This is a genomic window from Priestia sp. USM5 (genome assembly GCF_058323215.1).
Map to the genome: position 1 here is coordinate 1 of NZ_JBSGKN010000001.1, position 57,671 is coordinate 57,671.

Annotated in this window: 56 protein-coding genes, 11 tRNA genes, 2 riboswitches and 1 other annotated feature (1 of these 70 running past the window's edge); of the genes, 48 read left to right on the forward strand and 19 right to left on the reverse strand. The window is 38.8% G+C overall.

Annotated elements, in window-relative coordinates; genetic code table 11:
• The first annotated feature begins 30 nt into the window (after positions 1-30).
• The 16 genes from ACWATA_RS00005 to ACWATA_RS00080 all read left to right on the forward strand — a co-directional run bounded on the left by ACWATA_RS00005 (position 31) and on the right by ACWATA_RS00080 (position 9,269).
• A tRNA-Met gene (locus tag ACWATA_RS00005) sits at positions 31-107 on the forward strand.
• Positions 108-134: 27 nt separating this feature from the next.
• Positions 135-227: transfer RNA gene (locus ACWATA_RS00010), tRNA-Ser, on the forward strand.
• A 25-nt stretch (positions 228-252) separates the two neighbouring features.
• A tRNA-Met gene (locus ACWATA_RS00015) sits at positions 253-329 on the forward strand.
• Between the two features lie 4 nt (positions 330-333).
• Positions 334-409, forward strand: a tRNA-Asp gene (locus ACWATA_RS00020).
• Between the two features lie 8 nt (positions 410-417).
• Positions 418-493 (forward strand) — tRNA-Phe (locus tag ACWATA_RS00025).
• A 10-nt stretch (positions 494-503) separates the two neighbouring features.
• Positions 504-579 (forward strand) — tRNA-His (locus ACWATA_RS00030).
• Positions 580-590: 11 nt separating this feature from the next.
• Positions 591-664, forward strand: a tRNA-Gly gene (locus ACWATA_RS00035).
• Between the two features lie 6 nt (positions 665-670).
• Positions 671-747: transfer RNA gene (locus ACWATA_RS00040), tRNA-Ile, on the forward strand.
• Positions 748-750: 3 nt separating this feature from the next.
• A tRNA-Asn gene (locus tag ACWATA_RS00045) sits at positions 751-825 on the forward strand.
• Positions 826-828: 3 nt separating this feature from the next.
• A tRNA-Ser gene (locus ACWATA_RS00050) sits at positions 829-919 on the forward strand.
• Positions 920-939: 20 nt separating this feature from the next.
• A tRNA-Glu gene (locus ACWATA_RS00055) sits at positions 940-1,011 on the forward strand.
• Between the two features lie 294 nt (positions 1,012-1,305).
• Positions 1,306-3,267 (forward strand): 1,4-alpha-glucan branching protein GlgB, encoded by a 1,962-nt coding sequence (gene glgB / locus ACWATA_RS00060; RefSeq protein WP_033579577.1) that lies wholly within the window; start codon positions 1,306-1,308, stop codon positions 3,265-3,267.
• A complete protein-coding gene (locus ACWATA_RS00065; protein ID WP_016765788.1) occupies positions 3,218-4,369 on the forward strand; it encodes a glucose-1-phosphate adenylyltransferase in 1,152 nt (383 codons plus the stop codon). Before glgB ends, ACWATA_RS00065 begins: the two co-directional genes overlap by 50 nt.
• Before the next feature lie 22 nt (positions 4,370-4,391).
• On the forward strand, positions 4,392-5,417 hold the full coding sequence (locus tag ACWATA_RS00070; protein ID WP_025750736.1) for a glucose-1-phosphate adenylyltransferase family protein: 1,026 nt from the start codon (positions 4,392-4,394) through the stop codon (positions 5,415-5,417).
• Complete coding sequence (gene glgA / locus ACWATA_RS00075; RefSeq protein ID WP_028411872.1) at positions 5,414-6,844, forward strand: glycogen synthase GlgA; 1,431 nt, start codon at positions 5,414-5,416, stop codon at positions 6,842-6,844. The genes ACWATA_RS00070 and glgA overlap by 4 nt, the downstream gene beginning before the upstream one ends.
• Positions 6,845-6,857: 13 nt before the next feature.
• Entirely contained in the window at positions 6,858-9,269 is a 2,412-nt protein-coding gene (locus ACWATA_RS00080; RefSeq protein ID WP_028411871.1) for a glycogen/starch/alpha-glucan phosphorylase, read from the forward strand.
• A 38-nt stretch (positions 9,270-9,307) separates the two neighbouring features.
• Here ACWATA_RS00080 and ACWATA_RS00085 read toward each other — a convergent pair whose 3' ends face one another.
• Positions 9,308-10,105, reverse strand: a complete 798-nt coding sequence (locus ACWATA_RS00085; protein WP_013059569.1) for a TIGR00266 family protein — start codon at positions 10,103-10,105, stop codon at positions 9,308-9,310.
• A gap of 94 nt (positions 10,106-10,199) precedes the next feature.
• Complete coding sequence (locus tag ACWATA_RS00090; protein WP_013059568.1) at positions 10,200-10,952, reverse strand: TraR/DksA C4-type zinc finger protein; 753 nt, start codon at positions 10,950-10,952, stop codon at positions 10,200-10,202.
• Positions 10,953-11,305: 353 nt separating this feature from the next.
• Between ACWATA_RS00090 and ACWATA_RS00095 the strand changes: the two genes are divergently transcribed.
• The 8 genes from ACWATA_RS00095 to ACWATA_RS00130 all read left to right on the forward strand — a co-directional run bounded on the left by ACWATA_RS00095 (position 11,306) and on the right by ACWATA_RS00130 (position 22,670).
• The gene (locus ACWATA_RS00095; RefSeq protein ID WP_048019666.1) at positions 11,306-12,727 is read left to right on the forward strand and encodes an isochorismate synthase; all 1,422 of its coding nucleotides are present in this window, start codon (positions 11,306-11,308) and stop codon (positions 12,725-12,727) included.
• Positions 12,714-14,468 (forward strand): 2-succinyl-5-enolpyruvyl-6-hydroxy-3-cyclohexene-1-carboxylic-acid synthase, encoded by a 1,755-nt coding sequence (gene menD / locus ACWATA_RS00100; protein ID WP_033579580.1) that lies wholly within the window; start codon positions 12,714-12,716, stop codon positions 14,466-14,468. Before ACWATA_RS00095 ends, menD begins: the two co-directional genes overlap by 14 nt.
• Before the next feature lie 3 nt (positions 14,469-14,471).
• Positions 14,472-15,281 carry a 2-succinyl-6-hydroxy-2,4-cyclohexadiene-1-carboxylate synthase gene (gene menH, locus ACWATA_RS00105; RefSeq protein WP_028411867.1) on the forward strand — a complete coding sequence of 270 codons (810 nt, stop codon included), beginning with the start codon at positions 14,472-14,474 and terminating at the stop codon, positions 15,279-15,281.
• A gap of 16 nt (positions 15,282-15,297) precedes the next feature.
• Positions 15,298-16,116, forward strand: a complete 819-nt coding sequence (gene menB / locus ACWATA_RS00110; protein WP_013085280.1) for a 1,4-dihydroxy-2-naphthoyl-CoA synthase — start codon at positions 15,298-15,300, stop codon at positions 16,114-16,116.
• Positions 16,117-16,198: 82 nt separating this feature from the next.
• Positions 16,199-17,662: an o-succinylbenzoate--CoA ligase gene (locus tag ACWATA_RS00115; RefSeq protein ID WP_028411866.1), complete on the forward strand. Its 1,464-nt coding sequence runs from the start codon at positions 16,199-16,201 to the stop codon at positions 17,660-17,662.
• Between the two features lie 3 nt (positions 17,663-17,665).
• Entirely contained in the window at positions 17,666-18,769 is a 1,104-nt protein-coding gene (menC, locus tag ACWATA_RS00120; RefSeq protein WP_028411865.1) for an o-succinylbenzoate synthase, read from the forward strand.
• Between the two features lie 278 nt (positions 18,770-19,047).
• Positions 19,048-19,233, forward strand: a riboswitch (cobalamin riboswitch).
• A 133-nt stretch (positions 19,234-19,366) separates the two neighbouring features.
• Positions 19,367-21,610, forward strand: coding sequence for a ribonucleoside-diphosphate reductase subunit alpha (locus tag ACWATA_RS00125; protein WP_028411864.1), 2,244 nt, complete (start codon positions 19,367-19,369; stop codon positions 21,608-21,610).
• Between the two features lie 16 nt (positions 21,611-21,626).
• Positions 21,627-22,670, forward strand: a complete 1,044-nt coding sequence (locus ACWATA_RS00130; protein ID WP_013059560.1) for a ribonucleotide-diphosphate reductase subunit beta — start codon at positions 21,627-21,629, stop codon at positions 22,668-22,670.
• Between the two features lie 29 nt (positions 22,671-22,699).
• Here the strand turns inward: ACWATA_RS00130 and ACWATA_RS00135 are convergent, their stop codons facing one another.
• Positions 22,700-22,903 (reverse strand): hypothetical protein, encoded by a 204-nt coding sequence (locus ACWATA_RS00135; protein ID WP_013059559.1) that lies wholly within the window; start codon positions 22,901-22,903, stop codon positions 22,700-22,702.
• A 66-nt stretch (positions 22,904-22,969) separates the two neighbouring features.
• Complete coding sequence (locus ACWATA_RS00140; RefSeq protein WP_013059558.1) at positions 22,970-23,128, reverse strand: DUF1540 domain-containing protein; 159 nt, start codon at positions 23,126-23,128, stop codon at positions 22,970-22,972.
• Positions 23,129-23,335: 207 nt separating this feature from the next.
• Here ACWATA_RS00140 and ACWATA_RS00145 point away from each other — a divergent pair, with 207 nt between their 5' ends.
• The 3 genes from ACWATA_RS00145 to ACWATA_RS00155 are packed head-to-tail and all read left to right on the forward strand — an operon-like array spanning position 23,336 to position 24,901.
• Positions 23,336-23,617: a DUF2325 domain-containing protein gene (locus ACWATA_RS00145; protein ID WP_028411863.1), complete on the forward strand. Its 282-nt coding sequence runs from the start codon at positions 23,336-23,338 to the stop codon at positions 23,615-23,617.
• Between the two features lie 54 nt (positions 23,618-23,671).
• Positions 23,672-24,427, forward strand: coding sequence for a hypothetical protein (locus tag ACWATA_RS00150; RefSeq protein WP_230624654.1), 756 nt, complete (start codon positions 23,672-23,674; stop codon positions 24,425-24,427).
• A gap of 15 nt (positions 24,428-24,442) precedes the next feature.
• Positions 24,443-24,901 (forward strand): flavodoxin, encoded by a 459-nt coding sequence (locus ACWATA_RS00155; protein ID WP_033579582.1) that lies wholly within the window; start codon positions 24,443-24,445, stop codon positions 24,899-24,901.
• A 29-nt stretch (positions 24,902-24,930) separates the two neighbouring features.
• On the opposite strand, the gene ACWATA_RS00160 is transcribed toward ACWATA_RS00155, so the two are convergent.
• Positions 24,931-25,968 (reverse strand): cytochrome d ubiquinol oxidase subunit II, encoded by a 1,038-nt coding sequence (locus ACWATA_RS00160; RefSeq protein WP_028411860.1) that lies wholly within the window; start codon positions 25,966-25,968, stop codon positions 24,931-24,933.
• 15 nt (positions 25,969-25,983) lie between these two features.
• Complete coding sequence (locus ACWATA_RS00165; RefSeq protein WP_028411859.1) at positions 25,984-27,318, reverse strand: cytochrome ubiquinol oxidase subunit I; 1,335 nt, start codon at positions 27,316-27,318, stop codon at positions 25,984-25,986.
• A gap of 152 nt (positions 27,319-27,470) precedes the next feature.
• Between ACWATA_RS00165 and ACWATA_RS00170 the strand changes: the two genes are divergently transcribed.
• On the forward strand, positions 27,471-27,716 hold the full coding sequence (locus tag ACWATA_RS00170; protein ID WP_013059552.1) for a type B 50S ribosomal protein L31: 246 nt from the start codon (positions 27,471-27,473) through the stop codon (positions 27,714-27,716).
• A gap of 29 nt (positions 27,717-27,745) precedes the next feature.
• Here ACWATA_RS00170 and ACWATA_RS00175 read toward each other — a convergent pair whose 3' ends face one another.
• Positions 27,746-28,705 (reverse strand): metal ABC transporter solute-binding protein, Zn/Mn family, encoded by a 960-nt coding sequence (locus tag ACWATA_RS00175; protein ID WP_028411857.1) that lies wholly within the window; start codon positions 28,703-28,705, stop codon positions 27,746-27,748.
• An 83-nt stretch (positions 28,706-28,788) separates the two neighbouring features.
• Complete coding sequence (locus tag ACWATA_RS00180; protein WP_473049525.1) at positions 28,789-29,976, reverse strand: GTP-binding protein; 1,188 nt, start codon at positions 29,974-29,976, stop codon at positions 28,789-28,791.
• A gap of 119 nt (positions 29,977-30,095) precedes the next feature.
• Between ACWATA_RS00180 and ACWATA_RS00185 the strand changes: the two genes are divergently transcribed.
• Positions 30,096-30,668, forward strand: coding sequence for a beta-class carbonic anhydrase (locus tag ACWATA_RS00185; protein WP_028411855.1), 573 nt, complete (start codon positions 30,096-30,098; stop codon positions 30,666-30,668).
• Between the two features lie 3 nt (positions 30,669-30,671).
• Here ACWATA_RS00185 and yidD read toward each other — a convergent pair whose 3' ends face one another.
• On the reverse strand, positions 30,672-30,899 hold the full coding sequence (yidD, locus tag ACWATA_RS00190; protein ID WP_080754454.1) for a membrane protein insertion efficiency factor YidD: 228 nt from the start codon (positions 30,897-30,899) through the stop codon (positions 30,672-30,674).
• 150 nt (positions 30,900-31,049) lie between these two features.
• Here yidD and ACWATA_RS00195 point away from each other — a divergent pair, with 150 nt between their 5' ends.
• From ACWATA_RS00195 to ytkD, 5 genes are all read left to right on the forward strand, one after another.
• On the forward strand, positions 31,050-31,523 hold the full coding sequence (locus ACWATA_RS00195) for an S-ribosylhomocysteine lyase (RefSeq protein ID WP_013059547.1): 474 nt from the start codon (positions 31,050-31,052) through the stop codon (positions 31,521-31,523).
• 163 nt (positions 31,524-31,686) lie between these two features.
• Positions 31,687-32,127 (forward strand): Dps family protein, encoded by a 441-nt coding sequence (locus ACWATA_RS00200; RefSeq protein ID WP_013059546.1) that lies wholly within the window; start codon positions 31,687-31,689, stop codon positions 32,125-32,127.
• An 81-nt stretch (positions 32,128-32,208) separates the two neighbouring features.
• Positions 32,209-32,634: a phage holin family protein gene (locus ACWATA_RS00205; protein WP_014457957.1), complete on the forward strand. Its 426-nt coding sequence runs from the start codon at positions 32,209-32,211 to the stop codon at positions 32,632-32,634.
• Positions 32,635-32,708: 74 nt separating this feature from the next.
• Positions 32,709-33,029, forward strand: coding sequence for a hypothetical protein (locus tag ACWATA_RS00210; RefSeq protein WP_033579584.1), 321 nt, complete (start codon positions 32,709-32,711; stop codon positions 33,027-33,029).
• A gap of 104 nt (positions 33,030-33,133) precedes the next feature.
• Positions 33,134-33,604 (forward strand): RNA deprotection pyrophosphohydrolase, encoded by a 471-nt coding sequence (ytkD, locus tag ACWATA_RS00215; RefSeq protein ID WP_034271379.1) that lies wholly within the window; start codon positions 33,134-33,136, stop codon positions 33,602-33,604.
• A gap of 46 nt (positions 33,605-33,650) precedes the next feature.
• On the opposite strand, the gene ACWATA_RS00220 is transcribed toward ytkD, so the two are convergent.
• Genes ACWATA_RS00220 through ACWATA_RS00230 form a run of 3 tightly spaced genes read right to left on the reverse strand, consistent with a single transcriptional unit; the run spans position 33,651 to position 36,214 of the window.
• A complete protein-coding gene (locus tag ACWATA_RS00220; RefSeq protein WP_033579585.1) occupies positions 33,651-34,457 on the reverse strand; it encodes an ABC transporter permease in 807 nt (268 codons plus the stop codon).
• Positions 34,444-35,214: an ABC transporter ATP-binding protein gene (locus ACWATA_RS00225; protein ID WP_025750714.1), complete on the reverse strand. Its 771-nt coding sequence runs from the start codon at positions 35,212-35,214 to the stop codon at positions 34,444-34,446. Before ACWATA_RS00225 ends, ACWATA_RS00220 begins: the two co-directional genes overlap by 14 nt.
• 1 nt (position 35,215) lies before the next feature.
• Complete coding sequence (locus tag ACWATA_RS00230; RefSeq protein WP_165635087.1) at positions 35,216-36,214, reverse strand: ABC transporter substrate-binding protein; 999 nt, start codon at positions 36,212-36,214, stop codon at positions 35,216-35,218.
• Between the two features lie 172 nt (positions 36,215-36,386).
• On the opposite strand from ACWATA_RS00230, the gene ACWATA_RS00235 reads away from it, so the two are divergent.
• Complete coding sequence (locus ACWATA_RS00235) at positions 36,387-37,169, forward strand: alpha/beta hydrolase family protein (RefSeq protein WP_028411850.1); 783 nt, start codon at positions 36,387-36,389, stop codon at positions 37,167-37,169.
• A gap of 54 nt (positions 37,170-37,223) precedes the next feature.
• On the forward strand, positions 37,224-37,466 hold the full coding sequence (locus tag ACWATA_RS00240; protein WP_028411849.1) for a DUF2584 domain-containing protein: 243 nt from the start codon (positions 37,224-37,226) through the stop codon (positions 37,464-37,466).
• Between the two features lie 34 nt (positions 37,467-37,500).
• On the opposite strand, the gene pckA is transcribed toward ACWATA_RS00240, so the two are convergent.
• Positions 37,501-39,090, reverse strand: a complete 1,590-nt coding sequence (pckA, locus tag ACWATA_RS00245) for a phosphoenolpyruvate carboxykinase (ATP) (RefSeq protein ID WP_028411848.1) — start codon at positions 39,088-39,090, stop codon at positions 37,501-37,503.
• Between the two features lie 374 nt (positions 39,091-39,464).
• A riboswitch (SAM riboswitch) is annotated at positions 39,465-39,582 on the forward strand.
• 132 nt (positions 39,583-39,714) lie between these two features.
• On the opposite strand from pckA, the gene metK reads away from it, so the two are divergent.
• The gene (gene metK, locus ACWATA_RS00250) at positions 39,715-40,917 is read left to right on the forward strand and encodes a methionine adenosyltransferase (protein ID WP_013059536.1); all 1,203 of its coding nucleotides are present in this window, start codon (positions 39,715-39,717) and stop codon (positions 40,915-40,917) included.
• 33 nt (positions 40,918-40,950) lie between these two features.
• On the opposite strand, the gene ACWATA_RS00255 is transcribed toward metK, so the two are convergent.
• From ACWATA_RS00255 to ACWATA_RS00265, 3 genes are all read right to left on the reverse strand, one after another.
• A complete protein-coding gene (locus ACWATA_RS00255; RefSeq protein ID WP_033579587.1) occupies positions 40,951-42,096 on the reverse strand; it encodes a glycosyltransferase family 4 protein in 1,146 nt (381 codons plus the stop codon).
• A gap of 18 nt (positions 42,097-42,114) precedes the next feature.
• The gene (locus ACWATA_RS00260; protein ID WP_028411846.1) at positions 42,115-42,639 is read right to left on the reverse strand and encodes a phosphatase PAP2 family protein; all 525 of its coding nucleotides are present in this window, start codon (positions 42,637-42,639) and stop codon (positions 42,115-42,117) included.
• A gap of 191 nt (positions 42,640-42,830) precedes the next feature.
• Complete coding sequence (locus ACWATA_RS00265) at positions 42,831-43,358, reverse strand: gamma carbonic anhydrase (RefSeq protein ID WP_028411845.1); 528 nt, start codon at positions 43,356-43,358, stop codon at positions 42,831-42,833.
• 107 nt (positions 43,359-43,465) lie between these two features.
• Between ACWATA_RS00265 and ACWATA_RS00270 the strand changes: the two genes are divergently transcribed.
• On the forward strand, positions 43,466-44,242 hold the full coding sequence (locus tag ACWATA_RS00270) for an alpha/beta fold hydrolase (protein ID WP_013059532.1): 777 nt from the start codon (positions 43,466-43,468) through the stop codon (positions 44,240-44,242).
• 31 nt (positions 44,243-44,273) lie between these two features.
• On the forward strand, positions 44,274-45,332 hold the full coding sequence (locus ACWATA_RS00275) for a tetraprenyl-beta-curcumene synthase family protein (protein ID WP_028411844.1): 1,059 nt from the start codon (positions 44,274-44,276) through the stop codon (positions 45,330-45,332).
• 12 nt (positions 45,333-45,344) lie between these two features.
• Here ACWATA_RS00275 and mnmM read toward each other — a convergent pair whose 3' ends face one another.
• Both mnmM and mnmL read right to left on the reverse strand, forming a co-directional pair.
• Positions 45,345-45,914, reverse strand: a complete 570-nt coding sequence (gene mnmM / locus ACWATA_RS00280; protein WP_033579588.1) for a tRNA 5-(aminomethyl)-2-thiouridylate-methyltransferase MnmM — start codon at positions 45,912-45,914, stop codon at positions 45,345-45,347.
• Positions 45,911-46,873: a tRNA modification radical SAM protein MnmL/YtqA gene (gene mnmL / locus ACWATA_RS00285; protein WP_033579589.1), complete on the reverse strand. Its 963-nt coding sequence runs from the start codon at positions 46,871-46,873 to the stop codon at positions 45,911-45,913. Before mnmL ends, mnmM begins: the two co-directional genes overlap by 4 nt.
• Positions 46,874-47,042: 169 nt before the next feature.
• Between mnmL and ACWATA_RS00290 the strand changes: the two genes are divergently transcribed.
• The 7 genes from ACWATA_RS00290 (at position 47,043) to ACWATA_RS00320 (ending at position 54,354) form a co-directional block, all read left to right on the forward strand.
• Entirely contained in the window at positions 47,043-47,306 is a 264-nt protein-coding gene (locus tag ACWATA_RS00290) for a YtzC family protein (RefSeq protein WP_013059528.1), read from the forward strand.
• A 12-nt stretch (positions 47,307-47,318) separates the two neighbouring features.
• Complete coding sequence (locus tag ACWATA_RS00295; RefSeq protein ID WP_013059527.1) at positions 47,319-47,474, forward strand: hypothetical protein; 156 nt, start codon at positions 47,319-47,321, stop codon at positions 47,472-47,474.
• A 158-nt stretch (positions 47,475-47,632) separates the two neighbouring features.
• A complete protein-coding gene (locus tag ACWATA_RS00300) occupies positions 47,633-48,820 on the forward strand; it encodes an MDR family MFS transporter (protein WP_028411841.1) in 1,188 nt (395 codons plus the stop codon).
• A 157-nt stretch (positions 48,821-48,977) separates the two neighbouring features.
• On the forward strand, positions 48,978-50,300 hold the full coding sequence (locus ACWATA_RS00305; protein WP_028411840.1) for a GntP family permease: 1,323 nt from the start codon (positions 48,978-48,980) through the stop codon (positions 50,298-50,300).
• A 411-nt stretch (positions 50,301-50,711) separates the two neighbouring features.
• Positions 50,712-50,930 (forward strand) — a binding site (T-box leader).
• Positions 50,931-50,994: 64 nt separating this feature from the next.
• Positions 50,995-53,409 carry a leucine--tRNA ligase gene (leuS, locus tag ACWATA_RS00310; protein WP_460113376.1) on the forward strand — a complete coding sequence of 805 codons (2,415 nt, stop codon included), beginning with the start codon at positions 50,995-50,997 and terminating at the stop codon, positions 53,407-53,409.
• Between the two features lie 239 nt (positions 53,410-53,648).
• Positions 53,649-53,960: a rhodanese-like domain-containing protein gene (locus ACWATA_RS00315; protein ID WP_028411838.1), complete on the forward strand. Its 312-nt coding sequence runs from the start codon at positions 53,649-53,651 to the stop codon at positions 53,958-53,960.
• Between the two features lie 214 nt (positions 53,961-54,174).
• Complete coding sequence (locus ACWATA_RS00320; RefSeq protein ID WP_013059521.1) at positions 54,175-54,354, forward strand: sporulation protein Cse60; 180 nt, start codon at positions 54,175-54,177, stop codon at positions 54,352-54,354.
• 4 nt (positions 54,355-54,358) lie between these two features.
• Here ACWATA_RS00320 and ACWATA_RS00325 read toward each other — a convergent pair whose 3' ends face one another.
• Positions 54,359-55,630 carry a BaiN/RdsA family NAD(P)/FAD-dependent oxidoreductase gene (locus ACWATA_RS00325; protein WP_033579591.1) on the reverse strand — a complete coding sequence of 424 codons (1,272 nt, stop codon included), beginning with the start codon at positions 55,628-55,630 and terminating at the stop codon, positions 54,359-54,361.
• 210 nt (positions 55,631-55,840) lie between these two features.
• On the opposite strand from ACWATA_RS00325, the gene ACWATA_RS00330 reads away from it, so the two are divergent.
• Together ACWATA_RS00330 and ACWATA_RS00335 are read left to right on the forward strand one after the other, a co-directional pair.
• Complete coding sequence (locus ACWATA_RS00330; protein ID WP_028411836.1) at positions 55,841-57,484, forward strand: putative polysaccharide biosynthesis protein; 1,644 nt, start codon at positions 55,841-55,843, stop codon at positions 57,482-57,484.
• A gap of 50 nt (positions 57,485-57,534) precedes the next feature.
• A protein-coding gene (locus tag ACWATA_RS00335) for a pseudouridine synthase (protein ID WP_028411835.1) crosses the window boundary here: on the forward strand, positions 57,535-57,671 show its beginning. The gene runs 580 nt beyond the window's last position; 137 of the gene's 717 nt are visible here — the first part of the coding sequence; its start codon is at positions 57,535-57,537; its stop codon lies beyond the right edge, outside the window.

Here is a 57,671-nt window from a genome sequence, read left to right on the forward strand (position 1 = left end):
ATGAAATTAAATAATTGTAACGAATAATATGGCGGTGTAGCTCAGCTGGCTAGAGCGTACGGTTCATACCCGTGAGGTCGTGGGTTCGACTCCCTCCGCCGCTACCATATAAGTTACATTTGTTATAAATATACGGAGGAATACCCAAGTCCGGCTGAAGGGATCGGTCTTGAAAACCGACAGGGGTGTTAAAGCCCGCGGGGGTTCGAATCCCTCTTCCTCCGCCATTTATTTATATCATATTCATATCATCGCGGGGTGGAGCAGTTCGGTAGCTCGTCGGGCTCATAACCCGAAGGTCGCAGGTTCAAATCCTGTCCCCGCAACCAAAGTGGTCCCGTGGTGTAGCGGTTAACATGCCTGCCTGTCACGCAGGAGATCGCGGGTTCGATTCCCGTCGGGACCGCCATTTTGTTTGGCTCGGTAGCTCAGTTGGTAGAGCAAAGGACTGAAAATCCTTGTGTCGGCGGTTCGATTCCGTCCCGAGCCACCATTTTAAGACGGCGATTGTGGCGAAGTGGTTAACGCACCGGATTGTGGTTCCGGCATTCGTGGGTTCGATTCCCATCAGTCGCCCCATCTTAAGTAACGCGGGTGTAGTTTAGTGGTAAAACCTCAGCCTTCCAAGCTGATGTCGTGAGTTCGATTCTCATCACCCGCTCCAAATAATGGGCCTATAGCTCAGCTGGTTAGAGCGCACGCCTGATAAGCGTGAGGTCGGTGGTTCGAGTCCACTTAGGCCCACCATATTCCACAGTAGCTCAGTGGTAGAGCTATCGGCTGTTAACCGATCGGTCGTAGGTTCGAGTCCTACCTGTGGAGCCATACGGAGAAGTACTCAAGTGGCTGAAGAGGCGCCCCTGCTAAGGGTGTAGGTCGTGTAAGCGGCGCGAGGGTTCAAATCCCTCCTTCTCCGCCAGTCGTTTTAAATTTAAATATGGCCCGTTGGTCAAGCGGTTAAGACACCGCCCTTTCACGGCGGTAACACGGGTTCGAATCCCGTACGGGTCATCTTAAAAAGGTTTGCATATATGCAAACCTTTTTTTATTTGCGCTTTTTTAAAGATTAAGTAAACAGGAATAATAGTTAGGAATAATTACCATGAATTTTCAGAATAAAAAGTAAGTTTTAAGCAGGATTTTCCCTATATCATATGGAATTATTCATAAAGTAATAAAGTATGAAGAGTATGGAATAAAGAGTAATTTTAAAGAACATTTATTCTATTATATTTGTAGAAAAGGTTTATGTTTTTACTATAAAAGGGAATGAGTGGTAAGAAGCGTATATTATGTGCGTATATTATGTTTGAAGTTAAAGGGGTGGCAAAAGTGAATCTAGCGGTTCAGCCTACTGAATTTGATGTTCATTTGTATCACGAAGGAAACTTATTTCGCAGTTACTCTATTTTCGGTGCGCATCAGGTAACGGTAGAAGGAATTGAAGGCGTACGATTTTGCGTGTGGGCACCTCATGCAAAGGGTGTAAGCGTTGTAGGTGATTTTAATAAATGGAACGGTTTTCAACATTCAATGGTTAAAGTTAATGAAGAAGGTATTTGGATGACATTTATCCCTGAATTAGAACAAGGGACTATTTATAAATATGAAATCATCACACAAAGCAATCAAAAAAAATTAAAAGCAGATCCATACGCTTTCTTCAGTGAAGTGCGTCCAAACACTGCGTCTATTGTTTACTCATTGGATGGGTACAAATGGAACGACCAATATTGGCGTAGAAAGAAAAAACAGCAAAATATATATGAAAGACCACTGTGTATTTACGAGCTGCATGCAGGGTCTTGGAGGACTCATGAAGATGGCAGCCTTTATACATACAGTGAATTAGCACAGGAGCTTATTCCTTATATTGCTGAACAAGGTTTTACACATATTGAGTTATTACCAGTCATTGAGCATCCGCTCGACCGATCCTGGGGATATCAAGGAACTGGATACTATTCTGCTACCAGTCGATACGGTACACCTAAAGAGTTGATGAACTTTATAGATGAGTGTCATCAAAATAATATAGGCGTTCTTTTAGACTGGGTACCCGGGCATTTTTGTAAGGATGAACATGGTCTGTATATGTTCGATGGAGAACCTACTTATGAATACAAAAAAGAACCCGACCGTGAAAACTATGTTTGGGGAACAGCTAATTTCGATTTAGGCAAGCCTGAAGTACAAAGTTTTCTCATTTCGAACGCTTTGTTTTGGTTGGAGTACTTCCACATAGATGGATTTCGAGTAGATGCTGTAGCTAATATGCTTTATTGGCAAAATTCTTCTGGAAAAGCAGTAAATGATGGAGCTGTCAGCTTCTTAAAAAAATTGAATGAAGCTGTTTTTAAATCTGATGAAACGATATTAATGATGGCAGAAGATTCAACGGATTGGCCCCTTGTTACAGCACCTACGTATGAGGGCGGTTTAGGCTTTAATTATAAGTGGAACATGGGATGGATGAATGACGTTTTAACGTACATGGAAGCTGGAGTGGAAAGACGTCCCTATCTTCACGATAAAATGACCTTTTCACTAATGTATGCGTTTAACGAAAACTTTATTTTGCCGCTTTCTCATGATGAAGTCGTACATGGGAAAAAATCATTGCTTAATAAGATGCCAGGTGATTACTGGCGCAAGTTTGCACAGCTTCGACTGCTATATGGATATTTCTTTGCACACCCTGGAAAAAAGCTTTTATTTATGGGCGGAGAGTTTGGACAATTTGATGAGTGGAAAGATTTAGAAGAGTTAGACTGGATGCTTTATGACTTTGACATGCATCGCAATCTTAACGGATATATGAAGGATCTCATCAAGATTTATAAAAGAAGCAAGCCTTTATATGAATTAGACCATAATCCAGATGGATTTGAATGGATTGATGTTAACAATCATCATCAACAAATTTTCTCCTTTATTCGCAAGTCGAAAGAAAATCAGGAGATTTTTATAGTTGTTAGCAATTTTTCTGAGCATCCATATCATTCTTACAAAGTTGGAGTTCCAGTTGAGACAGAGTACATTGAAGTTATTAACAGTGATGACGAAGTGTACGGCGGTTCAGGCATTGTAAATAAAAAGGCATTAAAATCAGTGGATGAATCGTTTCACGGTCAACCTTTTTGCATTGAAATGAATATTCCGCCGTTTGGCATTAGTATACTACGAGCAAAGAGAAAACGAGGGGAGAGAAAACAACATGTTAAAAAAGAAATGCGTAGCGATGTTATTGGCAGGAGGAAAAGGTAGTCGGCTAAGTTCGCTTACAAAAAATCTAGCAAAGCCAGCTGTACCATTTGGTGGTAAGTATCGAATTATTGATTTTGCTTTAAGTAATTGTACAAATTCAGGTATTGAAACAGTGGGTGTATTAACACAATATCAACCGCTAGTTCTCAATTCATACATTGGAATTGGAAGCGCTTGGGATTTGGACCGACGGAATGGTGGCGTCACAGTATTGCCTCCATACGCGGAGTCAGATGGAGTAAAGTGGTATAAAGGCACAGCTAGCGCTATTTATGAAAATTTAAACTATTTGACACAATATGATCCTGAGTACGTACTGATTCTATCAGGTGATCACATTTATAAAATGAACTATGAAAATATGCTTGATTATCATATAAACAAAGAAGCAGATGTAACGATTTCTGTTATTGAAGTACCTTGGGAAGAAGCGAGCCGTTTTGGTATTTTAAATACAAATAGTGACCTAGATGTAATGGAGTTCGATGAAAAGCCACAGCGTCCTAAAAATAATCTAGCTTCTATGGGGATTTATATTTTTAAATGGAGTATTTTAAAAGAATATTTAGAAATGGATGCACGCAATCCATACTCAAGCCATGATTTTGGTAAAGATGTTATTCCGCTTTTACTAGATGAAAAGAAAAAGCTAATTGCATATCCATTCCAAGGTTATTGGAAAGATGTAGGAACTGTAAAAAGCTTATGGGAAGCGAATATGGATTTGTTATGTGATAAAGACGAGCTTAATTTATTTGACTCTTCATGGAAAGTATACTCTGTTAACCCTAATCAGCCTCCTCAATATATTGCGCCAAACGCCTGCGTGGTGGAGTCATTAGTAAATGAAGGGTGCGTTGTCGAAGGAAACGTAGAGCAGTCCGTGTTATTTCCAGGTGTACAAATCGGTTCAGGTTCTGAAGTTAAGAAAACGGTTGTCATGCCTACTGCAAAGATAGGCTCTAACGTATATATTGAAAACGCAATTGTTCCATCGGACATTGAAGTTCCAGACGGTACTATCATTCGACCGACCAAAGGAAGCGAAGAAGTAATTCTTGTTACTCAAGAATTGATTGAATCAGTTGCTAAATGCATTTAACGAACAGAGAGGATGAACGACATTGAATAATCAAATGCTTGGTATTATTGATGCTTGTACAAACACAACAGCGCTGCAGCCTTTAACCTTTTATAGATCGATTGCTGCCATTCCTTTTGCAGGGCGCTATCGATTAATCGATTTTACGCTTTCTAATATGGTGAACTCTGGAATTTCGAGCGTTGCCATTTTTCCTCGTGATCGCTATCGCGCATTGATGGATCATATAGGTTCAGGAAAAGAATGGGATTTGGATCGGAAGCGAGATGGATTGTTTATCTTCCCTCCTATGACAAGTGATTTACACTTAGAGAGTCCATCACTATTCACGCAGTTCCGTTATCATATTGATTATTTCTTAAGAAGTAAGCAGGAATACGTATTAATTGCTAATAGTTATACGATATGTACAGTTGACTTTGAGCACGTGCTGCAGCGTCATATTGCTTCAAATGCAGATATTACTGAAATGAAGCAGGGTGATAAATCGCTTAATATGTATATTATTAATAAATCTATTCTAGTTAATATTTTGCAAAATGAATCGCATGATTTTTATACGATTAAAGAAATGGTTCGATATATGGCACAATCTCATCGTGTAGAAAAGTACGAGCACCATGGATATACGGCTGAGATTTCTAGCTTAGATGCCTACTATAAAACAAGTATGGAAATTTTATCTCCAGATGTTTGGAAGCAGTTATTTATCAACGAACGTCCTGTTTTCACTAAAGTAAAAGATGAACCGCCTACTCGTTACGCAAAAAAAGCGGTTGTGAAAAACTCAATGATCGCAAACGGGTGCGTGATTGAAGGACATGTGGAAAATAGTATTATCTTCCGAGGCGTTAAAATTGGAAAAGGTACGGTCGTTAAGAATAGCATTGTGATGCAAAAAGGCGTTATTTTAGAAAATAGTGTATTAGAAAATGTTGTTTTAGACAAAGATGTGAAAATAGGAAGTAATGAAACGTTGCTAGGTGAGTCAGGTCTACCTAGAGTCATTGCTAAAGGAACAACTCAAGGAGCGTTGATGAAGTCGTGAATGTATTATTTGCTGTATCAGAATGTGTACCTTTTATTAAAACAGGAGGATTAGCAGACGTAGCAGGTGCCCTGCCTAAAGAATTAAAAAAGTTAGGAACGAACGTATGTGTAGTCATGCCAAAGTACGGAACCATTCCTCAACATTATCAAGATGAAATGGTGCTTGAAAAAGTTATTCATGTGCAGGTTGGGTGGAGAAGACAGTACTGCGGGATTGAATCGTTAACGATGGATGGCGTTAAATATATTTTCATTGATAATGAATATTATTTTAAAAGAGATAGCTTATATGGGCACTACGATGACGCTGAACGATTTGCTTTCTTCAGCAGAGCTGTGCTTGAAGCTATCCCATTTTTAGAGAATGAGCCTGATATCATTCATTGTCACGACTGGCATACGGCTATGATTCCATTTTTACTTCGTGCTAATTATGATATGTATGATCATATCCAGACGGTCTTTACGATTCATAACTTGCAATTCCAAGGAATTTTCCCTAAAAGCAATTTATATGAGCTATTAAATTTAAATGATTATTATTTTACTACAAGCCAGCTCGAGTTTTATGGGAATATTAATTTTATGAAAGCGGCTCTTGTATCAGCTGATAAAATTACCACGGTAAGTCCTACATATCGAGATGAAATTCAAATGCCCTATTACGGAGAAAGTTTAGATGGATTATTGCGTCAGCGAAATCAAGATTTAATTGGGATTGTAAATGGAATCGATGAAGAAGCTTATAGCCCAGACGCAGATCAGCTTATATCTTATCCTTATTCTGTAGAAGAGATTGAAGGAAAATATAAAAATAAAAAAGAGCTCCAGCGCTATCTTGAATTAGAGGAAAATAACGATGTTCCAATTATTTCGATGGTTACAAGGTTAACCCAGCAGAAGGGATTGGATTTAGTCAAGCACGTTTTCCATGAGACGGTTAACTTAGGAGCCCAAATTGTTATTTTAGGAACTGGCGAACACGAGTTTGAGCAGTTTTTCCGTGAGATGGAAGATACGTACCCGCAACAAGTAAAAGCCATTATTGGTTTTAATGAGGAACTCGCTCATAAAGTTTATGCCGGTACGGATTTATTTTTAATGCCTTCCCGTTTTGAGCCTTGCGGACTCGGACAATTAATAGCCTTAAAGTATGGAACCATTCCAGTCGTGCGTGAAACGGGCGGCCTGAATGACACGGTCAAAGCTTATAATGAATATAGCGGAGAGGGAAATGGCTTCTCTTTTAAGAATTATAATGCTCATGACATGCTTCATACGTTAGAAAGAGCTGTTTCATTTTATCACCAGAAAGATGTATGGAAAAAATTAATGATGGATGCTATGAGTCAGGATTATAGCTGGGGGCAATCGGCATTTAAATATAATCAATTGTATTCAAATTTGACATCTACTCCATCGTGAAAGGGTGAGCAGATTGTTCTCTGATAAAAAAAGCTTTCAAGAGGCTTTTTTAAAAAAGCTGGAAATGACATATGGAAAGAGCTTTAAAGAATCTACTGTTCAAGATCACTATCATACATTAGGAAATATGGTGCGAGAGTATATTAGCAGCGATTGGATTTCAACCAATGAAATTCATAGGTCTTCACATACAAAGCAAGTGTATTATCTTTCTATCGAATTTTTATTAGGCAGACTGTTGGGTCAAAATCTGTTGAACTTAGGAATTCGGGAAGTTGTAAAAGAAGGATTAAGTGATCTGAATATTTCACTTGAAAATATTGAGGAAATCGAAGTAGACGCAGGATTAGGAAACGGGGGATTAGGCAGGCTTGCTGCTTGTTTTTTAGATTCTCTTGCTTCACTTAATCTTCCTGGTCACGGTTATGGGATTCGCTATAAACACGGTTTGTTTGATCAAAAGATTGTAAACGGCTTTCAAATTGAGCTCCCAGAACAATGGTTAAGGCATGGGAATTCATGGGAAGTACGCAAATTAGATCAAGCAATCGAAGTGAACTTTTGGGGCGAAGTTGAAATGGTACAGGAAGACGGAACATTCTCTTTTCGTCATGTAAAAGGAGAACCCGTCTCTGCTGTTCCTTATGACATCCCGGTTATCGGGTATAAAACAGATACAGTGAATACACTTCGCCTTTGGAATGCGGAGCCTTCATCATTTCCAGTACATAAAGATGTGATGGAGTATAAGCGTCAAACAGAGGCTGTATCAGAATTTTTATATCCGGATGATACACATGAAGATGGTAAAATATTAAGGTTGAAACAGCAATATTTTCTTGTGTCAGCTAGCTTACAAAGTATTATCAGAGCACATCGAAATACCTATCAAACACTTACAAACTTTCACGAAAAAGTAGCCATTCATATTAACGATACGCATCCTGTACTTGCGATTCCTGAGCTAATGAGAATTTTACTGGATGAAGAAAAAATGGAATGGGAAGATGCATGGCATATTACGTCCAATACCATTTCATACACAAACCATACGACTCTTTCTGAAGCCCTTGAGAAATGGCCGATTGATTTATTTCAACCCTTGCTTCCACGAGTGTATATGATTATTGAAGAAATTAATGAGCGCTTTTGTAAAGAATTATGGGAAGCATATCCAGGAGACTGGCAGCGGATTGAAAATATGGCTATTTTAGCGCACGGGCTAGTAAAGATGGCTCATTTAGCAATTGTGGGAAGTTATAAAGTAAACGGCGTGGCAAAGATTCATACTGATATTTTAAAAGAACGAGAAATGAAAGATTTTTATCAGTTTTATCCTGCTAAATTTAACAATAAAACGAATGGAATTACCCACCGGCGCTGGTTGTTAAAAGCTAACCCGCAGCTTTCCTCTCTTATTACCGAGGTGATAGGAGATAAATGGATTAAACAGCCGCATTCTCTTATAAAGCTCCAAGAGTATGTGGAAGATCCAAGCTTTTTACAAGGACTAAAAACAGTAAAACAACAGCGTAAAAAGCTGCTTGCCGATATTATTCAAGAGCAAACGGGAATTAAAATAGATTCACATTCTATTTTTGATGTACAGGTTAAAAGGCTTCATGCTTATAAAAGACAGCTTTTAAATGTACTGCACATTATGTATTTGTACAATCGATTAAAAGAAGACCCTAATTTTCAAATCGTGCCTCGTACATTTATTTTTGGTGCGAAAGCTTCTCCCGGCTATTATTATGCAAAAAAAGTCATCAAGCTAATTAATTCTGTAGCTGATGTTGTCAATCATGATCCACAAACATCACCGTTTTTAAAAGTCGTTTTTTTAGAAAACTATCGAGTGTCACTTGCTGAGTATATCTTTCCTGCAGCGGATGTCAGCGAACAGATTTCAACCGCCAGCAAAGAAGCTTCGGGAACGGGAAATATGAAATTCATGATGAACGGAGCGTTAACTCTTGGTACGATGGACGGAGCGAACGTCGAAATTAGCGAGGCAGTAGGAAAAGATAATGTCTTTATTTTTGGGTTAAAAGCCGAAGAAGTATTGAGCTATCAGCAAAATGGAGGATACCGTGCCTATGATTATTACCATCATGATAAGCGGATTCGACAAGTGCTCGAGCAGCTCACAAACGGCTTCTTACCTGACACATATGACTTATTCGAGCCTATATATGATTCATTATTAATGCAAAATGATGAATACTACGTACTCCGTGACTTTGACTCATACGTTACGGCACAGCAAAAAGTAAACGAAGCTTATGGAAATGAAAATAAATGGCTTCAAATGAGTGCGACGAACATTGCACATTCCGGCTTTTTTTCTAGTGACCGAACGATTGAGGAATATGCATCTGATATTTGGGGAATTCATTCCACTAAAAATTTATTAAATCAATAAATAAAAAAGGTGTAGTCAACGACTACACCTTTTTTATTTTATCTGTTGTCACCGTTTAAGAAATCACCTAAAGAACCAAGGATACTGCCTTCACCTTTACCTCCCGTTGGTGAAACTGCACTTGATAAAACGCGATCGGCTAGTCGACTAAAAGGAAGAGATTGAATCCAAACTGTTCCCGGTCCTGACAGAGTAGCAAAAAACATGCCTTCTCCTCCAAACAGAGCTGTTTTAATTTTCCCTACATATTCGATGTTGTAATTTACATCACGGGTCATGGCCACTAAACAGCCAGTATCCACACGAAGGCGTTCACCCGGCTGCAGCTGTCTCTTATGAATGGTGCCGCCTGCATGCAAAAATGCGAGGCCATTGCCTTCTAATTTTTGCATAATAAAACCTTCACCGCCAAAGAAGCCAGTTCCTAGTTTTTTTTGAAAGTCAATACCAACGGATACGCCTTTGGCAGCGCATAAAAAGGAGCTTTTTTGACAAATAATTTTATGATCGAGCTGCTCTAAATCGACAGGAATAATCTTACCTGGAAAAGGTGAAGCGAAAGATACTTTTCGCTTGTGATATCCGTTATTTGTATATACCGTCATAAATAAACTTTCACCAGTTAATACGCGTTTCCCAGCACCTTTTAGTTTATTAAAAAGTCCGCTGCTGTTGGAGGAAGAACCGTCACCAAAAATGGTTTCCATCTCAATATCATCTTCCATCATCATCATTCCTCCAGCTTCTGCTATCACACTTTCTGAAGGATCTAATTCAATTTCAACAAACTGCATGTCATCTCCATACAATTTATAATCAATTTCATGTGCATTCATTATGTTCACCTCATTATTAATTCTAATCTCCTATTCATTCGATGTCATCTCCCATAGCTCCTACTAAAAATAGAAAAAAGAGTAGTATGAAGAACTACTCCTTTTCAGTGTATGGATCTTTCTCATAGGCCGGTAAATCTCCAAATATGGTCATCGTACCTTCTTCATCCAGTGCATTTTCATATCGCTCATGCTCTTTTGAAGGATAAATAGGAAGAGGCTGTCCATATAAATCGGTAGCGGCAAAGTTTTCATAATCTTCAACGTACCCAATAGCTTCATCCGCCTCAATATAGGTTTCACTATAGTTAGACGTATCTTCTATAAAATCAGAAGGAGATTCAGACGTCCCGTAACGCGCAACGTCTTGCCAAGAATCTTCTGCGTCGTATCCTGTCGTCTCGGTATCGTCATAGTCGTATTGACCAAATGGGTGATGGAGAACATTTTCTTCTACAGGTCTGTGCTTTGGAATATCCTGTGATGGGCTATGTTCTCTACAGTATAAAGTAGTTGGTACAGCCTGAAGTCTTTCAAACGAGATATCTGCTCCACATACTTTGCATGTTCCATACGTGCTGTGAGCGATTGCCTGCAGTGCTTCTTCTATTTCATGTAGCTCTTGTTTTGCATGTTCATTTAGTGCAAGGTCTTTTTCACGCTCGTATGTTTCTGTGGCTGTGTCACCAGGGTGGTTATCGTAGCTTGAAAGTTCTCCTACAGCATCGTGAGCGTCGCTTCGAGTTAGACCAAAATGATCATTTTGATCAAAGTGCGATTGAATATCAGCCTGCTGCTGCTGTAAATTTTGTTTTAACTGACTGATTTCTTGTTTTGAAAGTGTCATGAAGCTCCCCCTTAAAAATTTAGTGTGCTTTTGTAGTATGTGTTAAAAATTCAAAAAAACACGATTCATATTAGGAGGATTTGGGGTATTCATGAAGCTAAGAGAGAAATGGAGTGGAAAATTAAAGAAAGGTAAAGGTTATAGAAAAGGGTATGATAAAAATAACGTTCTTGAGGGCTAAAGAGTACTAAATAGATCATAAAGATTTTTTTATTGGTTTACTGAAAAGGCGTAATTTAGACAAGCGAAATTAATTTTTGCTCATGAATCGCGATGCTAGATTTTTTTGAACTGAAAGTTTATAATAAGTTAGTTACAGACTTAAGAAAAAAAGATGAACGGGGGGACGTAGTGTGATTGCAACGACCGAACAGTTAGTACAAGAATACATTAAAGATGCGATTGAGTGTGCAAAAAATGAAAATCAGCCAAAATTGGTCAGTTTAGTGAAAAAAGTAAGACCTATTGACCCCCTTATTTTTTATGCGAACGGACATGACCAGTTTTATAAAGAACGCTTTTTTTGGAAAGATCCCAACAGTTATTATACATTTGTTGGATTAGGATATGCGCATACTATTTGCACCAATGCGGCAAAAGAACGTTATTTCCACATTGAAAATGAATGGAAGCGCTTTATAAAAGAAGACTTTTATAAAAATAACCAAATTTTCCCTGATGGGACAGGTCCTCTTTTATTTGGAGGATTTTCATTTGACCCAAATCAGTATCGAGAAAACTATTGGAGTGATTTCCCGAGTTCAAAATTTATGATTCCAACTGTGTTATATACCCAGGTAAATAAAGAAGGATATCTTACCGTTAATATGATGGTTAAAGGACAAGATTCTGTAAAAGAGCACATCAATTATTTCGAAGAGGTCCAAAAACTTGTTCTTTGTGAAGAGTACGACGGGGAATCTCATATTTCACCTTTGCTGTTGGAAAAAGAAGAAATTGGGGTAGAGAAATTTAAAGGAAATATTGAAAGAGCTACTACTTTAATTAAGCAACAGGTTATAGAGAAAGTGGTTCTTGCTCGCCAATTAAAAGTAAAATTTAATGAAGATATTTCTACTGAATACGTGCTTCAGCGTCTGTTAAAGGAACAGCCAACTAGCTACACATATATTTTAGAGGGAGAGCATCAGCATTTTATCGGCGCTTCCCCAGAAAGACTAGTACAAAAACAAGGAGATTACGTGTTTTCCACTTGTTTAGCGGGTTCGATTCCAAGAGGAAAGACAAGGCAGGAAGATCACGAACTAGGTGAGGAATTGCTTCAGGATCCTAAGAACTTAATTGAGCACGATGTTGTTGTTCATATGATTAAAGAAGCGATGAATTCTTATTGTTATGAAGTAGAAATTCCAAGTAAGCCAAGTTTATATAAAACAAAGCATATTCAACATTTGTATACACCTGTGAAAGGGCGTATAAAGGAAGATGTGACGCTATTTTCATTTATTCAAAAGCTCCATCCAACACCAGCGTTAGGAGGATATCCTCAACAGGAGGCCTTGCCTATTATTCGAAAGCTAGAATCCTTTGACCGAGGGTGGTACGCAGCTCCTTTAGGATGGATGGATATCAATGGAAACGGTGAATTTATAGTAGGAATCCGCTCGGCTGTTATTCAGCAAAAAGAAGCTGTTTTATTTGCGGGCTGTGGAATTGTAGCAGATTCTACGCCTGAAAGTGAATATGAAGAAACAAAAATTAAATTCAACCCGATGCTTTCAGCTTTAGGAGGGATTATGCGTGGAACACATTAAATCATTAACAACGTATATTGCGTCATTCGTGGATGAATTAGTAGAAGCAAATGTTGAAGAAGTAGTGGTCAGTCCAGGGTCACGTTCAACGCCTATTGCGATGCTTATGGCTGAGCACCCTGATATTCATGTGCATTTAAACATTGATGAACGTTCTGCCGGCTTTTTTGCTCTAGGAATAGCAAAAGCAAAGAAAAAACCAGTGGCGCTTGTATGTACATCTGGAACAGCTGCAGCGAATTATTATCCTGCAGTAATTGAAGCTCACTACTCACGCATTCCTTTAGTCGTTATCACAGCCGATCGGCCGCACGAGTTAAGGGATATAGGTGCCCCGCAGGCAATTAATCAGAATCATCTTTTCGGTCAGTATGCGAAGTGGTTTGTAGATACAGCTTTACCAGAAGAAAGTGCAGATATGAATCGTTATATTCGAACAGTAGCTTCAAGGGCTGTTCATACAGCTCAAGCTATACCGAGCGGTCCTGTACACATTAACGTACCTTTACGTGAACCGATTGTACCAGATTTGTCTATTGAAGATTTATGGAGTCAGGGGAAACGCGGTAAATCATATGTGGCTGCTATTCATGGAGAAGCATCTCTATCTGAAAAAGGATTCGAAGAAATTGCGAAGCGCCTAGAGGGAACAACAAAAGGACTTATTATATGCGGAGATCAAATGTCTTTAAAAGCAGTAGACAGCGTATGCCGTTTAGCTGACGCTTTAAGCTTTCCGGTGCTCGCAGATCCGTTATCACAATTAAGAAGCGGCAAGCATTCAAAAGAAAATGTAATAGAGACATATGATACATTTTTAAAAAGTGATAAGGTTGATGAGCGTTTTTACCCCGAAGTTGTCATTCGTTTTGGCGCGATGCCGGTATCGAAACCGCTATTGCAATTTTTAAAAGCACACGAGCCGAAAGAAATGTTTGTAGTTGACCAAGGTAAAGGCTGGAGAGATCCTACTTTGCGTTCAACAGTGATGATTGAAGCCAATGAAACATTATTTTGTGAAGAACTGATCAAGCGCCTTTCAGCGAATCAAGAGGAGTCTACTTCATGGCTGAGTCTATGGAAAAAGATTAATGCTCAAACTGCACAGGCTCTCAAAACATTAACTTCTGGCCAGGAATGGTTCGAAGGACAAGTAGTTCAAGAAATTGTGGATGTAGTACCTGAAGGCACGGCTTTGTTTGTTGGAAATTCAATGCCTGTTCGAGATATTGATTCTTTCTTCTTAAATACGGAGAAAGATATTCCACTTTTTGTAAATCGAGGAGCAAATGGAATTGATGGTGTGGTTTCGTCTGCTCTGGGCGTAAGCACGGCTTACGATCACACCGTTTTATTTATTGGTGACCTATCTTTTTATCACGATTTAAATGGTCTGCTGGCAGCTAAGATGCATAATTTAAATTTAACCGTTGTGCTAGTTAACAATGACGGCGGAGGAATTTTTTCATTTTTACCGCAGTCAAAACAAGAAAAGCACTTTGAATTTTTATTCGGTACGCCAACTGGATTGAATTTTGAGCATGCCACTCGTCTGTATGATGGCACATTTTCTTCAGCAAGCAGCTGGGAAGAATTTCGACATGCAATGAACCATGCTTTCACAAAAGGCGGGTTACATGTTGTAGAGATTCGCACAACTCGTACAGAAAATGTAGAGACTCATCGCAGTTTGTGGAAACTTGTTTCCGAGGAAATAAATTTGTCAAACGGTGAGGAATAAGCAATGATGTATCAATTAAATGGTGTATCTTACTATGTGCACACCGAGGGAAAAGGAGAGCCGCTGCTGCTTCTTCACGGCTTTACCGGTTCTTCTCAAACCTGGCGTACCTTTATGAAGAAATTCGTTAAAGACTATCAAGTGATTGCTGTTGATATTATTGGTCATGGCCAATCAGCAGCTCCGAAAGAAATCAAACCATATTCAATGGAAGCAGTTGTTGAAGCACTGCATGAGCTGCTTCAACAGCTATCTCTATCACAGGTGAATGTAATTGGATATTCGATGGGAGGAAGGCTTGCTCTCTCATTTGCTCAGCGATATCCACACCTTGTGAAAAAGTTGGTATTAGAAAGCGCATCGCCTGGTTTAAAAACGCGAGAAGAACAAAAGCTAAGAAAAGAAAAAGATGAGCAGCTGGCGAGCCGCATTGTGAAAAATGGAATTGAAGAATTTGTGAACTTTTGGGAGGAAATCCCTCTTTTTCGTTCTCAAAAGCAATTGCCTAGCTATGTTCAAGAAGCGGTGCGTCAAGAAAGACTTTCGCATACAGAAATCGGCCTTTCCAACAGTTTGAAAGGAATGGGAACAGGAGTCCAGCCGTCCCTTTGGGAGAAGCTGGACGATCTGTTGATGCCGGTTTTGCTTATTACAGGAGAAGTAGATCAAAAGTTTTGTTTAATTTCCAAAGAAATGCAAACATTAATACCAAATGCTACTTCTAAAATTATTTTAGGGACAGGCCATGCAATTCACGTGGAACAACCCGAGATTTTTGGTAGAATAGTAAGTGAGTTCTTAGCTACTACATAATTAGGAGGAAATAAAGATGACAGTTGAATGGACATCAGTACGCCAATATGAAGACATTTTATACGAAACATATAACGGAATCGCTAAAATTACGATTAACCGTCCGGAAGTGCACAATGCATTCCGTCCAAAAACAGTAATGGAATTGATCGATGCATTTGCTTATGCTCGTGACGATGCAAGCGTTGGAGTAATTGTATTAGCAGGTGCTGGGGATAAAGCATTTTGCTCAGGCGGAGACCAAAGAGTTCGCGGTCACGGCGGCTATGTAGGAGAAGATGAAATTCCACGTCTAAACGTTCTAGATTTACAGCGTTTAATTCGCGTAATTCCAAAGCCGGTTGTTGCAATGGTATCAGGCTATGCAATTGGTGGAGGCCACGTTCTTCACGTTGTATGTGACTTAACAATTGCAGCGGATAACGCAGTCTTTGGACAAACAGGTCCTAAAGTTGGAAGCTTCGATGCAGGATATGGCTCTGGTTACTTAGCTCGCATCGTAGGCCATAAGAAAGCACGTGAGATCTGGTTCTTATGCCGTCAGTACAACGCTCAAGAAGCACTAGACATGGGATTAGTAAACACGGTCGTTCCATTAGAGCAGCTTGAAGCTGAAACAATTCAATGGTGTGAAGAGATGTTAGAAAAAAGTCCAACCGCTCTTCGTTTCTTAAAAGCAGCATTTAATGCTGATACGGACGGCTTAGCTGGTATCCAGCAATTTGCGGGTGACGCAACGCTTCTTTATTACACAACGGACGAGGCAAAAGAAGGTCGCGATGCATTTAAGGAAAAACGCAATCCAGACTTCCAACAGTTCCCACGTTTCCCTTAAACAGCTGAAACAGCTTGGTGATTATCATCAGGCTGTTTTTTCAATTTGATTTAGTTAATTAGTATAAAAAGGAGAGAAATTTATGAGTGGCCAAACGATTCCTAATGGGCTTATGCAAAGAGCATATTTGACGCCAAACCGAGTGGCGGTAGAAACACTGCAAACGTCGCTTACTTTTCAAGAGCTTCATAAGCGTGTTCAAAAAGTAGCGCAGCAGCTTTCGTTTAACGGTGTAAAGCAAGGTGATACCATTGCTTTATGCATGAAAAACAGCGTGGAGTTTATTGAGATTTTACATGCGGTTTCTTATATTGGCGCTCGGGTGCTGCTCGTCAATACGCGTTTGACAAATGAAGAAATCAATTATCAGCTAACAGATGCAAACGTGTCGTTGCTTATTACGGATGAAGCATTTTTAACGAGAGAGTTCCAAAGTTCCATTACTCAGCTTCCTTTATCTTCTTTAAAAAGTTCTCCAGAAACAGAAACGTATTTTCAGAAAACGTGGAATCTCGAGGAGACGTTCACCATTATGTATACGTCTGGAACAACAGGTAATCCAAAAGGAGTGCTGCAGACATATGGAAATCACTGGTGGAGTTCCATTGGTTCAGCGCTTAATTTAGGATTAAATGAAAAAGACTGCTGGCTTATAGCGGTTCCTTTGTTTCATATTAGCGGATTATCCATTTTAATGCGGAGCGTCTTTTACGGAATGAAAATCATTTTAGAAGAACGATTTGAAGCAAGAGCGGTGAATGAAGCCATTGAAAACAAAGGAGTAACAATTATTTCGGTTGTCACTTCCATGCTATCGAATATGCTGGATGAATTAGCTGAACGTAAATACCCAAATACATTTCGCTGTATGCTTTTAGGAGGAGGACCCGCACCGCTTACTATTTTAGAGGCTTGTGTGAATAAAGAAATTCCTGTTTATCAAACGTATGGAATGACAGAAACATCTTCACAGTTCGTTACGCTTTCACCTGAAGATAGTTTGCGAAAACTGGGATCAGCAGGTAAACCATTATTTCCGTGTGCAATGAAAATTGTAGATGAGAATGGAAATGAAACACGTGAAGCAGGAGAAATCATTGTTAAAGGTCCAAATGTTACAAAAGGATATTTAAATAAACCTGAAGCTACTAAAAAAGCCCTTCAACAAGGCTGGTTCTATACAGGAGATATCGGGAAAGTGGATGAAGAAGGCTTTCTATATGTATTAGACAGACGTTCGGACCTTATTATTTCAGGTGGAGAAAATGTATATCCAGCTGAAATTGAAAATGTTTTGTTGAAGCATCCCGCTGTTAAAGAGGCCGGTGTAACGGGAGTAGCCGATGGAAAATGGGGACAAGTTCCTGCAGCATGCATTGTTATAAACGAAGACGTTTCAGATGAAGAGTTATCTTTACACATTCAACAATTTTTAGCAAAGTACAAACTTCCAAAGTATTTCGTTCGAGTAGAGGAGCTGCCGCGAACGGCCTCTAATAAAATCATACGCCGGAAGCTATCATCGTTCATACAGAAAGGAATTTAATCGATGATTATCAAAAAAGTACATCTTTATAAAATTGACATGAAGCTTCTTTCTCCTTTTTCAACAAGCTATGGTACGGTCCAGGATCGAGAATTGATTTTGCTTGAAGTAGAAGATGAAAAAGGATTTACAGGATGGGGAGAAGTCGTTGCTTTTTCATCTCCTTGGTATACGGAAGAAACGATTCAGACATGTTTTCATATGTTAGACGATTTTTTAATTCCTTCGCTTCTTCACCAGCAGCTTCAAAAACCAGAGGATGTTCAAAAGTTATTCAAACCTCTAAAGCGGAACAACATGGCTAAAGCAGCTTTGGACTGTGCTGTATGGGATTTGTATGCAAAGCGCCAAAATAAGCCCTTAGCTGAAGTAATTGGCGGAATAAGGCCTGCTGTAGAAGCTGGAGTGGTAGTTGGCTTAAATGATATTTCCATCATGAAAGAACAAATAAAGACTTATATGAAAGATGGTTATAAGCGCTTTAAAGTGAAAATTAAGCCAGGCGCTGACTATGAGCTACTGAAACAAATTCGAGATGAATTTCCAAGCATTCCTCTTATGGCTGATGCCAATTCAGCCTATACGTTAAGCGATAGTGATTCATTGAAAAAACTAGATGAATTGAATTTAATGATGATCGAACAGCCGTTAAGTTCGGATGATATCCTTGATCATCGATTATTACAAAAGCAAATGAAGACGCCGATTTGCTTAGATGAAAGTATTGTGAGCTATGAAGATGCACGTCATGCAATCGAACAAAAAAGCTGCAAGATTATCAATGTGAAAATCGGTCGAGTTGGCGGAATGTCTGTAGCAAAAAAAATTCATGATTTATGCGCCCTACATGGTGTAAGGCTTTGGGTTGGCGGAATGTTAGAAGCCGGGATTTCACGAGCTCATAACATCGCCCTTGCCACACTGCCTTCTTTCACGATACCAGGTGACATTTCTGCGTCGTCTCGCTATTGGGAAAAAGATATTATTAAGCCCGAAGTAGAGGTAGAAGCCGGAGTAATAAAGGTGAAGGAAAAACCGGGGATCGGATACGATATTGATAAAAAGTTTATCAAAACAATCACAGCATTTGAAAAAGAATACAAATAATTAAAAACCGTTTTTTATGAAAAACGGTTTTTTTATTGATGTTGGCAATGTTTAGTAGAAAAATAGGACAAATTTTTTAAAAAGAGCACATTGTTCCATCAAGCGTGTCAAAACATGTTATGATGGAGTAGTTTGATGAAAAAAGTCGAAGGATTTTATCGTAAAAAACAAAATTATTTTTGAAAATAGGTTGATAGTTTTCTAAGTTGTCCTATATAATGTGTTTATAACATAACACAATATGTTGTTTGTTAAACAATAATAAAATACTATATTTTGTGTTTTCCAGTGAAAAAGGTGTCTGATAAAAAGACTTAAAAGGGAATTTGGTGAAAATCCAAAGCTGTCCCCGCAACTGTGAATGCTGATGAAATAAGGAGATCCACTGTGAGTAAACATCATGGGAAGGCCTTAAAGTAAAAAGAAGCATAAGTCAGGAGACCTGCCTTTTTTATGTCGTTTTATCTTCTTCGGGAGGTGAGAGGGTAGAGCGAGGATTGAGAAAAGACTTAGTGTCTTCTTCTATCTTCGTTCTATTCGCTCACCGAGGTACGGTGAGCGATTTTTTATTTTGAAGTGAAGAGAGGAGCCATATTTATGGTGAATACATTAAAGCCTACAATTCTACATGAATTAACTGCATATATTGAACGTTTAAAAAAAGAATTTACGCAGCTTGATTTTTCTTTGTATGAGGAAAAGGTTATTCAAACTGTTACAGTAAAGGAAAATATGACGGACGAAAAGGTTGCAAACGTACTAATTTTGGCAGCCCTAGAGCGTATTTCAATGGAAGAACCAGATTGGACGTACGTGGCGGCAGACGTCTACTTAAACGAACTATATCGAAAAGCAGCGGACAACCGAGGTTATGATAAAAAAGAGAAGTACGGTTCGTTTTATCAGCTTATTCAAGAACTAACAAAAATCGGCATTTATAATAAACAGCTATTAAAAACATATACAGAAGAAGAAATTAATGAAATTGCTTCAGTCATTATTCCTGAACGCGATCGTTTATTTACATACATTGGATTGCTGACATTAGCAGATCGCTATTTAGCGACATCACATGATAAGCGTGTATACGAATTACCGCAAGAACGTTTTCTTATCATTGCTATGACGCTGATGTCTCAAGAAAAGAAAGAAAATCGAACAGCATTAGTAAAAGAAGCGTACTGGGCGCTTTCTAGTCTATATATGACGGTTGCCACACCAACACTCTCAAACGCAGGAAAGAGCTACGGACAGCTATCTAGCTGCTTTATTGATACGATTGATGACAGCTTACGCGGTATTTATGATAGCAATACAGATTTGGCCACGCTTAGTAAAAATGGAGGCGGAATTGGTGTCTACCTCGGTCATATTAGAAGCCGAGGAAGTGATATAAAAGGTTTTAAAGGCGTATCATCAGGAACAATTCCATGGATGAAACAGCTAAATAATACGGCTGTAAGTGTCGATCAGCTAGGTCAACGACAAGGAGCTATTGCCGTATATTTAGACGTTTGGCATAAAGACATTTTTTCATTCTTAGACGCGCGTTTGAACAATGGTGATGAACGCCAGCGCACGCATGATTTATTCACTGGCGTATGTTTGCCAGATTTGTTTATGGAAAAAGTAGAAGCACGTGAAGACTGGCACTTATTCGATCCTCACGAAGTTCGTACGCTGATGGGCTACTCGTTAGAAGATTTTTATGATGAAGAAGAAGGCAGCGGTTCGTTCCGCACTCGTTACGCTGAGTGTGTAAACAATGAACAGCTTTCAAGAGAAACAGTGCCTGCTATTGAGATCTTCAAGCGCATTATGCTTTCGCAGCTTGAAACCGGAACTCCTTATATGTTCTATCGTGATACGGTTAACCGAGCTAATCAAAACCGACACGCGGGCATGATTTACTGCAGTAACTTATGTACAGAAATCACGCAAAACCAAAGTACAACGGTCGTAACAGAGGAAATTACGGAAGACGGAAAAATTATTATTACAAAGAATCCGGGCGATTTTGTTGTATGTAATCTTTCTTCTATTAACTTAGCGAGAGCCGTAACTGAAGATGTACTTGAACGTTTAATTCCAATTCAAGTACGCATGCTTGATAATGTTATTGAGTTAAATGATTTGCCGGTACTTCAAGCAAAGCTAACGAATCAAAAGTACCGCGCAGTAGGGCTTGGCACATTTGGCTGGAACCATTTGCTTGCCTTAAAGAAAATAGCATGGGAGACAGATGAAGCGGTAGCATATTGCGATGAATTGTATGAACAAATTTCTTACTTAACCGTGCAGGCAAGCATGAACTTAGCTAAAGAAAAAGGCGCATATCCATTATTTAAAGGCTCAGATTTTGAGTCAGGCGCTTATTTTGAAACACGTGAATATACGAGCGAAGCGTGGAGTGAACTGCGTAGCGAAGTTCAAAGCAATGGGATAAGAAATGGATATTTAATGGCTGTAGCACCTAATTCATCAACATCTATTATCGCGGGTTCTACGGCAAGTATTGATCCGATTTTCCGTAAGTTTTATTCAGAGGAAAAGAAAAACTATAAAATCCCAGTGACGGCACCAGATTTATCGCCAGCAACAAACTGGTATTATAAGTCCGTTTATTTAATTGATCAGCACTGGAGCATTAAGCAAAACGCCAAGCGCCAGCGTCATATTGATCAATCTATTTCATTCAATTTATATGTACAAAATGATATCCGAGCAAAAGAGCTGCTGGATCTTCATATGACGGCATGGAAAGAAAAATTAAAAACGACCTATTACGTACGTTCAACATCAAGTGAAGTCATTGAAGAATGTGAAAGCTGTCATAGTTAAAAGGAGTGAATAATTGATGACAAGCATGTTAAAACGAGAATTAATGAACGAAACAGCTCCGAACCGTTCGACAGGAATCATCAACGGCAAGAGCTCCAATATTCTAAACTGGGATGACGTCCGATTTTCATGGGCGTTCCCTAAATACAAGCGTATGCTAGCTAATTTCTGGACGCCGTTTGAAATTAATATGGGGCAAGATATTAAACAGTTCCCTCAGTTAACCGCTGACGAACAAGAGAGCTTTCTAAAAATTATTGGCCTGCTGGCGCTACTGGACAGTATTCAATCAGATTATGCTAGCAAAGTAGCTGACTATGTAACCGATTCTTCGATTAACGCTCTAATGATTATTTTAGCGCAGCAAGAAGTGGTTCATAATCATTCGTATTCATATGTTTTATCAAGTCTTGTACCAAAAGGAAAACAAGATGAAGTATTTGAATACTGGCGTACAGACGAAAAGCTTCGCGCACGAAATGACTTTATTACAAACGGATATAAAGCATTTAGCGAAGAAGCAACGGTTGAAAACTTTTTGAAGTCTATGGTATATGATGTTATTTTAGAAGGACTTTTCTTCTATAGCGGATTTGCGTTCTTCTATAATCTTGCGAGAAATCAAAAGATGGTGGCGACATCTACGATGATTAATTATATCAATCGTGATGAACAGCTTCACGTTGGGTTATTTGAAAAGATTTTCAAGGAAGTACTAAATGAAAATCCAGCTTATCGTACGGAGGAGCTAGAAACGTTTGTAGTTGAAACGTTCCAAGAGGCAGCTCGTCTTGAAATTGAATGGGCGGAATCTGTTATTGGAGAAAAATTCGACGGCATTACGATGAAAGAACTGCAGCAGTACATTGAATATATGGCGAATAAACGCTGTAATCAGTTAGGCTTCGGTCGAGCTGCTTTCCCAGAAGCACCGATTGAAAATCCTCTTCGTTGGATTATTGCTTATCAAGAGGTAGATTTAGGGAAAACCGATTTCTTTGAACAGAAATCACGACAATATACAAAAGCATCAGATGCAAATGGATTTGATGATCTATAAACACAAAAGCTGACTAATTTCCTTATTGATTAGTCAGCTTTTTTTAAGTGAATAAGTCCAAGTTCTAACGCACGTGTGGTAATTAAGTCATCAATTTCTTCTGGAATGTTTTCAAGTGTTCCCCATTTGTATGTCCATAAATGAGTAAATGATTGTACATAGATTGGAAAGGTTTGTTCATTTGCTTTTATGGCTTCTTCTTTAAAAAAATGAATCAGTTGTTCAGTCTTCATACTAGTCTCCTTTTTTATAATCTTGAAGAGAGAAAAAAGACAACCCAGAGGCTGTCCTTTTGCGGGTTACGCTTCAGTTGGCTTGAACGTTTTACAGTCTGTTTCATAGCTGCTTGCTGCATGTTTTCCGCTATGACTTACTACGTAAATTTCTTCTGCACTGCAGTGATTTCCATTTTTCCAAAAGTGACAGTTGTTTACTTCACAAAGAATGTTTTGTTCCAACGTTAACCCTCCTTTGTATGTGATAGCTATAGTATGGTCAAAATTCAACTAACTTATAAGAAAGGTGGTAGACTTTCATTTTAATTGAGAATTTTTATCAATTAAACATTGACAAAGAGAATCATTCTCAATTAAACTGTATATATAGTAAAGAATACAGGTTGTTGTCAAATCATTAAATGAATAATTAATTGGGAGGGAACAAACATGTCATCAGTCATGGTTGTAGGAGGAGACAGGTTAAAGCATATTACAGATCGTCTAGCGGGAGAAGGGTTTAATGAAGTAATTCATTTAGATGGCCGTAAAAGTAATATGGTGAAGCGAGAAATTCCCGAACATATTGGGTTTGTATTAGTTATTACGGATTTTATTAATCACAATATGGCAAAAGTCATTAAAGAGAAAGCAAAAAAACAGCAAAAACCAATTTATTTCGTCAAACATTCATGGAGTGCTATTCGTAAAGTGATTGAGCAAATTTCATGATTTAATTTTTGATCATTATTGAGAATGAATTTCAATTAGGGTGGTGAGACATAGATGGAACCGATGAAAGTGCATATAAAGACACTCTCCAATAACCACATCGAACAATTTATTCGATGTCCGTACAAATTTTATCAGCAGCAGCTTCTTTTGAAAAAGACATCTATAGATTGGAAACAGCATGTTCAAGTAACCGTCCATCAAATCATTAAAACATACTATAGCAAGCCAGTTGAGTATCGCTCAAACCTCTATGTTTTACAGCTTATTGAAAAATATTGGCGTCTAAAGCCAAATATGTTTTCATCACCCATTCACTATTACGATGTGTTAGCTAAAGTAAGTGATTATTTACTGAGGTTTTTAGGCGAGAAAACACATGTGGAGCTACCACTTTTTGTGTTTGAGAAATACAGCGTTTATGTAGAAGAAATTCAAAGCAACCTTTCTCTGACCATTGATTTTGCTGCATGGACAGAGAAGTCTTATACGGTAACAAAATTCATTCTAGATGACCATGAAGAAGTGAAGAACGCAATGAAAGACTTTATTATCGTTTTTTCGAAACAAGCTTTTAAAAAGGTTCCTGAACAAATTCGTTTTTATTCATTATTAACCGGAGAAACAACAACTTATTATATTGCAACAGGCGATTATGAAAAAGCCATACTTCAACTACATATTGTCAAAAGTGTGTTAATGGAACCAAAACATTTTCAAAAGAACTATGCATCCAGTGAGTGTGAAAACTGTCCTCTTAAGCAAGAATGTGATGAAGAAGGGGATGTGCGGCCCACACTACTGGTGTAAAGGAGCGTCATTTACATGAAGGAAATCTTACTAGCTTATGCGAGTATGTCAGGCAACACAGAAGCAATAGCCGATTTGATCGAAGAAGAATTAGTCAAGCATGGATTGCATGTGAAACGAACAGAAGTATATGACATTGATGCTTCGGACCTTGTATTGGCAGAATCTATTATCTTTGGAGCTTATACGTGGGGAGATGGAGAGCTGCCAGATGATTTTTTAGATCTTTATGATGAAATGGATGATATAGATCTCAGTCAAAAGCAGATGGCTGTATTTGGTTCAGGTGATTCATCATATGATGTTTTTTGCGGAGCAGTTGATTTAATTGAAGAAAAAATAAAGGGACGCAACGGAAATATAGCTGTTCCTGGTTTGAAAATCGAGCTTTCTCCCTTTGGAGAAGATGTAGAAAAATGTAAGGTATTTGCTAAAGACTTTGCTGAAGTAGTGGCAAAATCTGCTGCTTCATAAGAAAACCCGGTCAAGTGCTGACCGGGTTTTTAATATGGCTTCTTTTTGCTGTATTCTTTATTATCTTTCATAAATAGACGCCAGAAATAAAAGAATCCAGGAAATAAAATCGCAAAGCCAACAATATACACAATAAATAACGAATGGAACGCATCGGGATGTGTAAATCCATTCTCAATCGTTACGTTTGGATACACGACATACGGTAAATGACTTCGTCCGTATACGTAACTTGCTAAGAAATATTGAAGGACGATTGATACCACGGCTAAACGAGGCATTCCTTTTCCTTTTTGAGAAGGCAGCAGCAGAGCAATACCAGCTACTACAAATAGACCTACAGACCCGTAAAGAAGAGGCTTAAACTGCATCATTTTATCATATAACCAGCTGGCTTCTGATTGCATTGTAATCATAATAAAGATAGCCATTAGCAGTGAAAGAGGTCCTGTAATGAGCGCATCGCGCCGATAGACCGCATAAGCTTCCATTTCGTCAGATGACTTCGAGTAATCTGCTAATAAAAGAGACGAAAGAAACAGGGAAGAGGTAATGGCAAAACCAATAAATGAATAGACGTGCGGACTTGAAAACACTCTTGCTAAATTTAATCGCTGCGTTCCGTCAATTACATCAATAAATCCACCTTGACTTACGGGCAGTACGGCGATTAAAAAAGCAGGAATTAATACGCCAGATATACCAGATACATAAACCAACGCTCTCCGATATTTGAAGCTGCCAGCATAGTGTGAAAACACTAAAAATCCGCTTCGAATAGATAAGAGAAGTAAAATGATACTCCCCGGTACTAGTAGCACTGTTCCAAGCGTAAATGTAGCTCGCGGAAAAAAGCTAAACAGCGCAACAACAATCGCAACGATAAATACATTGGTTACTTCCCAAGTAGGCGATAGATATCTGTTTGCTACATCTGTAGCATTTGTTTTCGTACGGTTAATATAGACCATCGACCAAAAACCAGCTCCAAAGTCCATCGTTCCCATTACAGCATAGATAAAAATGAAGCCCCATATTACAGTAATTGCTAGTAATGAATCACCCATATTCTCACATCCTTTTTAATCTGCTTGCGCAGCAAGTTCTTTAGAAAGCGGATTTCGTCTAAAATAAAACACCAGTACAAGGGCGACTGCGGCCACGAGTACGATATAAACAAGCAAAAACAAGAAAAATAAAATATGCAAATTAGCAGAAGTAGTAACGGCTTCTGATGTACGCATGATGCGGTAAATGACCCAGGGTTGTCTGCCTGTACATGCGAAAATCCATCCGAATTCAATGCCCATGATCGCGAGAGGGCCCGTTGCGACAAATGCCCACATGAAAACTTTAGGGAAGCTTTTCTTCTTTAAAAACTTGTACCAAACAACGCCCACTAGCGCCACTAAAATTAAAATCGATCCGATAATGACCATACCGTTAAACAAGGTATGCACAAAAAGCGGCGGCCAATAATCTCTAGGGAAGTCATTGAGTCCAGTAATCACTGTATTAAAGCTATTACCCGACAAGAAGCTGAGCATCCATGGAAACTCAATGCCATACTTGACTCGCTGTTCTTTTTCATCTGTAAATCCGCCTAAAGCTAATGGCGCATGATCTTGCGTTTCAAATAGACCTTCAGCTGCTGCAAGTTTTTCGGGTTGATATTCGTATACTTTTTGCATCGATTCATGTCCATTCAAAGCTGTTACAAAAGAAAAAATCCCGCCGATTACTAATCCCATCATCAATGCTTTATGATGAAATTTATATTCTCTTGGATTATGTTTTCGCGCACGAAGCATTTTAAAGGCAGCGACTGAAGCAATGACAAAGCCTCCGGTTGTATAAGCAGAAACGGCTACGTGACCGGACGTTACAAAGAAACTCGGATTAAAGAAAGCTGCCCAAGGATCTACGCTTACAATTTCGCCATTTAAAATTCGAAAGCCAGCAGGTGTTCCTTCAAATGCGTGCACGTTTGTAATTAAAACGGCAGAGGCAAGAGCGCCTATTGCTACTAAAATGAGACTGATAATCCTCATTTTTCGAGAAATACGGTCCGCTGCGTATACGTAAATAGAGAGAAAAAGAGCCTCAATAAAGAAAGCATAAATTTCAATTTGAAAAGGAAGAGCCATCACTTTTCCTACGATTTCCATAAAACCCGGCCAAAGCAACGCTAATTGCACACCAGCAATCGTTCCCGTAGGAATAGCGACTCCAAGCAGGACAGCAGCTCCTTTTGTCCAGCGCTGTGCCATAAGTTCATAATCTTTATCTTTTGTTTTGTAGTAAAGAATTTCAGCCAATAAAATCATGAGAGGAATGCCGACGCCAAGAGTGGCAAAAATGATATGTACTCCCATGTTCAGACCAAACATTGAACGTGCAGTAACTAAATGATCCATTCATTTTTCAACCTTTCCAGTAAAGTATTGATAAACCTTATTGTCCACTTTTTACCACGCTTTATGCATCAGAATTGGTAAAACATATAACTTGAAAATAGTAATCATTACGATTATAATAAGTATATATTGTTTTAAAGGAGAGATATTTAATGAAAACAAATATTCATCCAGACTATCGTAAAGTTGTGTTTATGGATACAAATAGCGGAACATCATTTTTATCAGGATCTACAAAACAATCAAATGAGACCGTCCAATGGGAAGATGGCAACACATATCCGCTTTTAAAAGTTGAAATTAGTTCGGATACACATCCATTTTATACAGGAAAACAAAAATTTGCTGATAAAGGCGGCCGTGTGGAACGCTTTAAGCAAAAATATAAATTACAATAAAAAAACTAGCCGAGAGGCTAGTTTTTTTATTAATATAATGCTTTTTTCAACGTATCAATGTTGTGTTGCATAATGGAGAAATAATCTTCTTTATTTTTAACATCGTTTTTCGTTAATGACTCTAAGTTATGAAGTGTTAAAGCTTGAGCTCCCACTTCATTTTTTACAAGTGTAGACACTTTAGGCTTTAAATTTTGGTCAAAGATAAAGTATTTGATATGGTCTTTTTTTGCTTGTTTTACGATGTTTTCTAATTGTTTTTGAGACGGCTCATTTGTAGGAGATAAACCCGCTACGCTAATTTGCTTTAATCCGTATCGTTTTTCCCAGTAGCCGTAGGCTGCATGTGATACTAAAATTTCTTTATGAGGTGCGTCGCCAATCGTTGTTTTTAACTCTTGGTTCACATCTTCAAGCTGAGTCTTTAAGGATTGGAAGTTCTTTTCAAATTCTGCTTTTTTATCTGGTTTTAATTCAACAAGTTCATTTTTAATATTTTCTGCTAATTGAATAGCTAAAATAGGATCAAGCCAAACGTGAGGGTCTGTATCTCCGTGGTGATGCTCTTCTTCATGTGCATGTTCGTCCTCATGGGCATGCTCATCTTCAGAACTCTTTGCTAGTTCAATTCCTTTTGCAGCTTCTACTAAAGCGACATCTTCATTCTTTAGCGTAGACTGTGCTTTATCTGCAAAGCCTTCAAGCCCAATTCCTGAGTAAACGAATGCGTCCGCGTTTGCGATTTTGACCATTGTTTTTGTGGTAGGTTCAAATGAGTGAGCATCTACACCTGTTGGTAAAATGCTTTTAGCTTCTACATATTTTCCACCGATTTTTTCAGTGAAATCCTGTAAAGGGTAAATTGTTGTGTAAACTTCTAATTTTTTATTTTTATTATCAGATGCGTTATTTGCACTGCTTGAACTGCACCCTGCAAGGGCTGTTCCAATTCCTAATGCCAGCACCATTAAAAGTGGTTTGAATTTCATTATGTTGCTCCTTCCGTTCGTATCGTAACCATTTATGACCTATGTTATTATATCGTAATTATTACGATTTGAAAACTAAAAATTTACGCACTTACTGTAAACTTAGGAAGGGGGTCTTTGAAAGTAGCCCAATCTTGATTCATTTCCTCATTTGTCAGCAAACAGTGGTCTAAAGTTTCAATTATTTCAGCTTTGTTCATATCAATACCAATGAATACAAGCTCGTTAATACGGTCTCCAAATTGTTCATCCCATTTTGCTCGTAATTCAGGTTCTTCCTTTAAGGTTTGTTCCCTTTCCTCTGCTGTGTACGTTGCGACCCATTCACCCGCTCCTTGAATCATAATGGACGTACCTGCTTGAGAAAGAAGTCCTGCCATATGGTTACGTGAAGCAAGCCAGAAAAATCCTTTTGCACGTACAATATCAACCGGCCAGTCCTCTAACCATTTCATAAAGCGTTTAGGATGAAGGGGACGATTCCTTCTATATACAAAAGAAGAAATACCAAACTCTTCTGTTTCAGGCGTATGGTGTTCTTCATTTAATTCTTTAATCCATCCGGCTCCTTGACTAGCTTTTTCAAAGTCGAATAAGTCGGTATGAAGTATGGCTTCAAGTTTTACCTCACTATTAATTGTTTGGATAACAGTGGCCTCTGAGTTTAATTTGTGAAGAACAGCCTGCAGCTCATCTGCATCATCTTTTGTTAACAAATCAACTTTGTTTAATAAAATGACGTTTGCAAATTCAATTTGATCGATTAATAAATCAACCACTTCTCTTTTATCGTTTTCATCCGTTCCTTCTTTGCGGTCTAATAAGCTTTCGCCTGATGAAAAATCTTCCCAAAAGCGATTAGCATCTACTACAGTGACCATCGTATCTAATGAACATTTCTGAGTTAAATCAATGCCAAGCTCTTCATCAATATAAGTAAATGTTTGAGCAACAGGGATAGGTTCGCTGATTCCGGAAGATTCAATGACAATATAATCAATATCATCATTGTCAGCGAGGCGTTCTACCTCTTTCATTAAATCATCTCGAAGCGTACAGCAAATACAGCCATTTTGCATTTCAACAAGTTTTTCTTCTGTTCGAGAAAATCCGCCTTGTTTAACTAAGTCTGCATCAATATTTACTTCGCTCATGTCATTGACAATGACCGCGACCTTTAAACCTTCTTTATTTTTTAAAATATGGTTCAAAAGAGTTGTTTTACCTGACCCAAGGTATCCGCTTAAAACGGTAACGGGAATTTTTTTCACTGTTATAACCTACTTTCTTGTCTTTAAATAATAATGATTACGATTTAACACTTTTCATCTTATAGGAAAAAGTATTATAATACAAGAAAGAATTTTTTTTATGAAGGAGAAGACAGCAAATGAGCTTATTACAAGATGTTTTAGAATTCAACAAAAAATTTGTAGAAGAAAAGAAGTATGAACTTTACGAAACAAGCAAATTCCCTAATAAAAAAATGGTTATTTTATCGTGTATGGACACAAGATTGGTAGAATTGCTTCCGCACGCTTTAAATCTGCGTAACGGAGACGTGAAAATTGTTAAAAATGCAGGAGCACTTGTTTCACATCCATTTGGAAGTATTATGCGAAGCATTTTAGTAGCTGTGTACGAGCTACAAGCTGATGAGGTATGTGTAATTGGTCACCATGACTGCGGAGCAGGTAAACTTCAGGCGGAACCTTTTTTAGAGAAAGTAAGAGCAAAAGGCATCTCAGATGAAGTGATTAATACCATTGAATATTCTATGGACTTGAAAAAATGGTTAACGGGTTTTGATTCAGTAGAAGAGACTGTTCAGCATAGTGTAGAGACAATTCGTAATCATCCTCTATTTTCAAAAGATACTCCTGTACATGGACTAGTTATTGATCCAAATACAGGAAAGCTAGATGTTGTTGTAAATGGGTATGAAGCAATCGAAAACAACTAAGGCTTAGTGTGATTTTTTCTCAGGTACTTCATCGATGCCACCCGGATGGAACGGGTGGCATTTTAAAATGCGTTTTATAGTCAAATAAGATCCCTTTACGGCACCAAAGCGTTTAATGGATTCAACTCCGTACTGGGAGCAAGTAGGGTAAAACCGGCACCTTGCCGGAAGAAAAGGCGAAATTCCTTTTTGATATCCTTTTATAAGTAAAAGCAAAAGCTTTGCAATCATTTATTATCACGTTCTTTCTTTCGTGTTTGCTCATACTATAAGGGATAGAAGGAATAAAAAGCAACTAAAAGAAATAAAGGTTATTAAATGGATGAAATATATCGGAATTGCATGTTATGATAGGTGAAAGAAGAAAAAAGGAGTGGTATTATGCCATCAGTAGAAAGTTTTGAGCTAGATCATAATGCGGTTAAAGCACCTTACGTAAGACACTGCGGTGTTCACAAAGTGGGAAGCGACGGCGTTGTAAATAAATTCGATATTCGTTTTTGCCAACCAAACAAACAAGCAATGAAGCCGGACGTTATTCATACGTTAGAGCATTTATTAGCTTTTAATATTCGTACTCATGTAGAAAAATACGATCACTTTGATATTATCGATATTTCGCCTATGGGATGTCAAACGGGATACTACTTAGTAGTGAGCGGCGAGCCAACTGTACGTGAAATCATTGACTTGTTAGACGATACGTTAAAAGATGCAATTAATATTACTGAAATTCCAGCAGCAAATGAAAAACAGTGCGGTCAAGCAAAACTTCACGATTTAGAAGGAGCAAAACGCTTGATGAAGTTCTGGTTAGAACAGGACAAAGAAGATTTAGAAAAAGTATTTGGCTAAAAATAAGCAGTCCGCTGGGCTGCTTATTTTATTTGGAAAAAGATGAAGACGTTTCTCCGAGTCTAAAGAAAGGGAAATGTCTCTTTTTATGAAAAAAATGTTTTAATCAACTAAAAAAGGGTACTACTATACTATATAAAGAGTTCATAAAGGAGCGAACAACATGGCAGCAAATGTAAATGAAATTGTTAATAAACAAGTGGCAAACTTTAGTGTAATGTACATAAAACTTCATAATTTTCATTGGTACGTGAAAGGTGAACAATTCTTCACTCTTCATGAAAAGTTTGAAGAGCTGTATACGGAAACAGCTACAATTATTGATGACCTTGCAGAACGCCTTTTAGCACTAGAAGGAAAACCTGTGGCAACAATGAAAGAATCGTTAGAGCTTTCTTCTATTAAAGAAGCGGATGGAAGCGAAACGGCTAAAGACATGGTTGCTTCTTTAGTAAGCGATTTTGATACGCTAACTGCTGAATTAAAAGAAGGAATGGATGCAGCCGGTGAAGCGGGCGATGAAACAACAGGAGACATGCTGTTAGCTATTCATCAAAGCTTAGAAAAACATACGTGGATGTTAAAGTCATTCCTAGGCAAGTAAGTAAAACCTGCGAGCAATCGCAGGTTTTTTTATGATAAGATGGACGAACACTTTTTTTTCACCGGCATATACTGTAGGGATATGACTGCTGAAAGGGTGAAAAAAGTGGATATGCAGAAGCTTTCTGTCTTGATAATTTCAAGTTTAGGTTCACTGGCTTTTTTTTTATTTGGAGAGTGGGACTATTTACTAATGGCTTTAGTAGCATTAGTGGCAATGGATTACTTGACAGGCACGATTGCAGCTTTTATAAATAAACGTTTATCTAGCAAAGTAGGTTTTAAAGGAATTGCCAAAAAAATTTTTATTTTTGCCATGATTGCTGTAGCAAACTTTATCGATTCTGTATTTTGGGAAAACGGTCATATTATTCGAGATGGAGCTATTTTGTTCTATATTTTAAACGAAATGATTTCAATTACAGAAAACGCAAGAATTGTAGGGGTTCCAATTCCAGAGCCGTTAAAAAAAGCAATAGCGATTTTAAAAGACCGCTTTAAATCGTAGAGTGTATAAAAAAAGAATAAGATACACATAAGAAAGATAAGTTGGCACTAGAAAGAAGGAGCTGAATATCTTTCATGACAAAAAAATATTATGTATCTCTGAGTTCAGGGGAAATCAATCAGTCAAATACTGCTTCAGATTGGAATTATGCGATTGAAGCAACAGATGAAGAAGTGGAGCAGCTGAGAACCTATTTAGATCAGCGCGCTTCAAGCGATTGGTCAAGCTTTTGGCGATCCCATATTCCGTATCTGGAATATCATCATGATTCTCAAAATGATATGTACGATAAAACAACAGTTGACATATATGCCATGCTTTATCAGCTGGGAGACGATGAAACAAAATCACATATCAAACAGATGAATATTTTATCTTCAGATAGAACGGAATAAGGGGTAAAATGCAAAGAAAAAAAGTACGAGCATACTTTTCTTATCAGGTATGGCCGTAATGTATGATAAAATAAGGGAAAAATCAAATGGAGTTTGAGTCGACCATGTACACATTTAAGGATGCATATCATAATCAAGTATTTTTATCATTTGAAAAAAATCCATTCTCGAAAACTCCACGTCATGTTTGGGTCGTATGCAGGTATGAAAATCAATGGTTGCTAACGAATCACTCAAAACGAGGTTTAGAATTTCCCGGAGGAAAACTAGAAGGCAATGAAATACCAGAAGAAGCAGCGGTTCGAGAAGTGTTTGAAGAAACAGGCGGAGAAGTCTCTTCTTTAACTTATATTGGTCAATATAAAGTAGTAAGTAAAGGAAAGACCATTATTAAAAATATTTATTTTGCTACGATTGGAAATGTAATTAAAAAAGAAGACTACATGGAAACAGATGGTCCCGTAATGATTGACGAACTACCTTCGGGCATTCAACAAGATGATGCGTACAGCTTCATTATGAAAGATAATGTTTTGCAGTATGTAATGAAATATGTAAAGCGAACATTTTTGTAAAAGCATCATATCAACGAAAATACCCCCGTTTGTACGGGGGTATTTTTTATGAGCGTCGGATCAATTTCTTTTCTAGATAAGCCACGCCTTGGTACATAATCGTAGCGAAAATGGCAATTAATAATAAACTGAGAAGAACAAGAGTAAAGTTGAAGACTTGGAAACCATAAATAATCATATATCCAAGCCCTTTTGAAGAAACTAAAAATTCTCCTACGATGACGCCTACCCAAGATAAACCGACGTTTACTTTAAATGTGGAAATAATGGCAGGCATGGAAGCTGGAAGAATTGCTTCTTTAAAACAGCGGGTTTTCGTTGCCCCGAAGCTTTTTAGTAATTTAATATAGTTTGGATCCACTTCTTTAAAGGCTGTGTAAACGACGATGGATGTAATGATAACGGATATAATCGCTCCCATCGTTAAAATTGAGAAAAATCCTGGCCCAATTGCTACAATTAAAATAGGGCCCAGCGCTACTTTAGGCATGGCGTTTAAAATAACGAGGTAAGGGTCTAATATATGTGCAAGCCTAGTTGAATACCAAAGGGCCGTTGCAAGTAAAATACCTAGCACTGTGCCTAAAATGAAGCCAAGAACTGTTTCGAATAACGTAAAACCAATATGTTCTGCCAGCGAGCCGTCGGCAAGTTTAATTAAAAATAAATGCCATACTTTAGTAGGGGAACTGAAGATTAAAGGGTCAATCCACTTTAAACGAGAAGCCAGTTCCCAGAAGCTAAAAAAGGCTAAGAAAATGACCAGCTGTACGCTCAGTACTAATCGCTTTTCGCCCCGAACCTTGCGAAGGTAGCTTTCGTGAAGAGTATCTAGGGAGCTAGTGGGTTTCAAGTTGATCAAGCTCCTTCCATATGTCCATAAATAAATCGTTATAGACAGGATGCTGTCGTGCTTCAAACGGAGAGAGGGTTCGTAAAATAGAAGGAACCGTGAATGTTTTTGCGATTTTTCCTGGCTTGGCTGAGAATAAAAAGATTCGGCTGCTCATAGCAATGGCTTCGCCGATATCGTGCGTGACCAAAACGGCCGTTTTTTGATAAGTCATCAGTGTTTTGGAGACAAGTTCTTCAAGCTTGAGTTTTGTTTGAAAATCAAGTGCTGAAAAAGGTTCATCCAAGAGTAAAATAGCGGGGTCAATGGCAAGTGTTCGGACTAAAGCGACGCGTTGTCTCATGCCTCCGGATAACTGGTGTGGATATAGGTCATCTACGCCTTGTAGACCAATTTCTTTTAGGAGCAGCAGTGCTTTACTCTCCGTTTTGTCTGTTAGCTGTCCGCGAATTTCAAGCCCAAGTAAGATATTTTCTTTAATGGTTTTCCACGGAAACAAATAATCTTGTTGAAGCATATAACCGATGTTTGGAACTGATGTTCCGATATTTTCACCGTCTATTGTGACAGAGCCTGACGTTGGTTCAATCAAGCCTGCAATAATCGATAGAAGCGTCGTTTTTCCACATCCGCTTGGGCCGAGAAAGGAAACGAATTCTCCTTCTTCAATAGACAAATTAATATGTTCAAGTGCAGTGGTAGCAGACTTTGTCGTAAGGTACATATGTTGAACATCTTGAATGTGAAGTTTTGTCATATTACTCCCTCATTGCATCTTTTGCGAATTTTGTGTTGACTAGCTTGCTGTGATCAATGTGTCTTGGAAGTTCTCCAGATTCGTCCATGATTTTTTGTAAATGATCCCACTCTTTCTCATCTAATAAAGGGTTAGTTGCAAAGGATTTTTGCGATTTATAGCGGTCAATAACAGTTTTTAGCGTGTCTTTAGGTGTATCTTCAAAATACGGTGCAACCACTTCAGCAATTTCATCTGTGCTATGTGTATTCACCCATTTTTGTGCTTTGTAAATAGCTCGAGTAAATTTAGCTGCTGCTTCAGGATTATCTTTTAAATAGCTTTCTTTGGCCATAAATGTTGTATAAGGAACTGTTCCTGATTCTTTTCCGAAGGAAGCAACGATATGTCCTTTTCCTTGTTTCTCTAAAATACTAGCCGTTGGCTCAAATAATTGAACGTAATCTCCAGTACCAGAAGCAAAAGCATTCGCAACGTTAGCAAAATCAATGTTCTGAACGAGTTTTACATCTTTTTTAGGATCAATATTATGCTGTTTTAACACATATTCCCCTACCATTTGCGGCATGCCGCCTTTGCGTTGACCAAGAAACGTTTTGCCTTTAAGCTGATCCCATGAAAATTGATCGACCTTTTTACGTGCTACTAGAAATGTTCCGTCGGTTTGGGTTAGCTGTGCAAAGTTGATGACGGGATCACTAGACCCTTGTGCATATACGTAGATTGACGTTTCCGAGCCGACTAAGGCGACGTCGATGCCATCAGATAAAAGTGACGTCATTGTCTTATCTCCGCCCCAAGTTGTTTTTAAATCTACCTTTAGTCCTTCTTCTTCAAAAAAGCCTTTTGAAATAGCGACGTACTGGGGAGCATAAAAGATAGAGCGAGTTACTTCGCCGACACGAACCGTTTGTACAGATGTTGTTTTGCTGCAGCTAATTAGTGGAATGAGTAAAATCATAATAGCAAGCAAAGAAAAAAGCCATTTAATTGGTTTCATAAAGCAAGCCTCCTTAAAGTAATAAAATATTTTATGATAATGTATGTAAAGAAGTGGAAGAAGGTGAGTGCCTATATAACTATGTGGAAAATCAAAGAAGTAGTAGTCAACGACTGAAAGTAAACCTTAGCGGAAGAAAGTAGGCTAGTTATATAAAGAATGGAGGAAAAAAATGAAAGATGGAACAATTCTTCATAAACAGCGTTTCCCATCATCAAATCCTCGCGTGACGCTGTGGGTGATTACATATGCATGTCAAGGGCTTAAGATTAAAGGAATGCTTGCAGAGCCAAAAGAAAAAGGAATGTATGACGGCTTTTTATACTTAAGAGGAGGTATTAAGAACGTAGGAACGGTTCGCCCTGCTCGACTCATTCAATTTGCTTCACAAGGTTTTATTGTGATGGCTCCGTTCTATAGGGGAAATCAAGGAGGCGAAGGAAACGAAGATTTTGCAGGAGATGATCGTTACGATGCTTTTGCTGCTTACGATTTACTGAAACAGCTCCCTAACGTCCACCATGACCGCATTCATATTTTTGGGTTTTCACGAGGGGGAGTGATGGCTTTACTCACAGCCATTGAAAAAAAAGACAGCCGTTCTCTTGTGCTATGGGGAGGCGTCACGGATATGGTGCTGACATATGAAGAAAGAGAAGATTTAAGAAGAATGATGAAGCGGGTGATTGGAGGAACTCCTTCTAAATATCCTGAAAGATACGAATGGAGGACACCTTTGCATCGTGCTCATCTCGTCGAGCCGCCGGTCTTGCTTATTCATGGTTTAGAAGATAAAAACGTCTCAATTGATCATTCCTATCAGCTCGAATCTAAACTAAAGAAGTCCAATAAAAAAGTTACCAGCTGGTATTTTGAAAACTTTCCACATGCTTTTCCACCAAAAGAAAACCGAGAAACGGTAAAGAAGTTAACGAAGTGGATGAAAGCGCAATAAAAGATATGCTACGATAGAAAAAACAAGTAGAATAACAGTGAGGAGTGAGAGAAAATGGGGATGCCGCTAGAATTAAATACAATGATTGTGACAAAAGGCAACGAAAAGCGTGTAACAGATAACATTTTTCAAGTTGAGAAAAAAGGATATCGTTTGTATCCGTTGGATATTCCATTAAACATTCACAAAACGAAAAATGGAGAATGTATTGGAACTGCTGTTGTGCGTAAGGTAGAAATGGAGCAGGAAAAAACCATTGTCACATATGAACTGACAAAATTACATTCGACTAACTAAAAAACCGATCGTCTATAAGACGATCGGTTTTTTATTAGACTCTAGGTCCGCCTAATGTTGAAATGTCCGATGCTACATCATTAAAACGCTTGAAGTTCGCTTTGAATTTAGCGGCAAGTTCAGTTGCTTTTTGGTTATAAGCTGTTGCATCGTTCCATGCTTTAGAAGGCTGAAGCACTTCATCAGGAACTCCCGGAACATGAGTTGGAATCGATAAACCAAAAATAGCATCTGTTACTGTTTCGGTATTAGCTAGTTCTCCTTCAAGAGCTGCTTGAACCATAGCTCGAGTGTAACTTAACTTCATTCGTTCACCCACGCCGTATTCACCGCCGGTCCATCCAGTGTTTACAAGGTAGACATTTACGTTATGTTCATCGATTTTCTTTCCTAGCATTTCTGCATAAGTTGTTGGAGCAAGAGGTAAGAAAGGCTCACCAAAGCATGTAGAGAAAGTAGCCTGTGGCGATGTTACGCCGCGCTCTGTTCCAGCTAACTTACTAGTGTATCCGCTCAGAAAATGGTACATCGCTTGTTCTTTTGTAAGCTTGCTGATTGGAGGTAAGACGCCGAAGGCATCAGCAGTTAAAAAGACAATAGCTGTAGGGTGCCCAGCAACGCTTGGCAATACCGTATTATCAATAGAGTCAATTGAATAAGCGGCACGAGTATTCTCTGTTAAACTATTATCATTGTAATCTGCTACTTTCGTATTTTGATTCAACACTACATTTTCCAGTACTGCGCCGAAGCGAATTGCATTAAAAATTTGCGGTTCTTTTTCTTCGGAAAGCTGAATGCACTTCGCGTAGCAGCCTCCTTCAATATTAAATACACCAGAGCTTGACCAACCGTGCTCGTCATCTCCGATTAAACGACGGTTTGCATCAGCAGAAAGCGTTGTTTTACCCGTTCCAGATAAACCAAAGAATAATGCAACGTCACCTTCTTCTCCTACGTTAGCAGAACAGTGCATGGATAGAATATTGTTTTGAGGAAGCAAGAAGTTCATCACTGAAAAAATAGATTTTTTCATTTCACCAGCGTATTCAGTTCCTCCAATTAGCACAATGCGTCGCTCTAATGAAAGAATAATGAAGGTTTCAGAATTCGTCCCGTCTGTTTCAGGATCAGCTTTGAACGTTGGAGCTGCTACAATTGTAAACGGCTTCACATCATCATTTGTTTTTTGTTCAGCTGAAGGGCGAATGAATAACTGCTGAGCGAATAGGTTGTGCCATGCAAATTCATTAACTACTTGAATTGGTAACTGATACTTTTTATCAGCTCCAGCATATCCATTAAAAACAAAAAGTTCATCCTGTTTCTTTAAGTGGGTTAAGACTTTTTTGTATAGCGCATCGAATCGCTGAGCAGAAATTGGCTGATTGACGGGTCCCCATTCAACCGTTTTTGAAGATACAGCATCGCTTACAATAAATTTATCCAAAGGAGAGCGGCCTGTATATTTTCCGGTTTCGACTGACACAGCACCTGTAGAAGTCAGCGTTCCTTCGCGTCGAGCTAGAATTTTTTCAACAAGTTGTGGAACAGATAATTGGTGTTTTGTTGTTTTTAATTGAAGCAAACCATTTAATTCGATAGACATATCAACAGTACTCATGTGCACTACCTTCCTTTTTTAGCTATTATTTATTCATTAATGTTTGAAATTTATAATTAGTATAACACATTTATTTAATTATTCTATACTATTTAACTAAAAATGTTTGTGCATTATAAAAAAATGTACGTTATACCTATTTTAGACACATGTATATGTGCTAGAAGCGAAAAAAGTGAAGCTATTTCAAGTGAAAGCCTTTTTTTGGTCTGTCTTGTTAACCAAACTTCGTGATCATTCTTAATAAGGTATACTATTTTTAAATTTGAGTATGTTACATTAAAACAGATTCAAACATAAAGAGATGATTTCCATTTGAATGTTGTTGACAGTGAAGCGCTTTTTCATGTATTATATGTCCTTGAACGGATACTCTCTTATCCCGAGCTGGTGGAGGGACAGGCCCTGTGAAACCCAGCAACCATCGTCATTTTTTTGTGTAGACGATAAGGTGCTAACCTGATGCAAGGGCACAACCTTGATCGATAAGAGTGAAAGGCTTATGTAGAATTTGATACCTTTCCTCGATACAAGGAAAGGTTTTTTTATATTTTTTAACGTGTAATGAAAATAAGGGAATGAGTACCGTATCACAATGTATCGTATTTATAAGGAGGAAAACTGATGTCAACACAACGTCGTCTGTTCACGTCAGAATCTGTTACAGAGGGACATCCCGATAAAATTTGTGACCAAATTTCTGACTCAATTCTTGATGCTATCCTAGCAAAGGATCCAAATGCTCGTGTTGCTTGTGAAACAAGCGTAACAACTGGTTTAGTTTTAGTAAGCGGTGAAATTACAACTTCTACTTACGTGGATATTCCTAAAACAGTTCGTGAAACAATTAAAGGAATTGGCTATACTCGTGCAAAATACGGATTTGATGCTGAAACTTGTGCAGTATTAACATCTATCGACGAGCAGTCAGCTGATATCGCTGCTGGTGTAGACCAAGCGTTAGAAGCACGTGAAGGTCAAATGTCCGATGAAGAAATCGAAGCAATCGGAGCTGGAGACCAAGGGTTAATGTTTGGTTATGCATGTAACGAAACAAAAGAATTAATGCCTCTTCCAATTTCATTAGCTCATAAACTTGCTCGCCGTCTAACAGAAGTACGTAAAGAAGAAATTCTTCCTTACCTTCGCCCGGATGGTAAAACACAAGTAACAGTTGAATATGATGAAAACAACAAACCTGTTCGCATCGATACAATTGTTATTTCAACTCAGCATCACCCAGAAGTAACGTTAGAGCAAATTCAACGTAACTTAAAAGAATATGTAATTAATCCAGTTGTTCCAAATGAGTTAATTGATGAAAATACAAAGTATTTCATTAACCCAACAGGACGTTTCGTAATCGGCGGCCCTCAAGGAGATGCTGGTTTAACTGGTCGTAAAATTATCGTTGATACTTACGGCGGATATGCTCGTCACGGCGGCGGTGCATTCTCTGGTAAGGACGCAACAAAAGTAGACCGTTCAGCAGCTTATGCAGCTCGTTATGTTGCGAAAAACATTGTAGCAGCTGATCTTGCTGATAAATGTGAAGTACAACTAGCATATGCAATTGGTGTTGCACAGCCAGTATCTATTTCAATTGATACATTCGGTACAGGAAAAGTTTCTGAAGAAGTACTAGTAGATGTAGTACGCAAAAACTTTGACCTACGTCCAGCAGGCATCATTAAAATGCTTGATTTACGTCGCCCAATTTATAAGCAAACAGCAGCTTACGGTCACTTTGGTCGTACAGATGTGGAGCTTCCTTGGGAGTTCACAGACAAAGCTGAAGCATTAAAAACTCAAGCTTTAGCTAAATAATAAAAAAAATCTCCGTGAAAACGGAGATTTTTTTTATGCCCATTGAATACCTTCAGCAGATTTTTCTACGACATCTTCATATTCTGAAAGCAAATGCTGAAAAATGGCGTCCCATGATTGAGTAAGAGCATAGTGTCTCGCTGCATGGCCAAAGTGAAGCCGCTGGTGCAAATCATCAAGTAAACCTGTAATAGCCGAACTGAATTCTTCTAAGGAGTGAGGTTTGCAAAGGTAGCCGTTTCGCCCGTGCTGAACCATCTGTTTAACTCCTCCTGCATTTGCTGCCACCACGGGAGTTCCAGAAGCAAGAGACTCCAGTACGACATTTCCGAACGTTTCTGTTTCTGAAGGGAAAACAAACAAATCAGATGAAGAATAGATATGAGCAAGTTGCTTACCTTCAAGAAAGCCTGTAAATGTCATATGCTCAGATGCTTGCTGTTGCATTTGTTCTTTTAAAGGACCATCTCCCACAATAAGCCAGTGAACTTGGTGGCGGATATGATCAGGTAAAGATCGGGCAATTTTTAGTAAAAAATCAGCGTTCTTTTCTTTAGCTAACCTTCCTACATACGTTAAGATGTAGGGTTTTTTTATATTATATTTAATACGAATATCAAAGCGGTCATAGTGGGGATGGAACAATTTGTGATTTACCCCTCGCGACCAAATAGCTACGTTGTGAAACCCTTGTTTTTCTAGCTGCTGTTTGGTCACTTCGGAGGGAGCGAATAATTTTTGTACAGGTTTATAAAACCATTTCATATATTTTTGCAGTGGTACACGCATTTTTTCAAGTTCATAGTGAGATAAATAATCATCAAAATTGGTATGATAAGAGCCGACAAGAGGAATACCTAATCTTTTTCCGTAATAGGAGCCGCAAAGCCCCATTGTAAAAGGAGTGGCCAAATGAATAAGAGAAGGGTTGAATTCCTGCAGCTGCTTTTTAATTTTTAGAACGTTTGGCAATGAAAAACGGCTGTTTGGATAAAGGAAAAACGGCATGCTAGGCGAGCGGTGAACATACGTTGAAAACGACCGATTATGAGCAAATTCAGGAGCAAATACCTGGATGGGAATTTGCTTTGATTTGACATACTGAGTAAATTGATAAAGTGTTTTAGCAGCTCCGTTAACTTCCGGAGCAAATGTATCTGTAAATAAAGCAATTCTCATGAGTACTCCTCCTATCAATTAGACTAAAAATATGTTCAGTGAAACAGCACCTGAAAAGATGCCGAGTATCAGGCCTACCATGACATCCGTCGGATAGTGCAGACCTAGATAAATTCTTGAAATGCCTACCGTTACTGCAAGCGGCAAAAGAACGGCAGCGAAGGCTGGGTAAGTAATCATCAGAGGGGTAACTAACGAAAAAATAGCCGTTGTATGCCCCGATGGAAATGAATGATCTTTTAATGGATTTTCTAATACTTTTGTATGCTTTAGTTGAATATAAGGCCGTTGTCTCGGATATAGCTTCTTAGCAATGGCAACAGGAATATGGCTAACGGCTAGAGAAAAGGCACAGGCGTAAGCGACGGATGAAGGATGCAGAAATAGCAGCAAGCACGCTATCACAATGGTAAACGTGGCTCCGCCGGCATGAGTTAGTAAACGTAAAAATCTATTTAAGTGCTTTCGATCAAAATGTTGATTTACACTTTTGAATAATCGGCATTCGGCATCGTATACATACTGAATTAACTTGGCTTTCATAGAGTCGCTCCCTTTTTAATAAATACGTCTTTATTATTCAGTTTAATCTTTAATTGTGGAGGCAGTACTAAAACGATGTAAATTAATATGGAAATTTCTTTACAATTGTGGAGAGAATAGAACATGATTAGAGAGTTTGTGGAGATACTAAAAAAATTCCCTCAGTATGACTTTCTGAGGGAACGTTTCCTTTATAATGAAGAATCAGATTTCTTAATAGACTTATAATACTGCCCTTTTTCTACATATTCTGTACGAATGCGCTGCATATCTTTTAAATCCTCCTCAGTCAGAGTGCGGATTACTTTAGCAGGTCGACCGAGTGCGAGAGTATTAGGTGGTATTTTTTTACCGGGAGGCACTAAACTTCCTGCACCGATAAAAGCACCTTCACCAATTTCCGCACCGTCTAAAATAATAGAGCCCATGCCAATGAGCGCGCGTTTGCGGATGATGGAGCTGTGTAAAATAACTTGATGTCCTACTGTCACATCATCCTCAATAAGCAAAGGAGCATTTGGGCTTTGATGGAGTGTTGATTGATCTTGTATATTTACTCGTTTCCCGATAATAGTAGGCGAAACATCTCCTCTAATAACGGTGTTAAACCAAATGCTGCTTTCTTCACCAATGGTGACATCTCCAGTAATCGTGACATAGTCTGCGAGGAAGCAGCTGGGTGCAATATTAGGCATTTTTTCTTTATACGGATAAATCATCAAATCATCTCCCTTTATTAGTTGAAAAAAAGTAGTAAATCTTCTAATGTAAGTGTACAAAGGTTTTTAAAGCAGGTAAACAAAAAAAGGAAGAAGGAGTAACTCAAATGCATAAATGGGAAGCAGTAAATCCAAAAGGCGTTATTGTCATGGTCCATGGAGCAGCGGAGCATCACGGGCGCTATCGCTGGCTGATTGAGATGTGGCGTTCGGTTGGAATGCACGTAATCATGGGAGACCTTCCTGGCCAAGGCTTAACAACGAGAAGAAGAGGACATATCCTATCCTTTGATGAATATGTATATGAAGTGGAAGAATGGGTACGTGAAGCGCAAAAATATGATTTGCCTATTTTCCTGTTAGGACATAGTATGGGAGGACTGGCGGTTATTCGTACGCTGCAGACAAAAAATCTTCCTATATGGGGTGCGATTCTTTCCTCACCTTGTCTAGGATTAAAAGAGCAAGTACCAGCTTACTTAGATATGTTATCTAAAGGATTAAATAAAGTCATGCCGAACAAACTTTTTGATTTGGGTCTTACTGTTGAAAAAGCAACAAGAAACCAAGAAGTTCGAGATGAAGATGAAAACGACTCACTGTACGTTACAAAAGTTTCTGTAAGATGGTACCGAGAATTGATTCAAGCTGTTAACTTAGCTTTTAAAGATATCGATCGTTTGCCGGATGTTCCGCTTCTTGTGATGCAGGCAGGAGAAGATAAAATTATTGAAAAGCTGATTGTTAGACAGTGGTTTGATGAAATAGAGCTAAGTGAAAAAATCTACAAAGAATGGTCTCAGCTGTATCACGAAATCTTTAATGAGCCTGAAAGAGAATACGTTTTTACATACGCGAAAAGCTTTGTTGATCTTCACATTTAATGAGTGCTGTCAGAAATTGAGGTGAAAATAAATGAAGATTCCGTCTCGTCCTATTTCATTAATGAGAAAAATTTATCGAGAAGTGTTTCCCGTCGTTCATCATGAGCTTAACCATTGGCGGGAACGGGCAAAAGAGATTCCTAATAAAGAATTACGCACTCAAGCATTGGCAAGTATCGATACAAAAACTTTTCATTGTGAAGGAGGCGGCATCCTATCGATTTTAGCGAAAGAAAACATGATTGAATGCGTAAAATTTATCGTTGCCTACCAAACAATCAGCGATTACTTAGATAACTTATGTGACCGCAGCAATTCGCTCGATCCTAAAGATTTTGCAGCCTTACATGAATCGATGCCAGATGCGTTGACTCCTCATGCACCTCTTGGGGATTACTATCGTTTTCGAACGGATAAAGACGATGGAGGATATTTAGCGGAACTTGTCCAGACTTGTCAGCAGTCCTTGCGAAAAGCCTGTAATTACCATATCGTCTCTTCACATTTATTAGAACTAGCTACTTATTATTGTGATTTGCAAATACATAAGCATGTTGAAATCAAGGAAAGAGTTCCACGATTAGAGAATTGGTTTGATGCTCACCGGCACAGTGTTCCTGAAATGGAGTGGTATGAATTTTCAGCGTGCTCTGGTTCAACATTAGGCATTTTTTGTTTGGCCGCTTACAGTTTTCAAGAAGAGATGACCAAAGAAATGACGGAGAAAATAAAAGCGGGATATTTTCCTTATATTCAAGGTTTACATATTTTACTCGATTATTTAATTGACCAAGAAGAAGATAAAGCAGGAGGAGATTTGAACTTTTGTTTTTATTATCCTCACTATCAGCAAATGATGGACCGCTTTTTACATTTTGTTGTAAAAGCGGACGAATATGCTAAAAAACTGCCGGATTATCACTTTCACTGCTTTATCTATAAGGGACTCCTGGGCGTTTATTTGTCCGATCAAAAAGTGAGGGCACAAAAACATGTTCATGTGAATGCACGTCGATTAATCAAAGCGGGGGGAGCACTCAGCTACTTTTTCTATATCAACGGACGCTTGTACCGAATGTTAAAAAGATAAGCCATATGCGGCTTATCTTTTTTCAATAGCAATGATGAACGGAGGATTGTTTTGCTGATTCATGAAGCGATATTGTAAAACATGGACGTCTTTTTGATCCAGATTTTGGACGTACGTTAGTAAATCGTCTCTTTCTTGTTTCCCTTGTTCGTGTCCGTGATAAATAACGAGCACAATCACTCCTTCAGGTGCTAGCAAATCAAGTAACTGCTCAATTGCAGAAATTGTTGTTTCAGAAGTGGTGACGATGTCTTTATCTCCACCTGGTAAATAACCTAAATTAAAGACAGCGCCCGTCACTCGTCCATTAATAGAGTGGGGAAGCATGCTTATATTGCTATGGCTTTCTTGGATAAGCGTGACTCGTTTTTCTACATGATGTTCTGTCAATCGCTGCTGAGTTGCTTGAATGGCTTGGGGCTGAATGTCAAATCCATATACATGACCTGTATCTCCGACTAAGTTGGCTAAGAACAATGTATCATGTCCATTTCCTGCTGTAGCATCAATCGCGACATCTCCTTCGGCCACAGCATTAGTGAGCAACGTGCGGGCAAAAGGCAGGATACGTTCTATTTTCATCTTTCCATCAACTCTTTTTCGTAATATTTTCCTTGATAGCTTTGGCGACGTTCGAGCTCTTGATCAATGGCATTTAATACGCTCCACTTATTTACGCTCCACATCGGTCCGATCATGAGGTCTATCGGTCCATCACCGGTAATACGATGAACAATCATCTCAGAAGGGATTACTTCGAGCTGATCGCATACAAGCTTTACATATTCTTCAAATGAAAGAAATTCAACAAGGCCCTTTTCATACTGTTTGACCATAGGAGTTCCTTTTAGTAAATGAAGCAGATGAATCTTAATTCCTTGAACGTCTAATTTTGCTACTTCCCGTACCGTTTCCATCATCATCTCAGGTGTTTCTAAAGGCAAACCATTAATGATGTGAGAACAAACGCGAATACCGTGTTTTCGAAGCTTTGCTACACCATCTACATAGCATTGGTGATCGTGTGCCCGGTTGATAAGCAGTGAAGTTCGTTCATGAACAGTTTGCAGTCCAAGTTCTACCCATAGATAAGTTCGTTCATTTAATTCAGCCAAGTACTCCACCACATCGTCGGGGAGACAGTCAGGGCGCGTGGCGATAGAAAGCCCAACAACTCCGGGAAGCTTTAAGACCGCTTCATATTTTTCACGAAGCTCCTCAACAGGAGCGTGAGTGTTAGTGAATGCTTGAAAGTAAGCAACGTATTTTCCGTCTTTCCATTTATGATGCATTTTTTCACGGATTTCGTTAAATTGTGTCACAAGATCATCCGCTCTGTTTCCAGCGAAATCTCCTGAACCGGCAGCGCTGCAAAACGTACAGCCGCCGTGAGCTACCGTGCCGTCTCTGTTTGGACAATCAAATCCTCCATCTAAGGCTACTTTAAATACCTTATGGCCAAAGTGGTTACGTAAGTGGTAATTCCAGGTATGATAACGTTTGTTTTCAGATTTATACGGAAATGGGTTTGTCTGATTCAAATCAGCAACCTCCTTTTTACATGCAATATACATCAACAAATTGTATCAAAAACGTGAAAAAGTGCCAAACAAATTTAAGGATGCTTATATTTAACAGGTTCTTCTTGTCGTAAAGGAGAGTAAAGTTGCGCAAAATAAGACAGAAATGAACGAATAGGAGGAATAGACAATGACAACTCGTCAAGCAGTGGATCAACTTATGCAGCAGTGTGAAGATGCTATTCGCTTTGGACAAGGTCAGTTACAGGAAGGCATGAAACAAGAACATTACAATGATACTGAATATACAAAAGCACAGGAAAAATTAGAAAATGCTTATAAAGAAATTGAAGAGTTTTCTCACAGTGCAAATGCACAGCAAAGAGAGCAGCTATATCGCATGCGCCTGCAAGTTCAGCAGCTGCAAAATAAATTGATTACAACTCAGCATTAAGGAGAGGATTTTATGGCAACTCGTTCAAATCAAAATAACCCGGAACAAAAAACAAAAAACGGGATCAACAGCAATGATATTGAGCTAGGAAAAGATTTTGATCCTGTAAAAGAATTAAAAGCACGGAACAGCAAGCGTGCCCAGCCGGTTCGTTCGAAGCAAAAATAAGCGGTAAAAAGGTGATTTTGCATGATATTGTCATGTGAAATCACCTTTTTAAATAGTCAGCGAATTTCAAATAAATTGTCTATATGTAAAAGCATTGCGAACCCTTTAAGAAAAGACTAGAATGTACGTTGGCATTCGAATAGATAGGGGGGAGATCAATGCCCAAGTCACTTTGGTTTTTGATTATTGGTATGCTTGTAAACGTAACGGGAGCTTCGTTTTTATGGCCTCTCAATACAATTTATATAAATGAACATTTAGGAAAGTCGTTATCCGTTGCAGGAGTGGTTCTTATGCTGAACTCTGCTGCAAGCGTAGTGGGTAATTTACTAGGGGGAACGCTTTTTGACAAAATTGGAGGATATAAATCCATTTTATCAGGAATTATTATTACCCTTGTTGCATTAGTGGGACTGGTGTTTTTCCATGGTTGGCCTACATACGTTGTTCTCTTGGTTATTGTAGGATTTGGATCTGGTATTGTGTTTCCATCTATGTATGCAATGGCCGGCTCAGTCTGGCCACAAGGCGGAAGAAAAGCATTTAATGCGATGTACGTTGCTCAAAATGCAGGAGTGGCTATTGGCGCAGCGGTAGGGGGCGTTGTAGCATCCTATTCATTTACGTATATTTTCTTAGCTAATACAATTTTATACGTTATTTTTCTTCTTATTGCTATTTTTTCATACCGTCATATTTCGGTTACAGTTGGGCAAACGAATGTCCTTAATGAAGCCGGTAGTATTCAGCACAAAACGAAACTGACGGCCCTTCTTATTTTATGTACAGGATACGTATTATGCTGGGTCGCGTATGTTCAGTGGCAAACAACGATTGCTACGCATACGCGTGAGTTGAATATACCTCTTTCTAGCTACAGTTTGCTTTGGACAATTAACGGCATTTTAATTGTAGTCGGTCAGCCTTTGATTGTGCCTATCATTCAAAAAGTAGCAAAGACATTAAAAGTACAGGTTCTAATTGGAACGGTTATTTTTGTGGCTTCTTTCATCATCGTGGTGAATGCCACAACATTTTCGCAGTTCTTAACAGCAATGATTGTGTTAACAGTTGGAGAAATGTTTGTTTGGCCAGCAATTCCAGCTGTCGCAAGTCAGTTAGCTCCATCAGGAAAAGAAGGGTTTTATCAAGGCGTAGTCAACAGTATGGCTACTGCAGGTAAAATGATTGGCCCTCTCTTTGGAGGCGTTATTTTCGATGCGTTTAATATGTCTACCCTGTGCTATTTATTAATTGCACTATTGTTATTTAGCATGTGTACAACATGGATATACGATTATAAATTAAAAGAAAAACGTCAGCGTTCACTAACCATCTCTAAATAAATAGAGGTGGTTTTATTTTTGACTGTTCAATAAACGTAGGAATGTCTTCAGTATTCCTTTAATAATATAGTAAGGGTCGTGACAAGCAAAGAAAGGAGTATATACCTGTAAAAATGTAAGCGTTTTCTAATTATATGACTTCTTGGGGGGCTAGAATATGCTTAGTATGATTGGATTAATTGGAGGATTATTGCTGCTCATTGTATTAACGATGAGAGGCATGAATTTATTTATAGCAGGTCCGCTTAGTGCTTTAGTTGTTGCGTTAACAAGCGGAATGCCTTTATTTCCACAGCTGGTGAAAGAAGGAGAAGCAAATTTTGTTGGGAATTATATGTCTGGTTTCACAGGATTTATTGCTTCTTGGTATTTAATGTTTCTATTGGGCGCCGTTTTTGGAAAAGTGATGGAAGACAGCGGGGCCGCTGATAGTGTTTCTCGCTGGATTGTCAGTAAACTAGGAATGAAAAGAGCAGTGTTGGCGATTGTACTTGCCTGTGCGGTCTTAACATATGGAGGAGTCAGTCTGTTTGTAGTAGCATTCTCTGTCTATCCAATGGCTTTAAGCTTATTCAAACAAGCTGATTTGCCGAGGCGGTTTATCCCTGCTGCTTTAGCATTCGGTTCCGTTACGTTTACGATGACCTCGGCTGGATCGCCTGAAATCCAAAACTGGATTCCAATTGAATATTTAAAGACTAGTCCGTATGCAGGATGGGAAGTTAGTTTAGTTGTAGCGGTAGTGATGGCTGTATTCGGCTACTGGTGGTTAAAGCGCTTAATTTCAAAAGCAGTTAAAAATGGAGAGCGTTTTATATCACGCGAGAAAGATCCAGCAGTAACGGAAAATCAGTCTCTTCCTAATCCGTTATTAAGTTTGCTTCCGCTTGTGGTCGTGCTCATTATTTCTTTTGCACTTCATAAGCCGCTTCAGCAATCTGCGTTGATTGTCGCACTTTTAAGCGGTATCATTGTCACATACATTGTGAACCGAAAACACTTTAAAGGATTTTGGAATGCAGCATCAGAAGGGACGCTTGGAGCGTTAATTGCAATTGGGAATACAGCTGCTGTCGTAGGTTTTGGAGGGGTTGCTAAGGCTGTTCCCGCGTTTGGAGTGGCTGTAGATGCCATGACGCATATTCCAGGCAGTCCGTTGATAGGGGGAGCTATTGCGGTGAGTGTTATCGCGGGGATGACAGGTTCGGCTTCAGGAGGTCAGGCGATTGCTTTGCCAATTTTAGCCCCTCACTATCTAGATGCTGGTGTAAATCCAGAAGCTCTCCATCGTGTAGTAGCTATATCTTCTGGCGTATTAGATTCCTTGCCTCATAATGGTTATGTCGTCACCACAATTAATTCTATTTGTGGAGAAACTCATAAAGATGCGTATGGATCAGTTGCAGCGATGACGGTAATTGTTCCGCTTGTTGGTCTCGTACTTGCGATTATCCTGTTTTCTTTTGGATTTGGTATTTAATAATAGCTGTTAAAGAAAGTAGAGGCGGGGACAAAAGTATTTTAGCTGAAGGAAGATCCGAACGATAAATCGTTCGGATCTTTTCATTATTATGGTGAACTCGGCTTTTATGTGTTTAGTTGCTTTAAGCTGTTGATTGGAGCGCAAGATGAAGCCTTGCACGGAAATGAACAGTTTTGTAGCAAGGAGTCCAGATATCCTATTTATTCAGCTTTAGATAGGATTAACTTAATTATGTCTAAATCTCTTTGTTTGGCGTTGTATGTATGTTTTTGGGAGAAGTTGTTCATATATAAGAATGAAAGAGGGGATTTAGCAACAAAGCAGTGAGGCAGTGTAGAAACTTTTACAAAATCCGTTGAACAACTTGCAGTTTGCGAACATATTATTTACAATACAAGGTAGTATGATGTAAAAACTATGATAAGGAATAGTAGTGAACGAAGCGAGCTAAGAGAGCTGACGGGTGGTGCGAGTCAGCAAACGGGCGTTCATGAACTCACCTTGGAGTTGTAAATGTGAAGTAAAGTAACATTTACCGTCTATCCGCGTTAAGGAAAATGAGTGAGTACATAATTGTGCTAATTTGGGTGGTACCGCGGGAAGTTTATTCAACCTCTCGTCCCTTTGTTTGAGGGATGAGGGGTTTTTTAGTTTAATTAAATACAGCTGGAGCGTACAAGGAGGATTATGTATGGCTTTTAATCATGAAAAGATCGAACAAAAATGGCAAAAAGTTTGGGAAGAAAATAAAACATTTAGAACAACAGAAGATGAAGGAAAGCGTAAGTTTTACGCATTAGATATGTTCCCTTATCCATCTGGGGCGGGTTTACACGTTGGGCATCCAGAAGGTTATACAGCAACGGACATTTTATCTCGTATGAAGCGTATGCAAGGATACAATGTACTTCATCCAATGGGATGGGATGCATTCGGACTACCTGCTGAGCAGTATGCATTAGATACAGGAAACGATCCGGCTGAGTTCACTGAACTTAACATTAATAATTTCCGTCGTCAAATCAAATCGTTAGGTTTCTCTTACGATTGGGAGCGTGAAATTAATACAACTGATCCTAACTACTACAAATGGACGCAGTGGATTTTCTTACAGTTATATAAAAAAGGCTTAGCTTATGTGGATGAAGTAGCTGTTAACTGGTGTCCTGCGTTGGGAACAGTACTTGCAAACGAAGAAGTTATAGATGGCAAAAGTGAGCGCGGTGGGCATCCGGTTGAGCGTCGTCCAATGAAGCAGTGGATGCTTAAAATCACAGCTTATGCAGATCGTTTACTAGAAGATTTAGATGATCTTGATTGGCCAGAAAGTATTAAAGAAATGCAGCGAAACTGGATTGGCCGCTCTGAAGGAGCTCACGTTCACTTCACAATTGATGGATATGACGAAACATTTACTGTGTTCACAACGCGTCCTGATACGCTGTTTGGGGCAACGTATGCCGTTTTAGCACCTGAACATCCGTTTGTGGATAAAATTACGACAGCCGAACAAAAAGAAGCGGTAGAAGCGTATTTAGATCAAATTAAAAGCAAAAGCGATTTAGAGCGTACAGACTTAGCTAAAGACAAAACGGGCGTATTCACAGGTGCTTATGCAATTAACCCTGTAAACGGTGAGAGAATGCCAATTTGGATTGCTGACTATGTTCTAATGAGCTATGGTACAGGTGCAATTATGGCTGTTCCTGCTCATGATGAGCGTGATTATGAGTTTGCTGTTAAATTTGAACTGCCGATTAAAGAAGTAGTAGCGGGTGGAGACGTTTCAAAAGAAGCTTATACAGGCGACGGCGAGCACGTTAATTCAGACTTCTTAAATGGTCTAGACAAAGAAGAAGCAATTTCAAATATGATTCAGTGGCTTCAAGCAAATGAAAAAGGTGAAAAACAAGTAACATACCGTCTGCGTGACTGGTTATTCAGCCGTCAGCGCTACTGGGGTGAACCGATTCCTGTTATTCACTGGGAAGATGGCACAACAACTGCAGTTCCTGAAGATCAGCTTCCGCTTGTTTTACCAAAAACAACTGAAATCAAGCCGTCAGGTACAGGTGAATCTCCATTAGCAAACATTGATGACTGGGTGAACGTTGTAGATCCGGAAACGGGCAAAAAAGGGCGCCGCGAAACAAATACAATGCCTCAATGGGCAGGCAGCTGCTGGTATTACTTACGCTACATTGATCCAACGAACAGCAAAGCATTAGCAGATGCAGACAAATTAAAAGAATGGTTGCCGGTTGATATTTATATCGGTGGAGCTGAACACGCTGTTCTTCATCTATTGTATGCTCGTTTCTGGCATAAATTTTTATATGATATCGGCGTAGTTCCAACAAAAGAGCCGTTCCAAAAACTGTTTAACCAAGGTATGATTCTTGGAGAAAACAATGAAAAAATGAGTAAGTCAAAAGGTAACGTTGTAAACCCAGACGAAATCGTAGAAAGCCACGGTGCAGATACGCTTCGCCTTTACGAAATGTTTATGGGACCGTTAGATGCATCCATTGCTTGGTCAACAAAAGGGCTTGATGGTGCACGCCGTTTCTTAGATCGTGTATGGCGTTTACTTATCGAGGATAATGGTGAATTAAGCAGCAAGGTTCAAGAAAGCAATGATACTACACTTGAACGCGTATATCACCAAACGGTGAAAAAAGTAACGGAAGATTACGAAGGTCTTCGTTTTAATACAGGTATCTCTCAACTTATGGTATTCATCAACGACGCATACAAAGTTGATGTGCTGCCAAAGCAATACGTAGAAGGATTTGTGAAGCTATTAGCACCAATTTGTCCTCATACAACTGAGGAATTATGGAGCAAACTAGGCCACGAAGATACGATTTCATATGAAGCTTGGCCTGCGTTTGATGAAGCGAAACTTGTAGATGATGAAGTGGAAATTGTCGTTCAAATTAACGGTAAAGTACGTGCAAAATTAAACGTACCTGCTGAGGCATCTCGTGAAGAGCTTCAAGATATTGCAATGGCTAATGAAGATGTTCAAGAGTTCATTGAAGGTAAGACAGTACGCAAAGTGATTGCTGTGCCTGGTAAATTAGTAAACATCGTAGCTAATTAAGTATTGATGTAGAACAGCCCCCCTGACTAAAGAGCAGTCAGGGGGGCTGTTCTAGACCTAAGCGTCTGATGTCCCCCTTTCGGGGTTGACATCAGGCCCTTAGTTAAACCTTTAACTACGATTGGAAAAGCTTAGGTAGGCTGCTGCTTAAGCTTTTCTTATTTAGTGGCATAAAAGTATTTGAATTTGCTACAATAGCGATAGCAAGCTGAATGAAAGAATAGAGAGGAATGACGAAGATGGAAGAAGTAAAAGTGATTACGCCTGAAGAGCTTCAAAAACGCGTTGAAAATGGAGAAGAGCTTCATTTAGTTGATGTTCGCGAAGATGAGGAAGTAGCAGAAGGAATGATTCCAACTGCTAAACACATTCGTATGAATGATATTCCAACTAATGTGGATTATTTCGATAAAGAAAAAGAATATATTTTCATTTGCCGTTCTGGACGCCGCAGTGAAAACGTATGTTACTACCTTCAAGAACAAGGTTATAAAGTAACAAATATGGTTGGCGGTATGTTAGAGTGGGAAGGAAAAACGGTTAATAAATAAGAAAAAGCGCCTTTGACAGGCGCTTTTTTCTTTTGGAATGAAACTTCTACCATTCGACTAAAATGATAGTAGCAAAACAAATGATGACTAAATCTATAAAAGTCTTCATAAAAATAGAGGTAGGAAGAAGTTGAAAATCAGTACGAAAGCCATCATTGAGAGAAGCAGTCCATTCTGATTGAAACAAATTTGATAGGACAAGGTGGTAGAAGCTATGATACAGGTGAAAATGTTTGATAAAGAGCATGAAAAAGATTTAGAGTTTGCGGTGAACCGATTTTTACGCAAATTAGAAGATGAAGACGTCGTGGATATTAAGTACCAAGTCACAGTGGATGTTGATCGTGATGAGCAGGTGTACTGTTTTTCAGCCATGGTTATGTATAAAGCCTAGCATATTATGCTAGGCTTGTTGCAAATTCTCCTGCATTACTGCCAGCCAAACGGCCTGTTACAAGGGCAGAAGTAATATTGTATCCTCCAGTATATCCGTGGATATCAAGAATTTCCCCGCAGAAGTAAAGGCCTTGCATAAATTTAGAAGACATTTCTTTTGGGTGAATTTCTTTAACGGATACTCCGCCTCCTGTGACGAATGCTTTCTCTAAAGAAAGTGTGCCGTTTACAGCAAATTCAAATCGTTTGCACATTCTCGAGAATTCTCTCAGTTTTTCATGCTGAAGCTGTCCCGCTAGCGCTTGGCTATCAATGTCTGCTTGCTCGAGTAAAAATAATAGATAGCGTTCAGATACAAAACCTTTTAAAACATTTTTAATCACTTTTTTCGGCTCTTCTTTTGTTGTTTTGACTAATTGTTGAAAAATCTCTTCTTCGTTTTGGCTAGGAAATAAATCAAGAGACATTTGAACAGTGTTGCTTTTTTGTTTCTTTAACTCTTTAACAACATATTGGCTGCAGCGAAGAGCGGCAGGGCCAGAGATGCCAAAGTGAGTGAAAATCATATCCATCTGATGAGTGATGACAGGTTTGCCTTTTTTATTAAGTACGCTTAGTCCTACGTTGCGAAGCGATAGACCTTGAAGCGTTTTTGTTTTAATAAAGTGTTCGCTAGATGTAATAGGAACTTCTGTTGGGTAAAGTTCAGTAATTTTATGACCTGCATCTTTTGCCCATTGATAACCGTCTCCTGTCGAACCCGTATGAGGCACTGATTTTCCGCCTACTGCAATCACAACGCTTTTCGTTTGGATTGCTTCTCCGTTTTGAAGCACAACTTCTTTCACGGTGTTGTTTTCATAGTTTACGCGTTTAACGGCTGTGTTTGTGCGAATTGTTACACGAAGACGGTGAAGTTCACTAATTAATGCATCAACAACAGATTGTGCTTTATTGCTAACCGGAAACATACGCCCGTGATCTTCTTCTTTTAATTTAATTCCAAGGCCTTCAAAATAGGAGATGATATCTTCGTTATTAAAAACAGAAAACGCACTGTATAAAAAGCGTCCGTTTCCTGGAATGTGTTTAATAAGTTCATCAATCGGAAGGCGGTTTGTTACATTACAGCGGCCCCCTCCAGAAATGGCAAGCTTTCGTCCAAGTTTATTGCCTTTATCAATTAATAATACGTTTGCACCTGACTCACCAGCTGCAATCGATGCCATCAAACCAGAAGGTCCTCCTCCGATTACGACTACATCATATATCATACTTTCACCAACCTGTCTATTCTTAAAAAATTTTAGTTTGTTCACTGACAAATCTCTCAACATTGGATAAAATGGGCTATAGTCTTTGTTTTTTAGCTTGTTGACGAGTGTGAGTGAGTATAAGACCTTTCTTAGTGTATACTCTCACTTGCTTCTTTTCAATTCTATCATTATTATCAGTATGTAACATTAAGTATCGGAGGCAAACGTATGTCTGATTCAAAATTGTTAAGAGGGACCTTTGTGCTAACGCTTGGCACTTATGTATCCCGAATTCTGGGAATGATTTATTTATTTCCATTTGCGATCCTTGTTGGAACCGTAGGGGGAGCACTGTTTGGTTATGGATATAACCAATATGCTATTTATTTAAGTATTGCTACAGCCGGTATGCCAATGGCCGTATCGAAATTTGTATCAAAATATAATGCACTCGGTGATTATTATACGAGTAGAAGAATGTATCGGGCCGGCATGAAATTAATGCTTGTCACAGGAATACTTGCATTTTTACTTTTATATTCGTTAGCGCCTGTTATGTCTAGAATTACACTTGGAGGTTCTGATTTAAATAACTCCTTAGAAGATGTAGTAATGGTTATGCGAATGGTTAGTGTTGCGTTAATTGTAGTACCGATGATGAGTTTAATGCGAGGATTTTTCCAAGGTCACCAGTCTATGGGACCCACAGCTGTTTCACAAGTAGTTGAACAACTTGTGCGGGTTGTCTTTTTATTAGCATCCACTTATATCGTCATCAAAGTCGTACATGGGAGTCTTGCGCTAGCCGTTGGATTTGCTACAATGGGTGCTTTTGTAGGAGCTCTTGCTGGACTTGCCGTATTAATTTGGTACTGGAAAAAACGAAAGCCTCATCTCGATAAAATGGTGAACGAGCAGACGGTAACGCCTACGCGTATTTCTACCGTATCCATTTTTAAAGAGCTGCTTACGTATTCATTGCCCTATGTATTTGTCAGCTTAGCTATTCCGCTTTATCAGTATGTGGATCAATTCACATTTAACCGTGCGATGGTAGCGGCTGGACAAAAAGAAATAGCGGAGTCCATGAACGGAATTGTTCAGTCTTATGTTCCAAAGCTTGTGATGATTCCTGTTTCATTAGCTACTGCATTCGGTTTGACTCTTGTACCAACGATTACACGTTCATTTGTGAATAAAGATTATAATGTATTGCAAAAGCAAATTGATCAAACATATCAAACGATTATGTTTCTTGTGCTGCCAGCATCTGTAGGGTTAATGGCTTTAGCTGGTCCAGCATATACGTTTTTCTTTGGAACAGATGCATCGGATGCGGGTGGAAATGTCTTGCTTTATTATGCACCCGTAGCTTTATTGTTCTCGTTTTTCACGGTTAATGGAGCTATTTTACAAGGGATCAACAAACAAAAATATGCTGTTTTAAGTCTATTATTTGGATTGATTGTGAAAATTGTCGTGAACGTGCCATTTATTCTTATGTTCCACGAGATCGGTTCAGTTTTAGCGACAGCACTAGGCTATATCGTATCTCTTGTTTATATGTTTGCGCTTATTCAAAAACACGCAAAATATAACTACAGTGAGTTTATAAAACGCTCTGTGCTCATTCTCATTTTTGTTGCGATTATGGGAATCAGCGTAAAAATTGTTTCAGTAGTAATTGGTCTGTTTACAACCCCAGGACGATTCTCTGCCACGGTTATTACGATTATAGGAGCAGCAGTAGGCGGCCTTATTTACTTTATTATTACCTATCGTTCAAGCCTGCTTGAAAAAGTAATGGGAGCGAGGGTAACAGGTGCAATTGAACGAAAGATACTGCGCCGAAATAAACAGCGCAGTGCATAAGAAGATGACTCGTTAGAGTCATCTTCTTTTCAAAAAAAGGAGGATATTACATGCGTTTGGATAAATTGCTTTCTACCATTGGGTACGGAAGCCGAAAAGAAGTTAAAGGTCTTTTAAAGACTGGAGCTGTTAAGGTAGACGGTACAGCGGTTAAAGATGCTAAGGTACATGTTAATCCAGATGAACA

Bases quoted from the DNA above. Each gene is read 5' to 3' on its own strand.
- ACWATA_RS00205 (WP_014457957.1), top strand. From the start codon at position 32,209: ATGACTGCTGAAAGGGTGAAAAAAGTGGATATGCAGAAGCTTTCTGTC.
- ACWATA_RS00160 (WP_028411860.1), bottom strand. From the start codon at position 25,968: ATGGGTGATTCATTACTAGCAATTACTGTAATATGGGGCTTCATTTTT.
- ACWATA_RS00275 (WP_028411844.1), top strand. From the start codon at position 44,274: ATGAAGATTCCGTCTCGTCCTATTTCATTAATGAGAAAAATTTATCGA.
- ACWATA_RS00135 (WP_013059559.1), bottom strand. From the start codon at position 22,903: ATGAAGACTGAACAACTGATTCATTTTTTTAAAGAAGAAGCCATAAAA.
- ACWATA_RS00265 (WP_028411845.1), bottom strand. From the start codon at position 43,358: ATGATTTATCCGTATAAAGAAAAAATGCCTAATATTGCACCCAGCTGC.
- ACWATA_RS00090 (WP_013059568.1), bottom strand. From the start codon at position 10,952: ATGACACTTTCAAAACAAGAAATCAGTCAGTTAAAACAAAATTTACAG.
- ACWATA_RS00235 (WP_028411850.1), top strand. From the start codon at position 36,387: ATGAAAGATGGAACAATTCTTCATAAACAGCGTTTCCCATCATCAAAT.
- yidD (WP_080754454.1), bottom strand. From the start codon at position 30,899: ATGATTGCAAAGCTTTTGCTTTTACTTATAAAAGGATATCAAAAAGGA.
- ACWATA_RS00230 (WP_165635087.1), bottom strand. From the start codon at position 36,214: ATGAAACCAATTAAATGGCTTTTTTCTTTGCTTGCTATTATGATTTTA.
- ACWATA_RS00155 (WP_033579582.1), top strand. From the start codon at position 24,443: ATGAAGGAAATCTTACTAGCTTATGCGAGTATGTCAGGCAACACAGAA.
- leuS (WP_460113376.1), top strand. From the start codon at position 50,995: ATGGCTTTTAATCATGAAAAGATCGAACAAAAATGGCAAAAAGTTTGG.
- ACWATA_RS00200 (WP_013059546.1), top strand. From the start codon at position 31,687: ATGGCAGCAAATGTAAATGAAATTGTTAATAAACAAGTGGCAAACTTT.
- ACWATA_RS00300 (WP_028411841.1), top strand. From the start codon at position 47,633: ATGCCCAAGTCACTTTGGTTTTTGATTATTGGTATGCTTGTAAACGTA.
- ACWATA_RS00315 (WP_028411838.1), top strand. From the start codon at position 53,649: ATGGAAGAAGTAAAAGTGATTACGCCTGAAGAGCTTCAAAAACGCGTT.
- ACWATA_RS00130 (WP_013059560.1), top strand. From the start codon at position 21,627: ATGACAAGCATGTTAAAACGAGAATTAATGAACGAAACAGCTCCGAAC.
- ACWATA_RS00295 (WP_013059527.1), top strand. From the start codon at position 47,319: ATGGCAACTCGTTCAAATCAAAATAACCCGGAACAAAAAACAAAAAAC.
- ACWATA_RS00065 (WP_016765788.1), top strand. From the start codon at position 3,218: ATGTTAAAAAAGAAATGCGTAGCGATGTTATTGGCAGGAGGAAAAGGT.
- ACWATA_RS00185 (WP_028411855.1), top strand. From the start codon at position 30,096: ATGAGCTTATTACAAGATGTTTTAGAATTCAACAAAAAATTTGTAGAA.
- glgB (WP_033579577.1), top strand. From the start codon at position 1,306: ATGTTTGAAGTTAAAGGGGTGGCAAAAGTGAATCTAGCGGTTCAGCCT.
- ACWATA_RS00330 (WP_028411836.1), top strand. From the start codon at position 55,841: ATGTCTGATTCAAAATTGTTAAGAGGGACCTTTGTGCTAACGCTTGGC.
- ACWATA_RS00325 (WP_033579591.1), bottom strand. From the start codon at position 55,630: ATGATATATGATGTAGTCGTAATCGGAGGAGGACCTTCTGGTTTGATG.
- menH (WP_028411867.1), top strand. From the start codon at position 14,472: ATGATGTATCAATTAAATGGTGTATCTTACTATGTGCACACCGAGGGA.
- ACWATA_RS00145 (WP_028411863.1), top strand. From the start codon at position 23,336: ATGTCATCAGTCATGGTTGTAGGAGGAGACAGGTTAAAGCATATTACA.
- ACWATA_RS00290 (WP_013059528.1), top strand. From the start codon at position 47,043: ATGACAACTCGTCAAGCAGTGGATCAACTTATGCAGCAGTGTGAAGAT.
- ACWATA_RS00305 (WP_028411840.1), top strand. From the start codon at position 48,978: ATGCTTAGTATGATTGGATTAATTGGAGGATTATTGCTGCTCATTGTA.
- ACWATA_RS00210 (WP_033579584.1), top strand. From the start codon at position 32,709: ATGACAAAAAAATATTATGTATCTCTGAGTTCAGGGGAAATCAATCAG.
- ACWATA_RS00165 (WP_028411859.1), bottom strand. From the start codon at position 27,318: ATGGATCATTTAGTTACTGCACGTTCAATGTTTGGTCTGAACATGGGA.
- ACWATA_RS00175 (WP_028411857.1), bottom strand. From the start codon at position 28,705: ATGAAATTCAAACCACTTTTAATGGTGCTGGCATTAGGAATTGGAACA.
- mnmM (WP_033579588.1), bottom strand. From the start codon at position 45,914: ATGAAAATAGAACGTATCCTGCCTTTTGCCCGCACGTTGCTCACTAAT.
- ACWATA_RS00195 (WP_013059547.1), top strand. From the start codon at position 31,050: ATGCCATCAGTAGAAAGTTTTGAGCTAGATCATAATGCGGTTAAAGCA.
- ACWATA_RS00150 (WP_230624654.1), top strand. From the start codon at position 23,672: ATGGAACCGATGAAAGTGCATATAAAGACACTCTCCAATAACCACATC.
- ACWATA_RS00085 (WP_013059569.1), bottom strand. From the start codon at position 10,105: ATGAATGCACATGAAATTGATTATAAATTGTATGGAGATGACATGCAG.
- ACWATA_RS00170 (WP_013059552.1), top strand. From the start codon at position 27,471: ATGAAAACAAATATTCATCCAGACTATCGTAAAGTTGTGTTTATGGAT.
- menC (WP_028411865.1), top strand. From the start codon at position 17,666: ATGATTATCAAAAAAGTACATCTTTATAAAATTGACATGAAGCTTCTT.
- pckA (WP_028411848.1), bottom strand. From the start codon at position 39,090: ATGAGTACTGTTGATATGTCTATCGAATTAAATGGTTTGCTTCAATTA.
- ACWATA_RS00125 (WP_028411864.1), top strand. From the start codon at position 19,367: ATGGTGAATACATTAAAGCCTACAATTCTACATGAATTAACTGCATAT.
- ACWATA_RS00320 (WP_013059521.1), top strand. From the start codon at position 54,175: ATGATACAGGTGAAAATGTTTGATAAAGAGCATGAAAAAGATTTAGAG.
- ytkD (WP_034271379.1), top strand. From the start codon at position 33,134: ATGTACACATTTAAGGATGCATATCATAATCAAGTATTTTTATCATTT.
- ACWATA_RS00255 (WP_033579587.1), bottom strand. From the start codon at position 42,096: ATGAGAATTGCTTTATTTACAGATACATTTGCTCCGGAAGTTAACGGA.
- ACWATA_RS00270 (WP_013059532.1), top strand. From the start codon at position 43,466: ATGCATAAATGGGAAGCAGTAAATCCAAAAGGCGTTATTGTCATGGTC.
- menB (WP_013085280.1), top strand. From the start codon at position 15,298: ATGACAGTTGAATGGACATCAGTACGCCAATATGAAGACATTTTATAC.
- ACWATA_RS00115 (WP_028411866.1), top strand. From the start codon at position 16,199: ATGAGTGGCCAAACGATTCCTAATGGGCTTATGCAAAGAGCATATTTG.
- ACWATA_RS00240 (WP_028411849.1), top strand. From the start codon at position 37,224: ATGGGGATGCCGCTAGAATTAAATACAATGATTGTGACAAAAGGCAAC.
- ACWATA_RS00225 (WP_025750714.1), bottom strand. From the start codon at position 35,214: ATGACAAAACTTCACATTCAAGATGTTCAACATATGTACCTTACGACA.
- metK (WP_013059536.1), top strand. From the start codon at position 39,715: ATGTCAACACAACGTCGTCTGTTCACGTCAGAATCTGTTACAGAGGGA.
- ACWATA_RS00260 (WP_028411846.1), bottom strand. From the start codon at position 42,639: ATGAAAGCCAAGTTAATTCAGTATGTATACGATGCCGAATGCCGATTA.